The following is a 53726-nucleotide window of genomic DNA, read 5'->3' as shown; positions in this document are numbered from 1 at the left end:
ATGGCGCTGTATCCCCATTACTTTCAGTGACGCCCTGATTGAACGTCGCGCTGTGCCCAGGTTCTGACAAGCAAAGGGTACAGCGAGGACGCTTTCATGAGCATCGAACGCAACATTGCCGCGCTTGAAGCCTGGTACGCCCAGTACGACGACATCAGTTACCGGCGCGCGTCACCGGATGCCTACCACCATGAACTGCTTCGCACAGCCGAGGCCCTGCGCGACGACGGTGCCATCGATTGGGACGACTGGTTGGCGCTCAAGGCGCTGGCCGCTGAGGCGCATATCCGCGCGCTGGAAGATGCCGTGCAGGCCCATGTGAGCGACCCGGACGCATGAAAGCGCTGAAGATTGCCACCTTCAACATCAATGGCATCCGCAGCCGTTTGCCGGCGCTGCTGGCCTGGCTGGAGCGGGAGCAGCCCGACATCGCCTGCCTGCAGGAGCTGAAGGCGGCCGATCAGCAGTTCCCTCGTGCGGAGCTGGAGGCGGCAGGCTATGGCAGCCTTCATCATGGGCAACCGTCATGGAACGGCGTGGCCATTCTGGTGCGGGGCAGCGATCCGCTCGAGGTTCGCCGCGGTTTGCCCGGCATGGAAGAGGACAGCCAGAGCCGCTATCTGGAAGCCGCTGCACACGGGGTGTTGGTCGCTTGTCTCTACCTGCCGAACGGCAACCCGCAGCCCGGGCCCAAGTTCGATTACAAGCTGCACTGGTTCGAATGCCTGATCCAGCATGCGCGCAGCCTCTATGAAAGTGGCCACCCCACGCTGCTGGCAGGGGATTTCAATGTCGTGCCCACCGACATGGATATCTACAACCCGCGTTCCTGGCTGAAGGACGCACTGCTGCAGCCCGAGTCGCGAGCGTGTTACCAACGACTGCTAGACCAGGGCTGGCTCGATGCCATACGCCATCTGTACCCGGACGAGCGTGTCTACACCTTCTGGGACTATTTCCGTAACCACTGGGCCCGCAATGCTGGGTTGCGAATCGATCACCTGTTGCTCAACCACGAGCTTGCGCCTTATTTGAAACGGGCGGGTGTCGATGCATGGGTGCGCAACGAGGCCAAGGCCAGCGACCATGCGCCCGTCTGGATCGAGCTGGGTACGCGTCGTGCTCGATCATAGTGAATGCAGCACATGAACGAGCGCCGGGCTAAGGCGTTCCGACAGTAGCCGACTTCAGATTGCATTCAGATTCGGCCCCGATAATTCCCTCCGTCGCACCCAGGCGGGGAAATTTCATGACTCAGACTCATCAATGGCACAGTTTGCTTCCGTTACCCATCGGTAGCCATGCCGATCATCAGGCGCATCTTTCTCTTCACCTCAGCGGCGATCAAGGGCGCGGCGAACTGGAGCACTTCATACACGAGCGCTTTGCCAGTGTGCACCAGGCGGATGTGAAACATTACCTGCCGGAACTGCTTGCCTTGCAGGGTAGCCACGGTCGCCTGATCGCGGCGGCAGGCATGCGACCGGCCAGCGAAGGGCCGCTCTTCCTTGAGCGGTATCTGGACGAGCCTCTGGAATCTGCTGTTTCACGGGTAACCGGTGCCTCAGCGGATCGCAACTGCATGGTAGAAGTAGGCAACCTGGCCTCGCTCAGCGCCGGCAGCGCTCGAATAATGATCATCGCCGTGACGTGGTTGCTGGCCATGCGCGGTTTGGAGTGGGTGGCATTCACGGGCGCCGCGACACTGTTCAACAGTTTCCGGCGACTGGGGCTGGTGCCCACTGTTCTGGCCTCAGCGGATCCTGCGCGCTTGCAGGGCCAAGTGGACCAATGGGGGACTTACTACGACCAGCGACCACAGGTATTTGCCGGCAACATAGGCTTTGGCTTCGATGCCCTGAAGCAGGCGGGCATGTTCGAGCGGCTTGGGTTTCCCATGTTAGCCCTGGAGACCGGCCATGCGGCATGAACTGACAGCCTTTCAGGCACTGTTGCGCCAACACGCCCTGGAACATCCTGACGCCGTGGCCGTCCAGGGAAATGCGCAGCGTTACACCTACCAGCAACTGCTCGACGAAGTCGAATCTCGCGCGGCCAGCCTGCGCAACCAACCTGCAGGAACCTTCGCCGTGGTGCTGGATAACGGGCCCGAAGCGCTATTCTGGGATCTGGCGGCGCTGTTCGCTGAACGTGCCAGTGTGACAGTGCCGTCGTTTTTCAGCGCAGCCCAGTTCCAGCACTGCTTGCAGCAAAGCGGAGTCACGGCGGTGGTGTGCGAGGCGCAGTGGGCTGATCAGCTCACTGCGCTTGGCTTTGACCGGCAGGCACCAGCTAATGTCTGGCTGCGTGACAGTGTTGTCGCCCCGGCGCTGCCTGAGGGCACTGCCAAGATCACTTACACCTCCGGTAGCACCGGCACGCCCAAAGGCGTGTGCCTGAGCGCTGAAACCATGCTGCGTGTGGCGCATGAGCTGGAGACCGCCAGCCGCCCAGCCGAGCCGCAGCGATACCTGGCGGTACTGCCACTGGGCGTTTTGCTGGAAAACCTGGGCGTCTACGCCGCGCTCATGGCTGGCGCTTGTGTGCAGCTCTATCCACAGCAGCAGTTGGGGATGGGTGGGGCAAGCCAGGTCGACTTCAAGCGCCTGCTGGGCGCAATCGCCCTCAGTGGTGCGCAGAGCCTGATCCTGGTGCCGCAACTGCTGATGGGGTTGGTGACAGCGATCGAGCGTGGCCTGATGCGGGTCGGCCCTCTGCGTTTGGTGGCGGTAGGCGGTGCTCGGGTATCGCCAAGCCTGCTCGCGCGGGCCGAGGCGGTCGGTTTGCCGGTGTTCGAAGGTTACGGCTTGTCCGAGTGCGCCTCGGTAGTGGCGCTCAACCGCACAGGGGCTGTACGCCCGGGGAGCGTTGGCAAGCCGTTGCCGCATGTGCAGGTGCGCATCGCCGAGGATGGCGAAGTTCTGGTGGCCGGCTCGATATTGCTGGGCTACCTGGGAGAGCCGCCTGTAACCGGGCAGTGGTGGGCAACAGGCGATGTAGGCCACCTCGATGAGGATGGCTACCTGTATCTGGATGGCCGCAAGAAGCACCAGTTCATTACCAGCTTCGGGCGCAACGTCAACCCGGAGTGGGTGGAAGCCGAGCTGAGCCAAAGTGGCGTGATCGCCCAGGCTTTCGTGCATGGCGAAGCCCTGCCAAACAACCTTGCCTTGCTCTGGCCACTGGATCCCGGCATCAGCGACGAGGCCATCGAACAGGCCGTACAGCAATGCAACGTGCGGTTGCCCGATTACGCCCGGGTGCACGCCTGGCGCCGTTTACCTGTGCCTCTGAGTACGCTTGACGAAACCCTGACTGCCAATGGCCGCCCGCGACGTGAGGCGATCTTGCAGCGTTACCACACCCTGTTATCCGACATCTCGTTGTGAGGCTCACAATGTCCTTTTTCGACACCCTGCAAGTACAAACCGCCCAAGAGCGTCAGGCGCTGTTCGCCGTACCGGTGATCCGCGAGGCCCTGGCCGGCCAGGTCAGCCTGGACAGCTACGTCGCGTTCCTGACCCAGGCCTATTACCATGTGCGCCATACCGTGCCGCTGATGATGGCCTGTGGGGCACGATTGCCGCTACGGCTGGAGTGGCTGCGCGGCGCGGTCTGCGAATACATCGAGGAGGAATACGGCCACGAGCAGTGGATCCTCGACGACATCAAAGCGTGCGGCGGTGACTGGGAGGCCGTGCGCGATGGCCAGCCGGTGCAATCCATCGAGCTGATGGTCGCCTACCTGTACGACCTGATCGCCCGCGGCAACCCGGTCGGGTTGTTCGGCATGGTCAACGTGCTCGAAGGCACCAGCATCGCCCTGGCCACCCAGGCGGCGGGCGTTATCCAGAACACATTGGCCCTGCCTGACCAGGCGTTCAGCTACCTCAGCTCGCACGGTGCGCTCGACCAGGACCACATGGTGACCTACAAACAGTTGATGGACCGCCTCGACGATGCCGGTGACCAGCAGGCCGTCCTCCATGCGGCCAAGGTCGTCTACCGCTTGTACACCGAGATGTTCCAGGGCCTGCCGCGTGCCGGGCAGCAAGAGGTGCATCATGCGTTTGGCTGAGTCCGTGGTGATCCTCACCGGCGCCAGTGGGGGCATAGGCCTGGAACTGGCTGAACAGCTCTGCGCTGCCGGTGCCCAAGTGTTGGCGGTCAGCCGGCATGTGGGCAAGCTGGCTGGCCTGATGAATCGGTACCCCGACCGGCTGCGCTGGCAGGAAGCCGACCTGCGCAGCCAGTCAGGGCGCGAACACGTCATCGAGCGGGCACGCGAGATGGGGGCTGTCAATGTGCTGATCAACGCGGCAGGCGTGAATCGCTTCGCTCTGCTCGACCAGCTGGATGAGCATGCGCTGGACGAGCTATTGGACATCAACCTGAAGGCGCCCTTGCAGCTGACACGGGCCTGCCTGCCGTTGCTGCGTGCTCAGCCCAAGGCGTTGGTGGTGAATGTCGGGTCGACCTATGGGTCGATCGGCTACCCCGGCTACGCCACTTACTGCGCCAGCAAGTTTGCGCTGCGTGGTTTTTCGGAAGCGCTGCGCCGCGAGTTGGCCGATACCACGGTGAACGTGCTGTATGCCGCCCCACGGGCAACCCGTACAACGATGAACAGCAGCGCCGCGACTGCGCTCAATCAAGCGCTTAAAGTTGGCATGGACGACCCTGCGGACGTCGCTCGTGCTGTGCTTCAGGCGGTGCAATCCGAGCGCACCGAACTTTATCTGGGGTGGCCGGAAAAGCTCTTCGTGCGAATCAACGGCATGTTGCCGGGCATGGTCGACCGCGCACTGCGCAAGCAACTGCCCGTCATTCGCCGCTATATCGGTAGCCATTCCAAGGAGTCGAACCAATGAAGCGTCTGTTCATCGCCAGCTTGCTGGCATTTGCACCCTTCACCTGGGCATTGGACCAGGCAGGCAGCCAGCGCCTGAGTGATCTGCAGCAGCGCTGGGCGCAGATTCAGTACCAAATGCCCAAGGATAAGCGTGCCGACGCCTTCGAAAAGCTGGCAGGCGATGCAGCAACATTTGTTCATCAGTATCCCGGCACACCTGAACCCTTGATCTGGGAGGGCATCATCAACAGCAGTTGGGCGGGGGCGACGGGTGGCCTCGGTGCACTGGGCAAGGTCAAGGCGGCGAAAGCCAGCCTGGAGCAGGCCATGAAGCTGGACCCCAACGCCCTGCAGGGTTCGGCCTACACCAGCCTGGGCACGCTGTATGACCAGGTGCCCGGCTGGCCTATCGGTTTCGGCGATGCCGAGATGGCCGACAAGATGCTGCGCAAAGCCTTGCAGATCAACCCCAACGGTATCGACAGCAACTATTTCTGGGCCGATCATCTGTATCGGCAAAAGCGCTACCCTGAAGCTACCGCAGCCCTGCAGAAAGCCTTGCAGGCACCGCCCCGGCCGGGGCGTGAGTTGGCTGACCAGGGCCGGCGTGCCGATATAGATGCTTTACTCAAGGCCATCAAGGACAAACAGGACTGAACATGCGGCTGTTGCTGGTTGAGGATGACATCGCGCTGGGGGAAGGGATCTGCGACGGCTTGCGCCAGGAGGGCTACACCCTCGACTGGTTGCGCGACGGTGTCAGTGGCTTGCATGCGTTGCAGCACGAGACCTTCGACCTGGTGATCCTGGATCTTGGATTGCCCCGTATGGATGGCCTCGAGCTACTCAGGCGGTTACGCGCCGGCGGCGACAGTTTGCCGGTGCTGATTCTCACCGCACGGGATGCCCTCGATGATCGCATTGCCGGCCTGGATGCAGGCGCCGATGATTACCTGGTCAAGCCTTTCGACCTCAACGAGCTCAAGGCACGCTTGCGCGCCTTGCTGCGGCGCAGCGTCGGGCGCGCCAAGGTGCTGATCGAGCATGCCGGGGTCAGCCTGGACCCGACCACCCAGCAAGTGCAATACAACGGCGTCGAGGTTGTGCTCACCCCCAAAGAGTATGTGCTGTTGCATGAGCTGCTGGCACAGCCCGGCAAGGTATTCACGCGTGAGCGCCTGACTCAGTTGCTGTATGGCTGGGATGAAGAGCCGGAGAGCAACACGCTGGAGGTGAACATCTACCACCTGCGCAAGAAGCTGTTCAACGGCCTGATTCGCACGGTGCGCGGCATCGGCTATCTGGTCGAGGTCAAGGCATGACCTCGCTTCGCCAGCGCACGCTGTGGCGCGTGATGCTCTTGCTGCTGCTCGGTACCGGCTTGCTCGCGCTCTATAACTACCACGACAGCAGCCACGAAATTAACGAGGTGTATGACGCGCACCTGGCCCAGAACGCGCGTTTGCTGCAAGGCGTCATGAGCATGCCGGTACAAGAGGGCTCGCGTGATGCGCTTTATCAGGCCTTCAATGACGCCTTGGGCAAAGCAGGGCGCCATCAGGTGGGGCACCCTTACGAAAGCAAACTGGCGTTCCAGGTCTGGGGGGAAGGCATGGCGTTGCTGGTGCATACACCCAGTGCGCCGCCAATCGACCCACCACCTACTGCTCCAGGGTTCTACGACTTTTCCAGTGGCGGTGAACAATGGCGCGGCTTCGTTTTGCCGGTGCCGGAAAAACACTGGCTTATCTGGGTGGGTGAACGTGATGATGTGCGCTACGACCTGATCGACCGCATCGTTCGCCACACGCTGTTCCCGTTCCTGCTTGGCAGCCTGGCGTTGGCACTGCTGGTGTGGGCTGCGATCGGCTGGGGGCTGAGGCCACTGCAGAACATGGCCAATGTCATCCGCAGACGCCATGCCGATTCGCTGGAGCCGCTGCAACTGGTACCGCTTCCCACTGAACTGGAGCCCATGCAGGCCGCCATCAATCGCTTGCTGGCGCAGATCGACGATCTGCTGCGGCGTGAACATCGCTTCATTGCCGATGCTGCCCACGAAATGCGTACGCCTCTGGCCGTACTGCGGCTGCACGCGCAGAACGCGCTGGCCGCCAGCAATGATGCCGAGCGCCAGAAAGCCCTGGGCTTTCTTGTGGGCGGGGTCGATCGGCTGACACGGGTGGTCAACCAGTTGCTGACATTGGCCCGCGTCGAGCCAAGACTGGGGCAGCGAGCCAGCACCCGGGTCGACCTGGCCGAGGTCGTCACCGAAACCCTGGCTGAACTGACCCCATGGATACTGGACCGTGGCCTGGAACCCTCGCTGGACATCGACGAAGGGGACCACCACCTGCAGATCGACGCCGGCGCGCTGGGCATTGCGCTACAGAACCTGGTGTCCAACGCGGTAGAACATTCACCGCCTGGGGGGCGGATAGCCGTGTCACTGAAGCGCCTGGACAGCAGCGTCGAACTGGTCGTCGAGGATGAAGGGACGGGTATCGATGAGGAGAGCCTTTCTCGTGTATTCGAGCGCTTTTATAGCCGCAATAGCCCAAATGGTGCTGGCCTTGGGCTCTCCATCGTCGCGACGATCATCGACCGCATGGGGGGGCAGATACGTCTTGAAAACAGAGCCGCTGGCGGGCTGGCCGCTAGCTTGTCGTTTCCACTGTCCTGAATCACCTTTGCTTCAGATTGATCGCTGATTGACCCGCTCAGATAGCTGCTCGGCGCTTTCCTTGCGCTCCGAATAGCGATCCACCAGGAATGCCTGGCGGTCGCGTAGCAGGACGGTGAACTTCACCAGCTCCTCCATGACATCAACCACGCGATCGTAGTAGGGCGATGGCTTCATCCGCCCGGCATCGTCGAACTCCAGATAAGCCTTGGGCACCGAAGACTGGTTCGGGATGGTGAACATCCGCATCCAGCGGCCCAGCACGCGCAACTGGTTGACCACGTTGAACGACTGCGAGCCGCCGCACACCTGCATCACGGCCAGGGTCTTGCCTTGGGTGGGGCGCAGCGCACCCAGCGCCAAGGGAATCCAGTCAATCTGTGCCTTGAACACCGCCGACATCGCCCCATGGCGCTCCGGCGAGCACCACACCTGGCCTTCTGACCACTGCACCAGGTCACGCAGCTCCTGCACTTTGGGATGCTCCACGGGTACATCGTCAGGCAGCGGCAGGCCCGACGGGTCGAAGGTGCGGGTTTCAGCACCGAAGTGCTCCAGTAGGCGTGCGGCTTCTTCTACCAGCAAGCGACTGAAGGAGCGTTCTCGGGTAGACCCGTATAGCAGCAGGATGCGTGGTTTGTGTTCGCAGGCTCGGGTTGCCGAAGGCGGCAGGTCGAACAGCGTGAGGTCGAGGTTAGGCAGTTGCTCGGACATGTTTTTTCCTGTTCAAAGCGAGCCGATGCGATCCAGCGCGTGCTTGAGCTGCGCGCGGTCGAGTTGATCGAACGGCAGTGCGAAGAAGGCTTGGCAGCGAGATTCGATGCGGGCCAGTGTGGCCCGGAAAGCCGCATCGACCGTAGCTTCGTCACCCACGACATCGGACGGGTCTTCCAGCCCCCAATGTGACTTCAGCGCAGGGCCGAAATACACCGGGCAGGCTTCGCCTGCGGCCTTGTCGCAGACGGTGATGACGATGTCTGGCGGGTTGCCCTCGAACGCATCGTTGCCTTTGCTGCTCAGGCCCTCGGTCGAGATATTGGCCTGCTGCAACGTGCTCAGGCTGCGTGGCAACACCTGGCCCTTGGGGAAGCTGCCAGAGCTGACTGCCTCGAAACCGGGCGGTGCCAGGTGGTTGAACATTGCTTCGGAAAGGATGCTGCGGCAGCTGTTGGCCGTGCACATGAACAGGACTCGCATGGAGGGCTCCTCCGCTGGGGGGCGAACGTCAGAGGCTCAGGCGCAGTGCCAGAGCAGAAAGGGTGATCAGCAAAACCGGTACCGTGAGCAGCAGGCCGACCTTGAAGTAGTAACCCCAGGTGATGCGCATGCCTTTACGCGCCAGCACATGCAGCCAAAGCAGCGTGGCGAGGCTGCCGATCGGGGTGATCTTCGGGCCGAGGTCGCAGCCGATGACGTTGGCGTAGATCATCGCCTCACGTACCAGGCCCTCTGCGCCGCTGGCCTGGATCGACAATGCGCCGATCAGCACGCTGGGCATGTTGTTCATGACTGAGGACAGCAGCGCGGAGATCAACCCGGTGCCAATGGCCGCGCTCCACAGTCCGTGCCCGGCAAGCCAGTCCAGCAGCTGGGTGAGCATGTCGGTAAGGCCGGCGTTCTTCAGGCCGTACACCACCAGATACATGCCCAGAGAAAAGATCACCACCTGCCACGGCGCTTCCCGCAACACGCGACGGGTTGAGATGCGGTGACCGCGAGCGGCCACGGCAAAGAGGATTACGGCACAGACGGCGGCCACCGCACTGATCGGGATACCCAGAGGTTCCAGTGCGAACAGGCCTGCAAGCAACACCAGCAGCACCCACCAACCGACTTTGAAGGTGGCGTGGTCGTGAATTGCCTCGCTCGGCGCCTTCAGCGCATCGAGCGCGTACTGCTTGGGGATATCACGACGGAAGAACAGAAATAGCACCAGCAGGGTAGCCGCCACGCTGGCGATATTCACCGGCACCATCACCGATGCGTATTCGGCGAAGCCCAGGCCGAAGTAGTCGGCCGAAACGATGTTGACCAGGTTGGAGACCACCAGCGGCAGGCTTGCCGTGTCGGCAATGAAGCCTGCTGCCATGACAAAGGCCAGTGTCGCTGCAGGCGAAAAGCGCAGCGCGAGCAGCATCGACATGACGATGGGGGTGAGGATCAGCGCCGCACCGTCGTTGGCGAACAGCGCCGATACAGCGGCACCGAGCAGTACACAGAAGGCGAACAGGCGGTAGCCGCCGCCGTTTGCCCAGCGCGCTACATGCAATGCGGCCCATTCGAAGAAACCCGCCTCATCCAGCAGCAAGCTGATGATGATGACCGCGATGAACGTGGCGGTGGCGTTCCAGACAATGGCCCATACGGCAGGGATGTCATGCAGGGAAACTACACCTGCAGCCAGGGCGATGAGGGCGCCTAGCGCGGCGCTCCAGCCGACCCCGAGCCCCTTGGGCTGCCAGATGACCAATATGAGGGTGAATACGAAGACAGCAATGGCGGGCAGCATGAATATCTCGCTTGGTGATGATCAGCAGCAGGCCGAATCACGAACGGGGCGGCCGTCCATGTTCTTCAGCCGAAGGGCGTTGTCTGCCAGCCATTGCGAATTGGCTTGCAAGGTGACCTGCAGCATCTCGTGAACCCAGGAAGGCAGCTCCGGATTCAAGCGGTAATACACCCACTGGCCCTGACGGCGGTCCAGCAGCATGCCATTGCTGCGCAGTTGTGCCAGATGGCGACTGATCTTGGGCTGGCTGTCGTCCAGCGCGCACATCAGTTCGCAGACGCACAGTTCGCCCAGGCTGGCGATAAGCAGGGTGGCGCGAGCGCGGGTTTCGTCAGAGAGGCTCTTGAAGACATCGGGCGGAGTGATCATGGGGGTGCCTGCACATATGGAAAACCGAATATACGTATTACCATATGTGCAGGCAAGCATTCTTGGGCGTGGGCGCATGCAGCCCAGCATGGCCATGGCCCCTCCGGTCGACAAAAAGCAGGGTTCTGGCAGGCTTCAGGCCCTGATGGCAATGCAGGGTGTATAGTGCCTGCTCGGGTGACTGTCGTTCAGTGGCTCATAACCGAGAGGCCAACATGTCTCAGACGTACCCTAGCGCGGCCCAAAAAGCCCATGTGCGCATCTGCGAGCAGGTCGAGGCCTTCCTTCAGCATGGCGGCCGCATTCAGCAGGTAGCGATCGGTGTCACCGGTTACTCTGAAGGTGTCTCCAGAGCGCAGTGGAAAAAAGGGCGCACTGTAAAGCCTTGAGGATGCCGGCAGCCGCCGTGAAACGTTCCTTTCAGGTGATGGTTCACGGCTTGTGCATTCGCGAGGCGGAGTCCGGGGTGGTCATGAAAGCTGAGCCTTGCCTCGGAACCGGAACGCGATCAGAAACCTTCCAGAACAATCTTGCCGCGTGCTTTCCCGCTCTCGATCAAGACGTGAGCGCGTTTGAGGTGCTCGGCGTTGATGGTGCCGTAGTGCTCACCGAGGGTAGTCTTGAGCACGCCATCATCGACCAGCTGTGAAATGCGATCGAGTAGTTGATGCTGCTTGATCATGTCCTCGGTCTGGTACAGCGAACGCGTGAACATGAGCTCCCAGTGCAGGGAAAGGGATTTGCGCTTGAGCGGCATGACATCCAGTTGTGCCGGGTCGTCGATCAACGCGAGCTTGCCTTGTGGACGTAGCACTTCGACCAGTTGGGGGAGGTAGGTGTCGGTATGGGTCAGGCTGATCACATGATCGACCGGGTTCAACTTGAGCGCTTCCAGTTGATGGGGGATCGGTTTGGTGTGATCGATGACATGATGTGCCCCCAGTTCCTTGACCCAGGCCTGGGTTTCAGGCCTTGAAGCGGTGCCGATAACAACCAGCTGCGTGAGTTTGCTGGCGAGCTGGACCAGGATCGAGCCCACCCCGCCGGCGGCTCCGATCACCAGAAGGCTTTGGCCCTGGCCCCCGTTTTCTTCAACACCCAGGCGGTCGAACAGCAGCTCCCATGCGGTGATGGAGGTGAGGGGCAGGGCTGCGGCACTGGCATTGTCCAGGCTGCGGGGCTTGTGTCCGACGATACGCTCGTCCACCACATGGCGCTCACTGTAGCTGCCAGCACGGTCGATGGCACCGGCGTAGAAAACCTCATCGCCAGGTTGGAACAGCGTGACCTCTGGCCCAACCTCGCGAACAACGCCAACCGCATCCCAGCCGAGAACCTGTGGTTGCTCACCGCCGCGGCTCGCGCGGATTTTCGTGTCGACCGGGTTGACAGCAATGGCCTTTACCTCGACCAGCAGATCCCGGGCTCCCGTCTTGGGTTCGGGCAACTGCGCGTCATACAACGACTGCGGGTCCTGGATCGGCAAACCGGGTTGGGTGTAAACGACAGCCTTCATTGGCGCAACCTCTTGGGTAGGGGAAAAGTGAGCTCAGGCTAGTCGTTTCGATTAAGGCGATAAACTGGCCAAATAGCGCAAGACTTTCTCTCCTTCAGTGAAAATGGTGTGAGGCGCTCGTTACCAAGCTTAAGCGCCTCACGCGCAACCGTCAGCTGGCGCTGTACCGCGGTGCAAGCTGGTTGCTGGACAATTGGCCGAACAAGGCCTGGCGGGCAGCTTCGTATTGGTCGAAGGCTTGCAGATCTTGCATTGACGGCAAGGAGATCAGCACCCCGTTGTCGAAGTCCTGCAGCGCACCGTCCACCAAGTCCTGGGCCGACATCACGATGCCGGGGTCGAGGTTTTCGACCGGTAAGCCGCCGATTTGCCAGAAGTCAGTGGCGGTGGCCCCGGGCAGTACCGCCTGCACCTGCACCCCCTTGCCTGCCAGCTCCTTGTTCAAGGACTGGGTGAACGCAGTGACGTACGCCTTGCTGCCGCCGTAGACGCCGTTGAGCAGTTCTGGCGCCAGGCTGACGATGGACGAGATATTGATGATCGCCCCCCGCTCACGCGCCACAAAGCCAGGTACAGCCGCATAGGTCAGGCGGGTGAGGGCGGTCACGTTCAGGCTGATCATTTCGGCCATGCGCTCGACATCGCTTTCCAGCAGGCTGGTATGGGTGCCGATGCCGGCGTTGTTCACCAGCATGCTGATGCTGGCATCTTCGCGCAGTTTGCGTTCTACCTTGGCAAGGTCATCTGTATTGGCCAGGTCGGCCGGGAACACTTCCACGTTCTGCCGGGTTTCGGTGGTGAGCCGGCCCGCCAATGCGTTGAGGCGTTCCCGGTTGCGGGCCACCAGTACCAAGTCATAACCGCGGCGTGCCAACTGCTCTGCGTAGAGCGAACCGATGCCGGTGGAAGCGCCGGTGACAAGCGCGGTGCCTTTGAATGCCTGTGCCATGGTGATACTCCGTTGCTTTGAGTGGGTGGAGCCATGATGCAGAAGACGGTTATTGTCTTAAAGGACGTATATGGTAGTGTTTCAGGACATTGCTCAGTGGGGTTCAACCATGCACCGGGTCGGCTATTTGTTAACCGAAGGCTTTCAAATCATGTCCCTGGCAACGCAAACCGTGTTCGAGTTTGCCAACCTTGTCGCCGGCAAAGCGGTTTACAGGCTCGAGAACTTTTCTGTCGGTGGCGGCACGGTGCGCTCCTCGTTGGGGATGTCTGTCGAGACGCTACCTTTGGCCGCCCCTGGCCTGGCCGACACCTGGATGGTGACGGGTACGCTGACGCCGTTGACGTCGCCCGGTGAAGAGGTGCTGGACAGCGTGCGGGGCTTCGTCGACGCTGCGCGGCGCACTGCGGGCCTTTGCACCGGCTGTTTCGTACTGGCGCAGGCCGGGGTGCTGGATGGGCGGCGTGCTACAACCCACTGGGCCTACGCGAACAAGTTGCGTGAGTTACATCCGAAGATCGACGTCGAGGAAGACCGGATCTTCATCGTCGATGGGTCGATATGGACGTCCGCCGGGATGACCGCCGCCCTGGACATGGCCCTGGGCATGGTGGAAAAGGATCTGGGCAACGAGATAGCCAGGTCGGTGGCGCACAAGATGGTCATGCATCAACGCCGTTCTGGTGGGCAGTCCCAACATTCCGAACTGTTGTCGCTGTCGCCCAGGACTGACCGTATCCAGAGCGCGCTGGATTACGCGCGCGGCCACCTCAGCCGCCCATTGAGCGTGGAAGAACTGGCCCAGGTGGCGCACCTGAGCCCGCGGCAGTTCACCCGTGTATTCACTGCCGAGACCGGGCAATCACCCGCCAAGGCCATCGAGGGCCTGCGGCTCGAGGCTGCCCGGCTGATGATCGAGCAGAGCCGGCACAGCCTGGAGGTGGTGGCCAAGGAAACCGGGTTCAGGGACCGCCGGCACATGCGCGAGGTGTTCATCCGTGGGTTTGGCGTCCCTCCTCAGGCGGTGCGAAGGGATGCTCGGCAAGTGTGACCTGCGCTTTCGTTGAAGCGCTTTTATTCTTGCGCCATCCCCTCAGGTTCATGACGCACAACACAAGCTGCAGCACAATCAAAGCCCAGGCCTGGGCATGCCACCCCCAGACTGACCACAGTATGTTGCTGGCGATAAAACAGCAGAAGCCCACCATGCGCCGTCCTGGGCGGTGCGACCCGATGCACCAGGCTGCCACCACCGTGACCAGCATGGCCGGCCACTCCAGCAAGTCGATCCAGCTCTCCATCGAAGCGAGTCCCCAACATTAACCCATGGCACCAGGGCGGGTCGATCGTGCCCGACCTGGCCTGGCGCCTTTGATTCACGCGGCCCGTTGCTCACCCTTCAGCAGTTTTTTCTGGGCTTGCATGGCGAGCCCCAGCTCTTCCAGTTGGTCTTTTCCGAGCAGTTTTTTCGCGGTGGGGAAGAGCTCTTCTTCCTCTTCCTCGATGTGGCACCGAGGCCCGCGTCAGCAGGCCCCGGCAGCACTTTCACAGAATAGGTTTGCCCCCTGTCACGGCGTAGCGCGAACCCGAGATGTAGCTGGCTTCATCGGACCCCAGCAAGACATAGATTGGCGCCACCTCCACAGGTTGACCCGGCCGCCCCATCGGGTAACCGGAACCGAAATTTCTCACCGCCTCATCAGGCATGGTGGCCGGTATCAGCGGTGTCCAGATCGGGCCGGGCGCGACGCTATTGACGCGAATGCCCTGCTTGCCCAGCAATTGCGCAAGGCCTGCAGTGAAATTGGCAATGGCCCCTTTGGTGGCCGCATAGGCCAACAAGCTGGGTGACGGGTCGTCAGAGTTGACCGAGCTGGTGTTGATGATCGAACCGCCCTTTGGCATCGAGGGCAAAGCGCGTTGGCAGATGCGGAAAATGGCGGTGATGTTGGTATCGAAGGTCTTTACCCATTCATCGTCGTCAATGTCGTCCAGGCTTTCATGGGCCATCTGGAACGCGGCGTTGTTGACCAGGATATCGATGCGACCAAACTGCGCCACGGTCTTGTCGACGATGTCATGGCAATGCTGTTTCTGTGCCAGGTCGCCGGGCAGCAGCAGGCACTGGCGGCCAGCCGCTTTGACCCAGCGCGCGGTTTCATGCGCATCTTCGTGTTCATTCAGATAGGCAATGGCTACGTCAGCGCCTTCCCGGGCATAGGCAATCGCTACCGCACGGCCGATGCCGCTGTCAGCACCGGTTATCAAGGCGATCTTGCCTTCGAGGCGATTGTTGCCGGTGTAGCTCTGCTCGCCACAGTCCGGATACGGCTCCATCCTGCGCTGGGAACCTGGAACGCTTTGCGGTTGGGAGGCGAATGGAGGGGTAGGGTAGTCGCTCATGCTGGAAGCTCCTGCAGGTTGAAACGCTCATTTCCGTTCGAAAGGCGCGCCAAGGCAGTGTTGAAGTGGATCTTCGTGCTGAGCGACGAGCGGTTGATGCACCCACTTCCAATGAATTTTTACCAACCGCCTGGCTCTACCGCTGACGGGGCTTGCTGGCATGGGTGAGGCCCACGTTATCAAGGAGCCTGCAGTGCCTCGAATCATCACGCCTTCCACGCCGGAGCATGAGATCGACCAGACGAGCGAGAGGATGTTCGGTACGCCCAAAGAGCGACTGGATTTCTATCGACGCGAAATTCAGTATGAGACCACCATCCTGGCCAACCGCACTGACGCTTATCTTGCTGCCCAGTCGTTCCTGGTGATTGCCTATGTGTCATCGATGGGCAACCTGAACCCAGGCTGGGGCGAGATGTTCACCTTGATGGTGCCGGCTTTTCTCGCACTGCTCGGCGTGCTCAGTACACTGAATGCCTGGCCTGGCATCCGCGCGGCCTTCCGGATTATCGAGCACTGGCAGATGAAGCAGAGCCACCTGCTGCGCAGCGAGCCGATGATGGGCCTGGCCTATGACGAGTCGCCGCTGTTCTGCGAGGCCGAAACCTCTCAGGCAGGGCACCGTAAATCGCTGCTGTTTTCCTTGCGCACGCCCTGGATTTTCCTGTGCTTCTGGGTTTTGCTGGGCAGCTATTCGGTTTTCATCCAGCTGGCGTGACCAGCGCGTGCTGGTCGGTGCCATGGGCGGCCAGCACGCGCTGAAGAGCATCAGGCTTAGCCTGCCAATGCCTTGATCAACTGCTCATTGAAAGCGGGGATGTCATCCGGCTGGCGGCTGGTGATGAGGTTGCCATCGACCACCACTGGTTCATCCACCCACGTACCGCCAGCGTTGCGAATGTCATCTTGCAAGGTCTTGTAGCTGGTCATCCGCTTACCGTTGGCCAGCCCGCTCGATATCAGCAGCCACGCGCCGTGACAGATGACCGCCAGCGGCTTGCCGGCCGCATCATGGCTTTTTAGCAGCTTCTGCGCGCCGGGCATCAAGCGAATCGTGTCCGAGTTCTGTACACCGCCAGGCAGCACCAGGGCATCGTAGAGGTCAAGCTGTGCACTGTCGAAAGTCGCATCCACGCTGAACCCGTCGGCGGGTTCGTCATGGTTCCAGCCACGTACCGTGCCTTCTTTCTCGCTCAGGATATCGACCACTGCGCCGCTGTTTTCCAACGCTTCACGCGGGCCGGTCAGTTCCACCTGTTCAAAACCATCGGTGACCAGAAAGGCCACGCGCTTGCCGTTCAGTTGTGCACTCATCATTCTCTCCTCGTGCTGATAGGCCTTTCATAAGGGCCTGCAAACAGCGAGCAAAGTTCCTGCTCGATGCTTGGCGGTATGGGGAGAACCTGCTAACGGTTGCGCATGGTATCCAATGCAGGCGACCAGACCGTATGACCGCAACGTGAACACGCCAGGGTGTCGTGAGGCTCATGGTAGGCCGGAAAACCACAGCTCACACAGCAATGCAACCCGGCGCCAGGCGGTGATCTGTACTCTGGGCGATGCTCGAACGGCAGCACTGAGAGGCCGGGGCGTGTGTCTTGCTGGTCGTAGAAATACAAGCTGAGGTCGCCATCGGTTTCCAGAAGGCCCAGCCGAACCTGGCCCAGATGCTCGACACCTTGTTGGCGTAGTTCCATGAACAGCTCATTCGGTGAAATGTTCAGGTGACGCAGCGAATGGATTTCGTACATGCCATCTTTCACTACCGTGACTGGCAGCCCGTCGATCCAGGCCTCGCAGGTTCTGTTTCGCCTCATGAGGTAGACCGTTCCTCGGTAAAGCATGAACAGTGTGAGGAAAACCACGGCCACCGGAAGCAGCGGTACATCTTCGTAAAAGGTCACATCGCCGGCCGCTGAGCCCAGGGTGAGAATGACCACGAGCTCGAACCGGGACAGCTGTCTGATACCGCGACGGCCACTGAACTTCAGAAAAAAGAACACGGCCAGGAAGGCCGCTGAAACACGCACGGCAACTTCCAGCAGAAAGGTAAAAGGAAAGTCGCCTATCAGCATCCGTTGCAGATCAAACGAAACCATTCGTTCCACCCTTCCTTCTGCCGGTTTCAGATAAAGGGTTGACCGTTCTCGCGCATGCCTGGTTCATCAACTTGGCCGGGCGCTCTCCGTGCACGTCACCAAGGAATCGGCGTGCCATCCCACGCCCAGAACGTTCCGCTCTGCGCCGGGCCGTGACGGCTCACAAGCGCCAGGATGCAGGTGGCGGCAAACGCGGGCGAGAACAGCTTGTCCGGCGCCACGTTGCCCTGAAAGGGTCGGGAAAGCTGGGTGTCGGTGGTGCCGGGATGCAATGCAAGTACCGTTGAAGCGGGGTTCAGTCGCTTCAGCTCGATGCTTGCAGTGCGCAGAAGCTGGTTGAGCGCGGCTTTGCTGGCACGGTAGCTGTACCAGCCACCCAGGTGATTGTCGCCTATCGACCCGACTCGCGCAGACAGGGCGACGAAGGCCATCGGTTGCCGACGCAGCAGCGGCAGCAAGTGCTTGAGCAGCAGAACAGGGGCGAAACAGTTGGTTGTGAAACTACTCAGCAACCCCGCCATATCAAGCTGGGTCAGCGCTTTTTCAGCCCGTGCCGGGCCTTCTTGCAGCACGCCAAGCGTGCTGAAGACCAGGTTCAGCTGGTCGCAGCAGGCGCCCACCTGCGCAGCCAGTGTTTGCAGTGCCTGCTCGGACCGGGCGTCGCAGTCGAGGCGAACCAACCGTCGCCCGTGTTCCTTGAACAAGGTATCCAGCGCAGGGCTGGTGGTGGCTCGTCGCGAAACGGCGAACACCAGCCCGATGTCATCGCGCGCCAGCAGCTGCGTGCACAATGCCAGGCCAATCCCTTCACTGGCCCCGCAGACCAGCACGTTGGCGGGTGTGTGAAGGTCGTTGATCAGGCTCATCGGCGTGTCCTCTTGGCTGGGCGCTGGCGCCTCGTCCTGTGATGCCTGCCAACGTTCTTGCACCTGGCAGGGGTGAGCTCACAGCAGGATATAGTCACTGTACTGCCGTAAGCCGGCATGGGGCCCTTCGATCAAGTGCACGTAACGGTCGTTCACCCAGTCGATCGGCAGGCAATCGTCGACGTCCAGTACCGCGTCGGTATGCGGCTTGAGCCAGTCTGCCTGCAGGCGCTGTTTGCCCAGTTGCCTGGCCTCGGCCTTGTCCTTCGCCACCACCAGCAGGTAGCGGTGTGCCTCGCCAAACACCCCGGGCTCGTAGCCGCCCAGGTTGATGAAGAACAACCTGGGATCGTGTGGGCCAGGCGCTACCTGGCTGAACGCGACGCGGTAGCGGTCAATACCGTCGACTTCCATCCACGCGTCGATGTGCAGGCCCGTTCGGCTCCCGAACCAGGCTTGGCGCAGATATGGGTAGGCCTGTTCAAGTGAGTCCGCCTGCGCGAACACCACGTCGTGGACCTCGATATTCGCCCGTGGGTGGCGTCCACCGAGCATGACGACGTACAGCATGAGCAATTCCTTCTATCTCGACTTTCATGGGTGTTCGATAACGGGGCGCGAGGCTTGCAGAAATGTGCATGCTCGGCATTGAAATCTGTACATGCCCCAGCAAATATGTGTACAAGAGTCTACTATTGTATAATATTTCCCGAAGTCCTCGAGGTCAGAATGGCGCACCCCGCACGTTGGACCTGTTTGTGCCTGCTGCTAGCCGCCATGTCGTCGGCGGCAGACTGGCGAGCGGAGCTGCCTGCGGCGCAACGGCTGGGCGCCGGTGATTTCACCTGGTTCGGCCTGCGGCTGTATACCGCCCGGTTATGGGCAGTTGGCCCGGTTCAGGGCTGGAACCAGCCGTTCGCCCTTGAGCTGCTCTATCACCGGTCATTGTCCAGGGACACGCTGGTCAAGGCCAGCCTCAAGGAAATGCAACGCCTGGATGGCGGCAGCATGACGGCGCAGCAGCGCGCGGCATGGACCAGGGCGATAGAGCAGGCATTCGTGGACGTGAGCCCTGGTATGCGCATCACGGGCCTGTACCTGCCGGGGCAGGGTTGCCGCTTTTACGTCGACGGCAAACTGAGCCACGCGATCGACGATCCGGTGTTCGCCCGGGCCTTCTTCGCCATCTGGCTCGACCCCCGGGCCAGAGACCCCCAATTGCGTCAGCGGCTGCTTGGGCTGGCTGGCGATGACCGAGGAGCCTGAACATGTACAAAGCGCTGTTGCTGGCTGCCTGCCTGCTTCTGGGCAGTTGTGGCAATGTCGGTATTGAGCACTATGCCCAGGAGCAGCCGAAGCTGGACCTGGCGGCGTTCTTCTCGCGCCCGGTTCAGGCGTGGGGGATGTTCCAGAAGCGTTCCGGTGAGGTGGTCAAGCGATTCCATGTGCGCATCGACAGCCGACGCGAAGGTGAACGACTGATCCTCGACGAGCATTTCCTCTATAGCGATGGCACACGCCAGCAGCGTACCTGGACGCTGGTGCCGGACGGCCCCGGGCGCTGGCGGGGAACAGCGGGGGACGTGATCGGCGAGGCGCGTGGGGAAGTGGCGGGCAACGCGCTGCGATGGCGTTACCAACTGGATCTGCCAGTCGACGGGCGGCACTGGCAGGTAGACCTGGACGACTGGATGTACCTCATGGATGACGACACCCTGATCAACCGCTCGAGCATGAGCAAACTGGGCGTGGAGATTGGCCAGATCACCTTGTTCTTCCGCCGCCTGCCAGAGGGCACACCATGAACCTGAACGCGCTGACCCAGCTGGTTTCGACCGGCGAAGCCAAGGAACTTGAACTGCTGTCGCTGGAGGGGGGCTTCTACCTCCTGCGTGCCCTGACCGACGCCGGCCCCGTGACATTGAGCGATGCCCAGGGGCAGCCCGTGCGCGTGCGCTCCACGACCGAACTGCGGCAGTTGCTGGCCGACCTGCCGCCGGTGCCGTGCATGCTGGTGCAGCAGGTGGTGCACGATGAGATGTGCGGGCAACGTGACGGTCCCATCGCGCCGCTGCGCGTACCGGTAACGCTCACCAGCCAGTGGTAGTCCGGACGATGCGCCTGGGCCTGGTGCTGGGTGACCAACTGTCGTTCGACCTGGCAAGTCTGGCGTCCCTGGACCCTGCTCGCGATGCGGTCCTGATGGCGGAAGTGGAGGGGGAGGCCCGATACATACCGCATCATCCGCTGAAGATCGTTCTCATCTTCAGCGCCATGCGCCATTTTGCCCAGGCCCTGCGTGAACGGGGATGGCAGGTGTACTATGTCAAGCTGGACGCCGAGGGTAACAGCGGCAGCATCGTGGGTGAGTTGCGTCGATGGCAACAAACCTTGGGCGCCACCCACATCCACCTGACCGAGTGCGGGGAGTGGCGCCTGGAGCAGGCCTTGCGTGATGCTGCGCTGCCGCTTGTGTGGTTTCGCGACACGCGTTTTCTGTGCTCCCGTGAAGCCTTCGGGCGCTGGGCTACAGAACGTCGCCAGCTGCGTATGGAGCACTTCTACCGTGGCATGCGCAAGCGAACCGGCCTGCTCATGGAGCCTGACGGCAGCCCGGCAGGCGGGGCCTGGAATTTCGATGGCGACAATCGCAAGCCATTGCCACGGCAGCTGCGTGGCCCGTTCGCTGCGCATTTCGCGCCAGACGACATCACGGCAGCGGTGGTGGCCTTGGTGCGCCAGCGCTTCAGCGATCACTACGGGGGCGTCGACGGTTTCGACTACCCCGTGACCCACGCCGAGGCACAACAGCTCTGGCAGCATTTCCTGGATTTCGGCCTGGCGGCTTTTGGGGACTACCAAGACGCGATGGCCGAAGGTGAGCCGTACCTGTTTCATGCGCGCATCAGTGCGGCGCTCAACATCGGCCTTCTGGATGTGCGTCGTCTGTGCGACGACGTCGACAAGGCCTGGCGCGAGGGGCGTGTGCCGCTCAATGCCGCCGAAGGCTTCATTCGCCAGCTGATCGGCTGGCGTGAGTATGTGCGCGGCATCTATTGGCAGCGCATGCCGGCGTATGCCGGGCTCAATCACCTGAACAACGACCGGGCGCTGCCAGCGTTCTACTGGACCGGGCGCACCCGCATGCGCTGCATGGCGCAAGCCATCGGGCAGACCCTGCGGTTGGGCTACGCTCACCATATTCAGCGGTTGATGGTTACCGGCAACTTCGCCTTGCTGGCCGGTATCGTGCCAACCGAGATTTGTGAGTGGTACCTGGCGGTCTACATGGATGCCTTCGAGTGGGTCGAACTGCCCAACACGCTTGGCATGGTGATGCACGCCGACGGCGGCTACCTGGGGTCCAAGCCGTACTGCGCCAGTGGTCGTTATATCCAGCGCATGTCCGACCATTGCAAGGCTTGCAGTTACAGGGTCGACCAGGTGACCGAAGAGGAGGCCTGCCCGTTCAATGCCTTGTATTGGCATTTTCTCATTCGCCATCGCCCCCAGCTCTCGGCTAACCCGCGCCTGGCTCTGGTCTATCGCAGCCTCGATGGCATGCCCGCTGGCCGTCGCGATGCCGTGTGGCAACGTGGCCAGTCATTGCTGGCGCGGCTCGATGCGGGGCAGGCGTTATGAAAAAGAGCCTTCTGCCCAGCAAGGTTTGCGTGGTGTGTGGCCGGCCGTTCACCTGGCGCAAGCGCTGGGCACGCTGTTGGGAGCAGGTGCGCTACTGCTCCGAGCGATGTCGCCGGTCAGCGCCGCGCCGCGATGCGCGCCAGCAGGGGCAGGGCCAAAGCCCATATCGGCATCAGTAGCAGGCCGGTTTCCAGCGCGCCCAATGGCAAGGCGACATCTGCCAGCCTGGCGCCACCTACATAGGCCAGGGGGCCGCCAAGCGCCCCCAGCAGTGCGCCGATTCGCCAGTGCCTGCCGGCCCATGCCAGGCTGTGACGCATCCCGCTGGCCAGCACCAACCACAGCAGCGCTAGCCACAACGGCAGGGGCCAGGCGTCGAAACCGAACACGCCCAGTGCTCCCAGCACGCTGTCGAGCACGCACCCGGCAAAGGTGACGCGCAACAGCGCCTTGACCTCGGCGTTGACGTCCGGGCACAGGCGCAGGTGCACGGCCACGCCAGGAATCACCAGCAGCAACAACAAGGGCCGTTCGGCGCCCAGCACGCAGACCCACCAGCCGGCTTGCAGCCAGAGGGCATTGGCGATCAGCCAGCGGCTGGGCATCAGGCACCGCCAGGCAAGGGCGCGCGGCGTGCTTGGGGGGCTGCCCAGAGCAGGTGCGCTACGCCGATGGTACGTTCCTCGAAACCGCCCTGGCAGTAGCACAGGTAAAACTCCCACAGGCGCTGGAACATGTCGTCGTAGCCAAGGTCCGACAGCGCAGTGCGTGCCTGACGCAGGTTTTCGCGCCAGTGTCGCAGGGTGTGGGCATAGTCCAGGCCGAAATCCTCCATGTGCACAAGGTTCAACCCAGTGTGCCGGCTGGCGGTGTCGAGCAACACGCTCAGCGAAGGCAGGGCGCCACCGGGGAAGATGTAGCGCTGGATAAAGTCGACCGAGCGCTGCGCCTGGGCATAGCGCTGGTCGCGGATGGTGATCGCCTGCAATAGCATCAGGCCTTCAGGCTTGAGCAGCGAAGCACACTGGCGGAAATACACCGGCAGGTAGCGATGGCCGACCGCTTCGATCATCTCGATCGAAACCAATTTGTCGAACGTGCCTTGAAGGTCGCGGTAGTCTTCGCGGAGCACTTGCACGCGTTGCCCCAGCCCCAAGGCCTTGACGCGCTCCAGGGTATGGCTGTACTGCGCCTCGGAGAGCGTTGTGGTGGTGACCCTGCAGCCGTAACGGGTGGCTGCGTGGATAGCGAGGCTGCCCCAGCCGCTGCCAATTTCCAGCAGGTGATCCTCAGGGCTCAGCTCGAGTTTTTGGCAGATGCGCTCCAGCTTGTGCAACTGGGCCTGCTCCAGTGATTGGTCAGGGTGTTCGAACTGCGCAGCCGAATACATCATGGTGGGGTCCAGCAGCCGCTCGAACAGGGCATTGCCCAGGTCGTAGTGGGCCAGAATATTGCGCCGGGCACCGCGCTTGTCGTTGCGGTTGAGCCGGTGCAGCAGGCGCAGGGCAGGGCGGCCCAAGCGGGCCAGGCCGCCCTCGAGCGCGTCGAGCACTTCGAGGTTGGCGACGAACAGGCGGGTCACCCGCGCCAGGTCGGGGCTGCGCCAATAGCCGTGGATGTAGGCTTCGCCCGCGCCGATCGAGCCATTGCCGGCGATCAGGCTCCAGGTGGCGTCATCGAGGATTTCCACCTCCGCCTGCAAGGGGCTTTCGGCATCACCGAAACTCCATTGCTGCCCGTGGCTGAGCAGGCGCAGGTGGCCGTGACGCAGCTTGCCCAACTGGGCGAGCACGGCGCTTCGTGCCAGCCCGCCGAGCAGGGGCGCAAGGCCTGCGAACTTGCTAACGCTCAGGGTGGGATTCGACATCATCAAGGTCCTCGCAAGGTTGGCCGAGCGCCAGGTCACCCTGGCAGGCGGTGTGGTCATGCACGGGCGTGCGTTTGAGCAACAGGCGGAGCGCTTGCCAGTAGATGGCCGAGACAGTGCGCAGGCTCATCCATGGGAAGTTCAGGACATAACGACGCAGCGCTGCTCCATCCAGTGGCGTGCGGCGCAGGGCGAGGTCGGCCTCGAACACCTTTGTGCCGCCTTGCCAGTTCTGCATGTGAATGCGCACATGGTGCGCGTCCAGGAAAAAGCGCAGGCGATAGTCCATGTCCAGCGGCATGAACGGCGACACATGGAAGGCCTTGCCGACGCTGAAGGGCCTGGCAAGGTCGTCTTGCACCGGTAGCACGTAGTGAAAGCGTTCACGCCAGGGCGTGTTGCGCACTTCCATCAGGATCGCGGTCAGGCGCCCATCGCGGTCATGGCAGAAATAGAAACTCACCGGGTTGAACGACAGCCCCCAGCACCGCAGTTGCGTGAGCAGCTGTACCCGGCCTTCGGGCATATGCCCCGTCGCCTGCCCGACCAGCAAGCGTGCAGCCTGGGCCAGCGATTCGCCTTGGCGGGTCTGGGCGGGCAGGTAGTCGGTCTCGCGCCAGCACAACGGCGCCAGGCGCCAGCGCCCCAGCCAGCGTGACAGGCCCATCAGCCAGGTTTGTTCGTCCAGGTCCAGGTAGAACATGCCGATCCGGTAGCGGAAAGCGTGGGCCCGCGGCGTCAGCCGACGGTGGCTGATCCAGCCCAGGCAGAGGCTGCTGTTCACAGTTGCTCTCCGAAATGCGCGGCCACTTTCAGTGCGCTGACCACCCCGTCTTCATGAAAGCCATTGCCCCAGTAAGCGCCGCAGAAGTAACTGTGCTGTTGTCCCTGCAGTTGCTCCTGGCACGCTTGCGCGGCGGACGCGGCAACGCTGTACTGGGGATGGGCGTACTGGAAGCGGGCGATGACCTGCGCCGGGTCTATCAGTGCGGTCTGGTTGAGGCTCACGCAGAAAGTTGTCGGTGCCTGGATACCTTGCAGAATGTTCATGTTGTAGGTCAGCGCGGCGGGAGCCTGCTCGGGGCCGCCCAGGCGGTAGTTCCAGCTGGCCCAGGCGCGCTGGCGGCGTGGCAGCAGACGGGTATCGGTGTGCAGCACCACGTCGTTGCTGGCGTAATCGATCGCGCTGAGCACGGCGCGCTCCTGGTTGCTGGGGCTTTCCAGCAGTGCCAGGGCCTGATCGCTGTGGCAGGCGAACACCACATTGTCGAAACGTTCGGTGCCGGCCGCGCTCACAAGAGTCACCCCACCTTCGTCGCGGCCGACCCGGTAAACCTTGCAGTTGAGGCGAATGTGCTCAGCGAACGGTCGGCACAGCGGCGCGACATAGCTGCGTGAGCCGCCTTTGATCACCCGCCACTGTGGGCGTTGGTTGACTGACAGCAAGCCGTGGTTGCGACAGAAGCGCACGAAGAACTCAAGCGGGAAGTGGAGCATGTCTGCGCGAGACATCGACCAGATCGCCGACCCCATCGGCACGATGTAATGATCGATGAAGCGTTGCCCATAGCGTTTCGCCTGAAGGTAGGCGCCCAGCGTGGTGCTGGCATCGATACGCTGGTTGTCCAGGTCGGCCAGTGCCTGACGGTTGAAGCGCAGAATGTCCCGGATCATCCCCCAGAACCCTGGGGACACCAGGTTGCTGCGTTGGGCGAACAGGGTGTTCAGGTCGTGGCCGTTATATTCCAGGCCCGTGATCGGGTCATGCACGGAAAAGCTCATCTCGGTCGGCTGCGAAGGAACCTTGAGCTGGTCGAGCAAGCGGATGAAGTTCGGGTACGTCCAGTCGTTGAAGACGATGAAACCGGTATCTATTGCATGGCGCTGGCCTTTCCAGACCACATCAAGGGTGTGCGTGTGGCCCCCGACCCATTGCTCGGCCTCGAAAACCGTGACTTCGTGTTTGCGTGACAGCAAATGGGCGCAGGTCAGCCCCGCGATGCCACTGCCGATGATTGCTATACGCATGGATCATCTTTCCTGTTCATGACGGGCAAGGCGTTGGCCCAGCGCCAGGCGCACGCGCGCGGGCAGCGCCCCGAGCAGGCGCAACACCCAGGTGAAAAGGCCGGGGAAGTTGATTTCCAGGGGGCGGCGGGGCAGGCGCCTGGCGATATGCCGGGCGGCACGCTGCGCAGACCACAGCTGTGGCATGGGGAAATCGTTGCGGCGGGTCAGTGGTGTGTCCACGAAGCCTGGGCTTACCAGGGTGACCGCGATGCCCTCGCGATCCAGGTCGATTCGCTGTGACTCCACCAGATAGCGCACCGCGGCCTTGGACGCGCCATAGGCGCCAGCGCGGGGCAAGGCCAACCAGGTCACCGAACTGCCCATCACCACCAGGTGTGGGCGCTGGCCGGCGCGAAGCAAGGGCAGTGCTGCCGCCAGGCAGTAGCTGACGCCCAGCAGGTTGGTGCGCATGACGCGCTCGACCAACGCCGGATCGAAATGCCCTGGCTCCAGGTACTCGCAGGTGCCGGCATTGAGAATGGCCATGTCCAGGCCTCCCCAGGCCTGCTCGATATGCGCAGCGATGCCGGCGACCTGCTCCGGGCTGTCAAGATCGCCAATGGCCAGCAATGCCTGCCCAGGAAACCGTTCGGCCAGCGGGGCAAGGCGGTCGGCGTTGCGCCCGCCCAAGGCCACCTGGTGGCCTTGCTCCAGGAGGACTTGCGCGAGCGCGGCACCGATCCCGCTGCTGGCGCCGGTCAGCCAGCAGCGGCTCATGCCAGCCTGCCTTTGAGCCAGCGGATCGCAGTGCCCATGACGGGAAGGTGCTCATAAAGCAGGGCGCCGGCGTCGAAATAGTCCTGGTGAAAATGCACACGGTCGCGCCAATGCAGGCAGCTGCAGCCTTGCAACGTGATCGGCTGGCCGCCGGCCAGGCGCGGGTGGCAAAACTGCAGTGTCCAACGCAGGTAGCCCTGCCCGGGCTTTACCTCGTCGGCGCTGGTGAAGGTGTAGCGGATATCGGTGGCGTTGGCGTACAACTGCTGGAAGTAGGCGCGCAGGGCCTGCAGTCCCTGTATCTGGTGCAGGGGGTCACGAAAGGTGACATCGTCGCTGTACAGTTTATCCAGCGTGTCGAGGCTAGCCCCATCGAGGCAGGCGAAGCGCTCGGCGAATTGCTGTAGGTACGCAGACATACTGGGCTCCAGGCAATCCTGTACAAAATTGAGTTGTTGTACAGGTATAACTGAAGCCTAAGCCTTTATCTATACAAGTCAACGGTCTTGTATAGGTTTTTTTGTCAGTGCTTGGCCTGGCCCTGCTTCCGACGCAATTCCGCCACTTCAGCCTCCAGCTCGCGAACCCTTTCCTCGGCGAATACTTGCGCTGTGACATCGCGCTGGATGCCGATGTAGTAGGTCAGCTGGTCCGCCTCGTTGTGCACCGGTGTGATGGACAGCTCATTCCAGAACAGGCTGCCGTCTTTGCGGTAGTTGCGCAGCACCTGGCAGCAGGGGCGGCCTTCGCGGATCGCCTCGCGGATAATTGCGATGCCCGGCTGGTCGTGATCCTCGCCCTGAAGGAAACGGCAGTCCTGATAGAGAATATCCTCGGCGCAGTAGCCGGTCAGGCGCTCGAAGGCCGGGTTGACGTAGATAAGGATGCTCTCGTTGCCTTCCTGCTCGGCGACAACGATGCCATCGTTGGAATGTTCGACCATCAGTTGCAGGAGTTTTGCGTTGATCATGGGGCTCACCTACAGATATTTCGTATGCGATATGCGCCAAAGGCTTCCGGTGCAGAAGCTTTTGGCGCCGTTTGTTGCATGATGAACCAAGGAGGCTCGCCGCAGAAGGTGCATCTGGGTTTAGAATGTATCACCCCCTGGATGACACCTCGTTATGACCGACGCCACCCCACCCGAATTGCTACCCATGCGCGATGTGGTCAGCCTGACCGGCATCAATCCGGTGACCTTGCGTGCCTGGGAGCGGCGTCATGGGTTGATTCGCCCGCAGCGCACCGAGGGCGGCCATCGCTTGTACACCGCCCAGGATGTGCAGCGCATACGCGACATCTTGCGCTGGACCGCCAACGGCCTGCCCATCAGCAAGGTTGGCGACAGGCTCGCCGGCCAGCCTGAGGCGCCTGTGCAGCAGCCCTCGGCCTTTGACGACTGGCGCGCCGCCGTTGCGCGCGCTTCCAGGGCATTCGATGCGCAGGCGCTGGAAGCGATCCATGGACAGCTGTTCACACTTTTGCCAAAGGCCACGGTGCTGCGGGACGTGCTGATGCCGGTTTGGCATGACCTGGCTTCAGGCACTGCGCCAGGCCAGCGTAGCCAATGGTTGTTTCTCGATACGTTCTTGCGCGCCCGGCTGCTGCTGCGCTTGCAGATGAACCAGGCCGACGCCCCACGGGTACTGCTGGCAGGCACCGAGGGCCAAGCCGAATGCCAGGTGTTGTGCGCCGGGCTGCTGTTGAGCAGTGAGCAACAACGCATCGAAGTGCTCGGCTGCGGGCAGCCCCTGGAAGAGCTCCCGCTGCTGTGTGCGGCGATGCAGCCTGCGGCACTGGTGATCGCGCTGCAGCCACCGGTGAGCCCTGCCTTGGCCAAGCGCCTGCGCTCGCTGCAGATGGAAATTGCTTGTCCGCTGGCCTTGACAGGCGAGGGGCTGGCCGGTGTGCAGGCGGCCTTGCACGGGCTGCCGGTGTGCCTGCTGGACGAGCATGGTGCTGACGTCGCGCGCGTGCTTGACGCCTTGCTCCGAGGGGCGCTGGACCTTTGATCTCTGCCCTGCGCCCTGCCAAGGTGGTGAGGTGCACAGTTCCGTAACCGCGTCTACGCTCTCTAAGCGTCATTAAACCTACGCTGAACCGATACGGCGCATTGTTCAAAGGAGCTGGCAATGACTGTGTTCGTAAAAAGCTTCAGTACGCATCGTGCGGAACATGCGAAAGGGTGGATGCTTGCACCGGTTATCCTGTTGGCTCTCCACAGTAGCGACCTGTTAGCCGGAGGCATCTTCATCTATGAGGCCGGCCAGGAAAGCAACGGCTTGGCCAATGCTGGCTCGGCGGCGCTGGCCACCGACCCCAGCGTGCTGATGAGCAACCCCGCAGGTATCGCCCTGCTGCCTGGCACGCAGATCAGCGCCAACGCGCAGGTAATCCTTGGCGACCTGCGTTACTCACGCGACAGCAACAACCAGTTCGACGGCAACGAGGGCGGCAATGCCCTGCAATACCTGCCGGGCGCCAGCCTGTTCATCAGCCACCAGCTCGATGACCGCTCGGCCATCGGGTTCGGCATGTACGGTAATTTCGGCCTGGCACTGAACTACGACGATGACTGGGCAGGGCGATACTTCAACCAGGAAGCAGCAGTGATTGGTGTGTCTTTCCAACCCACCTTTGCTTACAAGTTCACCGATGACCTCACCGTCGGCGTCGGCCCGCGCATGATGCTCGGCTATTACCGCACCGAGGTGGCCATCAATAACAGCCTGCTGGGATTGGTCGAGCGCCCCGATGGCCAACTCGAATACAAGGACACCGATTTCGGCATTGGGGTGAACCTGGGCCTGCTCTACCAACTCGCCCCTCGCACGCGAATTGGCCTGGCCTACACCAGCAAGGTGAAACTGGAGTTTGAAGACAATCCGCACGTCAGCAACATCAACAATCCCCTCATCAATGCCGCCCTGAACCGCCTGGCGGTAGACACGCTGGAACTGGAGATGAATGTACCGCAGACCGCGACATTCAGTGTGGCCCACCAGTTGGACGAGCAGTGGACATTGCTGGGCAGCCTGGGTTGGCAGGACTGGAGCGAGTTCGGTGACATCGGAGTCGAGGTGGACGCCAATGCTGCCGGGGTCAGCCGCACGGTCGATCGCAAGTACAAGGACACCTGGCACGCTTCGGTGGGCGCCCAGTACCAGTCTACCCGCCAATTGCGCTGGAGCTTTGGGGTGGGCTATGACAGTTCGGCCGTGGATGACAAGGACCGGACCGTGGACAACCCGATGGGCGAGGTATGGCGCTTCGCAACCGGGGTGAACTATCAGATTGAAGAAGGACTGGACCTGCATCTGGCGTACACGCTGGTCTGGCTCGGCGACATGGACGTGGAGCAGACCAAAGCGCGTTCCGGCGACACGCTGTCAGGCCGTTTCGATAACGCTGCCCTGCACATCGTCGGAGGCGGTGCAACCTGGCGATTCTGAAGACGCTCATCCTTGGATAACCGCTCCAACGTGGAAGGAGAAGTTGCATGAAAAGTAAGTCTCTTATTGCAACCGTTTGTCTCGCATCGCTGTTACTGCATGGGTGCACGAGCAAATACGTGGAGCCTGATGAGTATTCCGGATTTCTGAAGGACTACAGCAAGCTCAAGGAAGACAAATCACCTTCGGGTGCCGAGGTCATGCGCTGGATCAAGCCTGGCATCAATGCCAACCAGTTTTCCAGCGTCTATGTCGAACCCAGCCAGTTTTACCCTAAACCGCAACCCACCGCGAAAATTCCGCAGCAAACCTTGCAAGGCATAACCCAATATTACGATCAGGCGTTGAAGAACCGATTTTCCACAGTCCTGCCGCTGGCGACGAGCCCTGGGCCTGGTGTACTGGTGGTGCGCCCGGCGATCACTGGGGTGAGCGCCAAAACCAAGGGGCTGCGCCCGTATGAGGTTATCCCGATCGCGTTGGTGGCCGCCGGTATCAGTACGGCTACAGGTATTCGCGACCAGGACACCAGCGTGGCCACGGAGGCCGCATTCATTGATGGAAGTACCGATGAGTTGGTGGCCGAAGTGGTACGTAAAGGTGCAGGCGCTGAACTGGACAACTCCTCGCAGATCATGCAGGCCAAGGACGCACGTGCCGTGCTCGATGGCTGGGCAAAGGATATGGTCAGTTCATTCCAGGCGCTGAAGAAATAGCCCGCATGTTCCCCTGTCGCGGAGGTGCGCCAAGGGAGCGGAAAGTGATGCATGAATGCAATGCTTCAAGGGGGCCCCGATGAAAACGGTCATGCTCAAAATCAAACATGAATGCCTGAAAGTGCTTCCGCCCACCGTGTTTTTTTTCGTGATTCTGCACATCGTTGCGCTGATTCGCGCACTTATGATCAAGGGCTCAGGGGTGGAGCTGCCTGTCTCTGCCTCGGTGCTGATCGCCGCTCTGATATTGGGCAAGTCTGTGCTGGTTGCCGATATGCTGCCTTTCATCAACCGGTTTCCCGACAAGCCGCTAATCTGGAACGTTGTCTGGAAAACACTCATGTATGCAATGGTCGCGCTGATCGTTCATTACCTGGAACGTCTGTATGAGTACTGGAAAGAGGCTGAGGGCTTGCTCGATGCAAACGCGATGTTGTGGGCATCCATAAACTGGCCTCGCTTTTGGGCTGTTCAGATTTTGCTGATGACATTGATATTCATGTATTGCGTCATCGCAGAGTTGGCGCGCGTCATTGGCCGCGAGCGCCTTAAACGCATGTTCATCGGCCCGCTACCGTCAAAGCAATCCGAGATGTCGAATCACACGGGATAGCCGAATAGCCAGGCCGATCGCAACGAAGTGGCTTTCAGTTTAGGGGTAATACTATGTCGAAAAGAAATGGCTACCCGCTCTATCTACTTGCCTTGCTGGCACATACCGGACAAGGGCAAGCTGAAAACTCGGCAGAGCTTGCCAAGAAAGCGCTTAACCCAGTTGCGGCCATGTACAGCTTGCCGGTGCAATATAACTGGGACCAGAAAATAGGCCCGGGCGGCAATGGCAAGCGCAGCCTGACAAACATTCAGCCCGTTCTGCCTTTCAGCCTGAATGAAGAGTGGAACCTGATTTCCCGAACTATCCTGCCCGTCATCGACCAGCACGGCCTGGGGGGAGCAGCGGACACCTCTGGTGTGGGGGATGTGACCCAGAGCTTTTTCTTTTCACCGAAACAACCCACTGCCAGTGGCTGGATACTCGGTGCAGGGCCGGCGCTGCTGATACCAACAGGCAGCAACGACGTACTGAGCAGTGAACAATGGGGGCTCGGGCCGACCGCGGTAGCCTTGAAGCAATCCAACGGTTGGACGCACGGCATATTGGCCAATCATATCTGGGGGCTGGAGGGCAGCCCTGCGGATGGAAAGGAGAAGGTCAATCAGACCTTCTTGCAGCCGTTTCTTTCATACACCAATAGTACGTTGACCACCTTTGGTATCAACAGTGAGTCCACCTACGACTGGCAATCCAAAGACTGGACGATTCCGCTCAACCTGACCGTTACCCAATTATTGAAGGTTGGCGGCCACCCCATTACCGTCCAGGCCGGCCCGCGTTACTGGCTCGATTCACCGGATAATGGCCCGGACGGCTGGGGCTTTCGCTTTGCTGTGACGCTGCTGTTCCCCCGCTGAGCCGGGCAGTAAGCCAATAATAACAAAGCGGATTTTCAGTTTGCGGCTATGATCAGTAACCAGTGGCCTGCAGGCCTGTCCGAGCGGTCATTTGCGAACGGTGGGTTTCGGCTCTGTATGAAGAGTCTTGATATTCGGTGATGCTGCGTTGAAAACAGCCTGACCTTCGTCCAAAGGCTTTTCATGCTCCCTAGGCAACAGCCTAATTACGCAGTCGTCGCTACTTGGCATGCCAGAAGCCTCCTCCAAGGGGCGCTGATTCGTTTGACCACGGAGCTAAAGGATGGCGCGTCGCAACGAAGGCAATATGCTGGGCTTGCCGTTTAAGGCCTTGTGCTGTTTGGCTGTTTTGACCATTTGGCTGTTTGGCCCAGTGGGCATCGCGTTCTCCGCTGATGAGGCGGGTTCTGTGCCCACCCCCTCGATCGTGTCCGAGGACTATGTGGCAACCGCTACTTGCCTTGGCTGTCACGTTACCCAGGCCAAGGCCTGGAAGGACTCGGATCACGGTTGGGCCATGCGTGATGCCACCGAGGCCAACGTGCTCGGCAACTTCAAGGATGCTCGCTTCGATGAGGCCGGGGTAACGGCGCGTTTCTTCCGCAGGCAGGGTGGCTTCTTCGTCAATACCGAAGGTGAGGATGGCCAGCCGGCAGACTTTCAAATTCTCTACACCTTTGGCCACTATCCGCTGCAGCAGTACCTGGTTGCCCTGCCCAGGGGCCGCCTGCAGGCTTTGACCATCGCCTGGGACAGCAGAGCCAAGGGCGAGGGCGGGCAACGCTGGTTCTCGCTCTACCCAGGCCAACGCTTCGCGCCCGATGACCCCTTGCACTGGACCGGTCGCTACCAGAACTGGAACGGCATGTGCGCCGATTGCCATTCCACTCGCTTGATGAAGCATTACGACGATCGTCAGGACAGCTTCGCCTCCACCTGGAAAGAGCAGAACGTTGGCTGCCAGAGCTGTCATGGGCCTGGCAAGGCGCATGTCGATTGGGCGAATAAAACCAAACCAGCCGAGCAAGCCTATGCGTCGGCCAAGGACATAGGCCTGGCCGTCGATTACAAGGCGTTGGGCAGCCAGGGCATGGTCGAGCAATGTGCGTTCTGCCACAGCCGGCGGCAGACCCTTGGCGTGGGTCAGTTACCTGGTCATCCGCAGCTTGACCAGAGCCTCCCGGCAACATTGCGCCGTGGCCTTTACCACGCTGATGGTCAGATCGACGGTGAGGTGTACGAGTACGGCTCGTTCACGCAAAGCAAAATGTACAATGCAGGGGTAGGCTGCACCGACTGCCACAATCCCCACACCACCAAGGTCAAGATCGAAGGCAACGGGCTGTGCCTGCAATGCCACAACGGCAATCCACCGGTTGCCCGCTTCGCCACCCTGCAGGCCAAGGACTACGATACACCCGCCCACCATCACCATGTCGCTGGCAGCCCTGGCGCCCAGTGTGTCAGTTGCCACATGCCGACCAAGACCTACATGGTCGTCGACCCCCGTCGCGACCACAGCTTGCGGATCCCACGTCCGGACCTCGCCAGCAAGGTCGACAGCCCCGATGCCTGCACCGCCTGTCACAAGGATCAGCAACCGGCCTGGGCGGCCAAGGCAATCGAGCAGTGGTTTGGCAAACCGCAGCAGCCGGTGTTGTTTGGCGAGGCGTTCCAGGCGGTGCGCGATGGCCAAGGTATCCCGTTGAGCCTTTTGAATACGGTGCTGGCAGACAAGACCAAGCCAACCATTGTCCGGGCCACTGCTGCCGAACAGATGGCCGACCTGGGCCCCCAGGCCCTCATCAGTCTGGGCTGGGCGTTGAAAGATCCGAGCCCCTTGGTGCGAGCCTACGCCACCTCTGGTTTCTCGAGCGTGCCACCAGAGCAGCGTCTCAAGCCACTGTTGCCCCTGCTCGAAGATCCGTCCCTGGCGGTGCGCGATGAGGCAGTGCGGGCGCTCGCGGATGTGCCCAAGGCGCAGTTGCCAGCCCAGTCGATGGAGGTGTTCAGCGCCGCATTGGCGGACTATGAGGCGCGGCTGCGTGGCAATGCCGACCTGCCTGGCGGGCGTTTGAACCTGGCCGTCCTGTTGAGCCGCCAGGGGCGCCAGCAAGAAGCCATGGAACAGTACCGTCAGGCACTGCGCCTTGACCCTTACTTTGTGCCGGCGCGGGTCAACCTGGCCAATCTCGCAACCGCCGAACATCAGCTCGATGAAGCGGAAAAGGTACTGCGTGCAGGCCTGGCGCTGGACAAGATGTCGGCCCCCGACCACGGCAACCTGGCGTACATGCTGGCCCTGCTGCTGGTGGAGCGACGCCAGCCCGAAGAGGCCATGGGCTTGATGGAAACCGCAGCGGTCGCGCTGCCGGGCAATGCGCGCATTCGTTACAACCAAGGTTTGCTGCTGTCGCGCATGAACCGTCGGGATGAGGCCTTGGTGGCACTGGAACAGGGCCTCAAGCAGGCGCCTGACAACGCCGACCTGCTTTACTCGTTGATCTACCTGCATGCCTTGGCCGGTGAACGCAGTGAAGCCTACGCCTATGTGCAAAGGATGCGCAAAGCGGCCCCTGACGATATACGCCTGCAGGGCATCGAGCCTTATTGGCAAAAGTACGAAAGCACAAACTGAAGCTGGCGAGGGCGCGGTGAGCGGCTAGATTTACCTCGTCGCCTTCAAGCAGTTGCGAACATCCGTGGGGCCTCTTGTCGATGCCCCGACTGACTAGGACCGGACAGTGGATATACGCGAGCAGATTGCTGAACTCGAAGCCCGTGTGGCGCAGAGCGTGCTGGGCCAGGCCGACACCATTCGTCATGTGATTCTTGGCTTGCTGGCCAATGGTCACGTCTTGCTGGAAAGCCTGCCTGGGCTGGCCAAAACGCGTACGGTCAAGGCGTTGGCCACGCATCTGGAAGCCAGCATGCGGCGCATCCAGTTCACCCCCGACCTATTACCGTCGGACATCACCGGTGGCGAAATCCTCCAGCAGACCGCACAGGGCAACGAGATCAAGTTTCAGCCTGGGCCGCTGTTCGGCAACGTGATTCTCGCCGATGAGATCAACCGCGCCCCGGCCAAGGTTCAGGCAGCACTGCTTGAAGCCATGGAAGAACGCCAGATTACCGTAGCCGGGCAGAGCTACCCGATGTCGGGCCTGTTCATGGTGCTGGCGACCCAGAACCCCATCGAGCAAGAAGGTACCTACCCATTGCCCGAGGCGCAGATGGACCGGTTCCTGATGAAGCTGCAACTGGACTATCCCAAGGTGGAGGATGAAACCCTGGTGCTACGGCTGGTGCGCGATGAGGAACAACAGGCAGGCCACCCGCACCAGGCGCCTGGGCGTCTGCCCCAGGAAGTGGTGTTCGCCGCCCGCAGCGCGATCGCGGGCATCGAAGTATCGCCCGCGATCGACCGCTACCTGATCGATCTGATCAACGGCACCCGCCACCCGGCAGAGCATGATCCGGACCTTGGGCGTTGGATCAAGATCGGCGCCAGCCCGCGTGGCGGTATCAGCCTGGATAGGGTGGCGCGCGCCCACGCGTGGCTGGCCGGGCAGGAGTACGTCACCCCGGACGATGTGCGTGCGGTCATCCATCCGGTGTTGCGCCACCGCTTGCAGCTCTCTTACGACGCCGTCGCCGATGGCATTGGGGCCGACCAGGTGATCGACCGGCTGCTGGACAAGGTCGCCATCCCAGCCTGAACGGAGCGAGCCCATGCAACCGACCCAGGATGGCTTCGTCTACGCTTCGCTGAGCCAGCTGATGGCGTTCGAGTACCGCGTGCGCGGTTTGAGCTTTCTGGCGCGTCAGCCCTTGGCGAGCATTCTGGCGGGCAACCATGCCTCACGCCTGCGTGGCCGTGGCTTGAGCTTCGACGAGCTGCGCCGTTACATACCTGGCGATGACCTGCGACACCTCGACTGGCGCGCCTCGTTACGCTATGGCAAGCCGTTCGTGCGCACCTTTACCGAGGAGCGCGACCGGCCGACGCTGCTGCTGGTCGATCAGCGCATGAACATGTACTTCGGCTCCAGGCGCAGTTTCAAGTCGGTCACCGCTGCCGAGCTTGCCGCGTTGTCGGCATGGATCGCCCTGCAGGCCGGTGATCGGGTGGGCGGGCTGGTGTTCGACGATCAGCAGGTGGTGCACATCAGGCCGCTGCGCAGCCGCGCACGGGTGCAGGAACTTTGCGCAGCAGTGGTGGGCAGCAACAATCGCCTCAGTGCGTCAGGGCCGGACAGCGAGCTGGAGGGGCAACTCGACAATGCGCTGCGCACTGTCCTCGGCCTGGCCGGGCATGATGCGCTGATTTGCATCATCAGTGACTTTGCCGGCGTGTCGGAGCAGACCTTGAAGCTGTTGCGCCAACTGAGCGCGCACAATGATGTGATCGCCATGCAGGTGTATGACCCCATTGCGCTGGATGTCCCTGACAAGGGGCGTCTGAGCGTGACGCAGGGTGAGGTACAGATCGACCTTGAGGTTGGGCGGCGCCAGGTGCACCGGCCGTTGGGCGACTTTTTCTCCGGGCGCCTGCAGGACGTGGCTCAGTTGCTGCGCCGCAGCCAGATACCCCTGATGATGATCAGTACCGGCGACGAGGTGCTGGGCCAGGTACAGCGTGAACTGGGGCGGCTTGGGGGAAGTGCCCGATGAGTGCCCGGCCGTCGCCTGCCGCCATCGACCAGCTCAAGGAGCTGCCGTTGCCGGTACCGCCGTTCAGTTACGCCCCGCACACCTGGGGCTGGGCGGTATTGCTGGCCTTCGTGGTGCTGGCAGGGCTCGCTTATGCCGTGTATGCCTGGCGGCGCTGGCAGCGCAATCGCTATCGGCGTGAGGCGCTGTTGCGGCTCGACGCGCTGGTGGGGGCGCTGGCCAAGCCCGAGCAGCGTCTGGCGGCCCTGCGTGAAGTGCCGGAGCTGCTCAAGCGGGTAGCGCTTTCCATGCCCGATGCACCCGCGGTACACAGCTTGTCGGGCGCGCAATGGCAGGTGTTTCTGCAGCAGCGGGCACGCTTTGCCTTGCCTGGGCAGTTCGCCGCGCAACTGCACACGCTGGCTTATGCGCCAGACCTGCAGGTGCAGGCGATCGGCGAACCTGAGCTGCGGACCCTGGTGAACACCTGCAGGCGCTGGATCGAGGCTCATCATGTGGCAGTTTGATTACCTGTGGGTGTTCTTGTTGCTGCCCTTGCCCTGGGTCGTCTACCGTTTCATGCGCCCTTATCACGAGGCGCGCAGCGCATTGCGGGTGCCGTTTTTCTTCGCCATGAGCCGTGCAGTGAACCAGTTGCCGGGCACCTCGCCACCCTCGGGCGGACGCTGGCAAGTGCTCGTGAACCTGCTGGTATGGGGTCTTCTGGTGGCGGCCTGCGCGCGGCCCGTACTGGTGGAAAAGGCCATCGAGCGTGAGCAACCGATCCGCGACATGCTGCTGGCGATCGATATTTCGCAGTCCATGCAGGCCAAGGACTTTACTGACGCCAATGGCCGGCAAGTGGATCGGTTGAGCGCGGTGAAAGGGGTGGTCCGCGACTTCATCGCCCAGCGCAAGCAAGACCGCATCGGCTTGATCGTCTTCGGCACGGGCGCCTACCCACAGGCGCCCCTGACCCTCGATCATGCCAGCCTCTCGCTGCTGCTTGATGAAGTCGGTGTGGGGATGGCTGGGCCGAATACCGCCATAGGCGATGCCATTGGCCTTGCCATCAAGCTGCTGGACCAGGCCAATGAGCAGGAAAAGGTGATGGTGCTGCTGAGCGACGGCAACGACACCGGCAGCGCCATAACGCCTGAACACGCGGCAGCCTTGGCCAGCGATCGGAATATCGTGGTACATACCATTAGTATCGGCGACCCCCAGGCCAGCGGTGAAGACAAGGTGGACTTGCAGGCGCTGGAGGGCATCGCGCGTACCACCGGTGGCCGGTTCTTCCGCGCCGATGACCGGGGCGCGCTGGCGCAGGTGTATGCCACACTCGACCGGATCACCCCGCACCGCGTCAAGACCTTCAGCCACCAGCCCAAGCGTGACCTGTTCTGGTGGCCACTGGGGGCGGCCCTGCTGTTGCTGGCCTTGGGGCATAGCCTTGCAGCCATGGCTGGCCCGTTGCGGGCACGGCCTGCGCAGGGGAGGCCGTGAATGGACATCGACCTCAGCGCCTTGCACCTGCTACGCCCTTACTGGTTGTTGCTGTGGCTACCGGCTGCGCTGCTGCCATGGGCCTGGCAGCGGCGCCATGATCTGAAGCGGCAGTTGCACGGCGTGATCGCTCCGCACCTGGTCGAGCATTTGCTCATCACCCCCGAGGAGCAACAGCGGGTGCGGCCCGTCCACCTGCTGGCAGCACTGCTCGGCCTGGGTGCGCTGGCCGCCGCCGGGCCGACCTGGCAGCGAGATATCCCGGCGTTCGTCGACAACCGTGCGCCGTTGATCCTTGCGCTGGACCTGTCGCCCTCGATGGATGCCGACGACGTCCCCCCGTCCCGCCTGCAAGCCGCCAAACATACCTTGCATGACCTGGTGATGCGCCGCGCGGGGGCGCGCACCGCGCTCATCGTGTATGCCGGCAGCGCGCATCTGGTGCTGCCCGCCACGGAAGACCCGCAGTTGCTCGATACGTTTTTGCAAGCGCTGACCACCGATTTGATCGCCAAACCCGGCAAGGACGTGATGGGCGTGATCGAAGTGGCTAAACGCTTGCTTGCTGCCGAACAGGTACCCGGCACGCTGGTGCTGCTGACCGATGGCGCCGATGCCGGGCAACTGTCGGCGCTCGCGGGCGCGCTGAAAGGCAGCGACCTGCAGGTGATGGTACTGGCCGTTGGCAGCTACGACAGCGGTGTTTTGCATGACGCCCAGGGCCGTACCCGCGTCGATGCCGAAGGGCGCCCGCTACAGGCGGACTTCGATCAGCAGGGCTTGAGGCAGTTGGCCAAAGCCGTCAACGGCCCGCTGGGCAGCCTGACCCTGAGTGACGACGACCTGGACTGGATCGAACTGCATGCGCAGCAACATTTTCAGGCAGCCCAAGGCGACGCGCAGCAGGTGCACTGGAAGGACGCCGGCTACTGGCTGTGCTGGCCGCTGGCGCTGATTGCTCTGCTGTGCCTGCGCCGTGGCTGGAAGGTGCACTGGATGGCCACCGTGCTGGTGGCGGCATTGTTGGGCACGCAGCCGCAAACGGCGCGGGCCGGGCCTGTCGCTGACGCCTTCTTCACGCCTGACCAGCAGGGCCGCTGGGCCTTTGAGCATGGCCATTACCCGCAGGCTGCGGCGCATTTCAACGACCCTTACTGGAAAGGCCTGGCTGCCTACACCGCCGCCGACTATGACGCTGCCCTGGTCAGCCTCGGCAAGGTCGATACCGCCCAGGCTTTTTTCTACCGGGGCAATATCTATGTGCGCCAGTTCAAGTTCCCCCAAGCGGTCCAGGCCTACCAACAGGCTTTGAAGCGGCAGCCGGTGTTTCCCGAGGCCAGCGCCAACCTGGCATTGGCACAGGCGCTGCTCAAAGACTACGAAGACCAGCAAAAGGCAGGTACACCAGACGAGAAGGCCGACAAGGTGGTGGAGGACCAGACACCCTCCAAAGGCGCCCGGCAGAAGCAGCAAACTCCGCAGGCCGCTTCGGACCAGGTCTGGCTGAACAACCTGACGACGTCGCCGGCACAGTTCCTCAGGCGCAAGTTCCTGCTTCAGGACGCCTCACGGCAAACCCCGGAGGGCACCCGATGAAACGCTTGCTGTTGCTGCTAGGGCTCTACCTGCCATTGCTCGCGGTCGCGGCACCCGAGGCACGCGTGCAGGTGCGGCTGCTGCCGGCCGGTGACACGGTAGTAGGCGCGACGCTCGAGTTGCAGATCGACTTATTGGTGGACACCTGGTTCACCCAGCCGGCCGTGTTGCCGGTGATCGAATTGCCCGGTGCGACGGTGAGCGCACCGAGCGGTGAAGCGCAGCATCTGAACGAGCGAATCGACGGCAAGACCTTCTTTGGCCTGCGCTACACCTATCAGATTACCCCGCAAACGGCCCAGGCCTTCACACTCCCGGCGCAAACCTTTCAGGTGTTCCCCGGCCAGGCGGATGCCCCGGTCACGCTTACCAGCGAACCGCTGGCGTTCGCAGCCAAGGCCCTGGCCGGCGACGCGACTGTGCACCGCCTGGTGGCACGAAACGTCAGCCTTGAGCAACAAACACAACTGTCGCATTCGCCGTTGCGGGCAGGGGACAGCGTTACCCGCCGTGTGATGACGCAAGCCGAAGGTGCGCAGGCGATGCTGATACCGCCGCCACCGTTGGTCGACATCAAAGGCCTTAAAAGCTATGTACAAACCCCTCGTATTGCGTCGCTCAGTGATGGCCGCGGGGGCTCGATAGGCGGCCAGCGCGAGGACAGTGTGAGCTATGTGGTATCGGCTGCCGGACGTTACCAATTACCCGCGATCGAACTGCAGTGGTGGGACGCGGCTACTGGTGAGGCCAGGCAAGCAACGTTGCCCCCCATCGACGTCAACGCCATCGAGGGTGGTTACAAGGCGCCGTTTTCCATCGACCAGGACCTGCGCGCGCTCGGCCGTCAGGCCCAGTTGCGCCTGCCCGGTTACGGGTTGTGGGCAGCGGGCTTGCTGGTGCTTGGCGGAGTGCTGATTTACTTTGCACGGCCGTGGATGCAGGTGGTGTGGCGGCATTTGAAAGGCTGGCGAACAGCGCGGCGTACGGCGCGGTTGCAGTCTGCCGACCATGCCTGGCGGCAGGCGCGTGCACAACTTGCGCAAGACCCACCTCAGCTCGACGGGCTATACCTGTGGATCCGGCGGGTTACCGGGCAGCGCACGGTGTCAGAATTTTCCTTATCTTTGCCATCCTCATTGCGAATACGTCTACTAGACTGGCTCCAGAACCGTTACGGCAATGGCAGTGAAGTACGCCAGGTTGCGCCGTCACTGAGCCCGATTCTGCCAGCGCTGCGGCGAGCGGCGGTGAACGGGCGGCAGGTCAGTCACCCTGAAGGCTTGAAACCACTCAACCCATGAGTTTTTGCCTGAAGTGGATAGGCAGCACAGAGGAGGGATACTTCATGCTCGACCTGCACCGTACGCGCTGGTGGTTGACCTGGTTGCTCGTGTTGCCTTTGGCTGTGCAGGCCGCGAACCCGCTGCCTTCCTGGCGGGAGGGTCCTTCACGGCAAGCCATCGAAGCTTTCGTGGGCGCCGTGACCACCGAGGGCGGCAAAGATTACGTGCCCGAGGCCGAGCGCATCGCCGTCTTCGACAATGATGGCACGCTGTGGAGCGAGCAGCCGCTGTATTTCGAAGTGCTGTTTGCCCTCGACGAGGTCAAAAGGCTCGCACCGCAGCACCCGGAATGGGCCACCCAACAGCCGTTCAAGGCCGTCCTTGAGGGCGACCAGCAAGCACTCATTGACAGCGGCATGGACGGTATGCTGAAGATCGTGGCCGCCACTCATGCCGGGGTCAGCACCGAGGCTTTTATCACCAATACCCAGCGCTGGCTGGCGAAGGCCGTGCACCCTCGCACCCACAAGCCCTTCACCGAGATGGTCTTCCAGCCCATGCTCGAGCTCTTGCAGTACCTGCGGGCCAACGGCTTCAGGACTTACATCGTTTCAGGCGGCGAGGTGGCTTTCATGCGTGCATTCGCTGAGGAAGTCTATGGGGTGCCGCCAGAGCAAGTGATAGGCACCATACTGGAAGCGCGCTTTATCGACGACAACGGTAAATTGTCTATCGAACGGCTGCCCAAGTTGCTGCACAACGATGATGGCCCAGGCAAGCCGGTGAGCATCGATGCCCATATCGGCCGTCGCCCGATCTTCGCCTTCGGCAACTCCGACGGCGACCTGCAAATGTTGCAGTGGACCATGGCTGGCGACGGCAAGCGCTTTGTCGGGCTGGTCCACCACACCGATGCGACACGCGAATGGGCCTATGACCGCGACAGCAAGGTCGGGCACCTGGACAAGGCGCTGGATGCCGCCATGGGTGCGAACTGGACCGTAGTCGATATGGCGCGCGAGTGGCAGCGCATCTACCCATTCGAAAGCAACCAGGTTCAATGAAAGAGAACCGCAGGGCACAGGGAACCAGCCAAGCAGTAGGTCGATCGTGCACGTAGTCGTGGCAAATGCCAGTAAACGTGATACGGAGAAACCGCCTTATGAAGTCCAGTAGAAGATGGATAACCACATTCGCGCTCGCCGCTACTGCGGCGGTGAGCGTGTGCACGGCGAGTGCCGCGGAAAAACCCAATATTCTGGTGATATTCGGCGATGACATTGGCCAGACCAATATCAGTGCCTACGGCAAGGGCGTGGTCGGCTATCAGACGCCGAACATCGACCGCATCGGCCAGGAAGGGATGCTGTTCACTGACTATTACGCCGAGAACAGCTGCACCGCTGGGCGTTCTACCTTCATCACCGGGCAGACACCGCTGCGCACCGGTTTGTCCAAGGTCGGTATGCCTGGGGTGCCCGTGGGCTTGCAGGCGCGCGATGTCACCATTGCCCAGGCACTCAAGGCGCAGGGCTATGCCACTGGCCAGTTCGGCAAGAACCATTTGGGCGACCGGGATGAATACCTGCCGACCAATCATGGGTTCGACGAGTTTTTCGGCAACCTGTATCACCTCAACGCCGAAGAAGAGCCGGAGCGTGAACTGTGGCCTAAGGATGATGAGGCATTCGTCAAGGCTACCTCGCCGCGCGGTGTGATCAAGTCGAGCGCCGATGGCAAGATCGAGGATACCGGTGCGCTGACCAAGTCGCGCATGGAGACCATCGACGACGAGACCACCCAGGCGGCAATCAACTTCATCGACAAGCAAGTCAAGGCTGACAAGCCGTTCTTCGTCTGGATGAACACCACCCGTATGCACCTTTATACCCATGTACGTGAGTCGATGCGTGGGCAGAGCGGCATGCCGGGCAATGAGTATGCAGATGGCATGCTCGAACACGACGGTGATGTGGGCAAGCTGCTCAAGACCCTCGATGACCTGAAGATCGCCGACAACACCATCGTGGTCTACACCACGGACAACGGTCCTAACCAGTTCTCCTGGCCTGATGCCGCGACGACGCCGTTCCGCAACGAGAAGAACTCCAACTGGGAAGGCGCCTACCGCGTGCCGGCGATGATCCGTTGGCCGGGCAAGGTCAAGCCGGGCACGGTGTCCACCCAGATGTTCTCGGGGCTGGACTGGTTCCCGACACTGTTGGCCGCAGCCGGTGACACTGACATCAAGGACCGTTTGCTCAAGGGCACCGATGTGGGGGGCAAAAACTTCAAGGTGCATCTGGACGGTTATAACCAACTGGACTATCTGACCGGCAAAACGGACAAGAGCGCACGTAACGAGTTCTATTACTTCAACGACGACGGTGAACTGGTGTCGATGCGCTTCGGCAACTGGAAGCTTGTGTTCTGCGAACAGCGCGCCCCGGGTGGCTTCGCCGTCTGGAGCGAGCCGTTCACCTGTCTGCGGGTGCCCAAGGTCTTCAATCTGCGTATGGACCCGTATGAACGCGCCGATGTCGTCTCCAACCAGTACTACGATTGGGTGACCAAGAACGACTACCTGATCTTCCAGGGAACCCGCAAAGCTGCCGCATTCCTGCAGACGTTCGTGGAATACCCGCCGAGCCAGCGTCCGGCAAGTTTCAGCATCGACCAGATCCGTGCTGACGTGGACAAGAAGATCGAAGAGAAGATGAAGCAATAACGGCAATGCCCCGCGCCCGCCCTTGGCGGGCGCATTCTTTCATACCCAGTGCGGACAGGCGTGTGAGTCCGTTAAGGCTTGATGATGCCAGCAGTCGTGAACCTTCCCCGCGCCGGCAGCCCCGGCACCACCGAAACGCAAGCACCGCTGCAATGGCTGATGCCTGCGGCGCTGCTGTTCGCCTCTGGTGGTGCAGCGCTGATCTATCAGGTGCTTTGGGTCAAGCAGCTGTCTCTGGTGGTTGGGGTGGAGGTGTATGCCATCACCGCTGGCATCAGCGCGTTTTTTGCAGGGCTGGCCATGGGCGGCCTGCTGTTCGGTCGCTGGGCTGACCGCTTGCGCCACCCGGTCAGGCTCTATGCGGGGCTGGAGTTGTCGGTCGCTTTACTGGCGGTGGCGGCGACCTTGGGGCTGGCGCAGAGTGCGGCACTGTTTGCCCGCCTGGAGGCAAATGTCGGCTTGCTGGCCTGGCTGCTGCCACTGAGCCTGGTGGGGCTGCCCGCCTTTTTGATGGGCGGAACCTTGCCTGTACTGGTTCGAGCGCTGACCCCCAGTGACGCGCAGACGGGGGAGGCGGGTGGTCGGTTATACGCCGCCAATACCGCTGGCGCAATCTGCGGCACCTTGTTGGCGGCATTCGTCTTGCTGCCCCTGCTTGGCGTCACCGGGGCCGCCTGCGTAGCGGGGGCGTTGAATCTGCTGGCCGCGCTGGGCGCCTGGTGCGGGCGCGGCAGGGATGAGCGGGCCTTGCCTACCTCTGCCACTGCCTCGCTGCCGCGCACGCCGCAGGCTCGCTTGGCCATCGCCCTGTATTGCCTGGCAGGCGGCGTGGCGCTCGGTTACGAAGTGGTGTGGACCCAATCGATCGTGCAGTTCATGAGTACCCGCGCGTTTGCCTTCTCCGTGGTGCTGGCCACGTACCTGACGGGGTTGGTCCTGGGCAGTGCACTGTATGCCCGGCGCGCCGACCGCATCCGCGACCCTTGGGGGCTGTTCGGCCTGCTGATCGCGTCTGCCGGGCTGCTGGCGTTGTTGCAGATTGCCGGGCTCGGGCGGTGGCTGGTGACCTGGCAGACCCTGCTGGAAAGCCATGTACTGCAACTGACCGGCAGCCAGTTGGCTGGAATGTGCGCGCGCTTTGCGGCTGCCGCAGTGTGCGTGGTATTCATCCCGACCACGTTGCTCGGGGCGGCATTTCCGCTGGCCCTGCGCCTGGCCGTGGACAGTGGCCAAGTGGGGCGGGACGTGGGGGCGGTGATTGCCCTCAATACCCTGGGTGGCATCGTCGGTGTCATGCTCACGGGGTTTGTCCTGGTGCCTGGAATAGGGCTGGTGCGAACTTTGGTGGTGCTCGCTTGCCTGGCGGCGGCCATCGGGGCAGTAGCGACATGGCGCGGCAAGGCCGTGCACAAGGGCATGCGGGCAGCGGTCCTGCTGGTTGGCGGCGCGACCCTGGTTACCGGCGCACTTACCCCACCAGAACGCTTGGCACAGTTGTTACCAGGTGCGCGTAGCGGCGAACTGGTGTTCTACCAGGAAGGCCGCGGCGGCACGGTAGCGGTGGTCAACCAGCAGCGTCAGGGACAAGCGTTCAACCGCCTGTACATTCAGGGTGTGTCCAACACTGGGGATGCCATGCCGTCACTGCGCTACATGCGCCTGCAGGCGTTGCTGCCATTGCTGATACATCGCGACGAGCCGCGCTCGGCGCTGGTGATCGGCTTCGGCACCGGGATCACCGCCGGTGCAATGCTGCGCTATTCAGGCCTGGAGCATCCGGTGGTTGCCGAACTGCTGCCGCAGGTACTGGCAGCGGCGCCGCTGTTCTCCGGTAACTACGACGCTGTGAACGATCCGCGCCTTGACATCCGCCTGCGTGATGGGCGCCGGGAGCTTTTGCGTAATGAGCAACGATACGACGTGATCACCCTGGAGCCACCACCGCCCTCGGCAGCAGGGGTGGTCAACCTTTACTCGCGCGACTTCTATCAGTTGGCAGCGTCTCGCCTGCAGGAGCATGGACTGGTGGCTCAATGGCTACCGCTCCCCACCCAGAACGACGAGGACAGCCGCTCGCTGGTACGCAGCTTTCTTGACGTGTTCCCGCATGCCTCGCTGTGGACCACTGAGTTTCACGAGATGCTCTTGATCGGCTCGGCAACGCCGATGGTGCTGGATGTACCGCGCATCCGCCAACGTTTCGAGCAACCCCAGGTTTCGGCTGCCCTGGCCCAGGTCGGCGTAAGCTCGGTCGAAGCATTGCTGGCCACCTGGGTGACCGACCGGCAAGGGCTTGAGCGTTATGCCGGCGATGCACAGCCGGTTACCGACGATCGGCCCCGTATCGAGTACGCGCCGTGGGTACGGCCGCGCGAAATCACCCGCGTGCTACCGGCATTACTGGCGCTGCGGGTAGCGCCGCCATTGGAAAATGCCAACCCCTCGGTGCTCGCCGCGGTGAATGATGAGTGGGCGTTGCTGCGTCGTTTTTATGGGCTGTCGCTGCTGGCCTACAACGGCAATCGCCAGGCCTGGATGCGCGAGGCGCGGGCCTTGGCGCCGATCAGCGCAGAGAATCCTTACATGCGCTGGTTTACCGGCGGTAGGCGCTGAACTGAACCCACGGTTAGAAACTGCGTCAGGCCTGGCTATTACTGCATGTTGCGCCTGCACGGGGCCATGGCTGGGGCCAGATCAGCACCGGAGGGGTCATCGCTCACGCGGAGTTTTCAGGTTTGGACGGGGCCGCGTGCCACTGCTCCTTGGGCACCCATTTGGGTTGCTCGGGGTCGCCCAGGTAGTGAGGCGACATGATTTGCACCCCATACTCATTGAACACGTCCTGGATATTGGCGTGCAACAGGCTCAGGAGCTGCGCGCGGGGCCTGGGCTCTGACGGAATGGCCTGGGCCACTAATCGATACTCGGGGTAGAAATCCGACAGCGCCGTCTGGAATACCTGGGGCGCGGGCGTTTGCAGCACGCCGTCGGTGCGACGAGCCGCTTCCAGCAACATCGCCTCGACCTGACGCCAGGGGGTGTCGTAGCCGATGGTCACCACGGTATCGACCACATAGCCTGGCCCTTCCACGATACGCGAGTAGTTCTTGGTCACCGAGCCGGTAATCATTGAATTGGGAAGTGTCAGCACTTCGCCAAGCCCGGTGCGTATGGATGTGGTGAAGATGCCCACTTCGGTCACCGTGCCCTCGTAATCGCCCACGCGTACAAACTCGCCGACGCGCATCGTGCGTGTGTAGGTAAGGATCAATCCGGCGGCCCCTTGGCCGATGACACTGGTCGCCCCCAGTGAAATCATCAGACCGAGCAACACCGAGAGCCCCTTGAAGGCATCGGTACCCGAGCCGGGTAGATAGGGGTAGGCCATCACCAGGGCGAATAGCCATATTGCCAGCGACGTCAGGCGCATGGTCGGTTGCAAGGTTTCGGCGGTCAGCCATTTCAACGTGCCCGGGCGTGCCATGCGCCTTAGCACACGTTTGGAGAAGGCGCTGATACCGCGGGCGATGAAGAAGATCGACAGCGCAACTACCAGGCCGGGCATGGCACGTAAAATGCCGCTGACCAGGTAGTTGAGCAGCTCCATCAGGTGGATATTGAGGCTTTCACCCCAAGACCTTGTGTAGGGGAACTGAGACAGCACGAAGCCCAGCCACTGGTAGCAGAACAACAACACGACCAACCAGTACAGCAGCCAGAGTGAGCGGTCGATCAGGTAGTACAGGTTCTGCAGGTCGAACAGTTGCGTGTGGCCGACCTTGAGGCGCTCGGAGTGTTTGCCCATCAGTTTGGGCAGCAGTCCCAAGAGCTTGCGTCGACAGTAGCCTGCGGCCTTTACCAGCATGAAGAACACCAGGGTTGCCGCAGCGCCGTAGCCTATCGCCGTGAGCAAAAAGCGCAGGCTACGCGCCTGACGGGTTTCCTCGACGACAAGGCGCAGGTTCTCGGCGGCCTGCTCGGCGGCTTCGCCTGCTGTAATGCTATCGGCCGCAGCATCCAGCGGCGTCACGATGAATGCACGGCGCCCGCCCAGCAGCACCAGGTAGCTGCGCAGAATAGGGTCGACGCGAACCTCCAGATCGTTTGTTTCCTGGAGTGTTTCCTCGATGACCTTCTTGGCGCGCTGGGCGCGCACCTTGGGTGTTTCGCCCAGCAGCGTCGCACGAAAGACCAGCACCGTGCGATTGATGACGGTCAGCGGGGCGGGCTCGGCAATGACACCCTCTACCTCTGGCCCGGACTGAGGGGTGTCTGCATGGAGCAGGGGCGAGAACAGCAAGTGGGTCAGTAGCACCAGCCAAGCAGCCCGTCCGAACCTGCGCTTCTTGCCCATTTAACAGCCCCTGTGCCGGCGTGTGGATTGCTACCAGCATAGTCGGCTTCAGCCAGCATTCAGTGGCTTAGTTCGCGGGCAAGAGGATCACGAAGTTCTTCTTCATGTCTTCCACTACGGTCCATTTGCCCTTGGCGCCCGGTTCGATAATGAACGTGTCGCCAGCGGCCAGTTTGACCGGGGCGCAACCCTCAAGCTCGATGATGCAGCATCCACTCAAAACGTGGCAGAACTCCCAGACTTTGTAGTCAATGCGCCACGCCCCGGTGCTGGCTTCCCATTCTCCGGAAATGCGACCTTGCTGTTCATCGTGATAGTACTTGGACGTCAGCGTGTGAGGGGTACCTTCCAAAACTTCTTCAAAGAAGGGCAGGTCGCGCAGCGGTTGGATATCCAGTTCGCGGAACACGGTCAGTTTCTGGTTCATGGCTGTTTCTCGAGCACGTTGTGAGTAGGGCGATACATTAAATAGGCTTCACCGGTTACACCGAGCATCGGGTGCGGAACGATCTGGCAGGTTTTCACGATCTGAAATCCATGACGTTCGTAGAAGCGGCGTGCACCGTGGTTTTCTGCGTAATCGATCAGGCACAGTCCATTGAGGCCAGCGTCGTCAGCGCGCTGCTGGGCGTAGCGAAGAAACTGGGCACCCAGCCCCTGGCTCCGCCAGGCCTCATCCAGTGCCAGGCTGGATATGTACAAGGTATCGGGTATTTCCATGTCGGAATAAGGCGCGAGGACGGGGTCGGCCTCGACTGGCCTGTCAGGGGTCGCGCGCAAGACATAGCTATGCATCATGCCGATGACGCGCCCTTCGAAAGTGGCCATCAGGCAGTTCTTGTATGAAAAGTCGCCCTGTTCTCTGGCATAGCGAGACGCACCGACACTCAGCAATGCTTCCCCAGGTGCGGCGAGCTTGCTCCATATGTAATCGGCCATGCCCTCCGATGTCAGTTGAAAGAAGCGCGCAATATCATGCGCGTCCGAGACCCGAGCGGGTCTGAAGTCGATAGACATGTACAGTGCTCCCAAGGGGCCGCGTGGTCATTTTGCAAGGGCTAAGCCTTTGGCTGCGGGGCAGGGTAGACGGTTTCAGCGGTTCCCATGATGCTCTGCGCGAACACCATCAGCACGGCGCGCGACACTGCCCACATGCCCACATGCACGTGGCGCTATAAAAGGTTCGGGATGGCTTGGGTATTGGATCGTGCAACCCCTTTCAAACCGCCGACGAAGCCTCTGTGCAAGCGTCCGTAAATCCACTAAATTGTGGGTAGATGTAGAAATTAAGAGATAAGACGCAAATTAAGGGAATTAGCTCGCTTGATAGGGCCTTGCGTTAATTCTATAATTTTGTGGATTAACTGGTACAGAGCGGGCTTGGTACACACTATGTTGGATTTAAGCTTCAGCAAGCCGAGTGAGGTCGTGAAGCGCCTCTGCGATCGCTTGCGCACAGAGCGCTTGGCGCGGGACATGACACAGGCAGACTTGGCCGGGCGTGCCGGCATCGCTACAAACACAGTGTCCAACCTTGAAGCCGGGCGCAATGTCGGATTCGAGAACGTCGTTCGGGTGGCGATGGCGCTTGGCCGGACCAAGGAACTGGAAGGCCTTTTCCTGCCAAAGCTGGACAGCATCGAGGATATCCGGCGCTACGAAAACAGCGCCAATCGTCTTCGTACCAAGAGGAAGCCCGGCAATGCTTGAGCAGGTGAACGTCTTCTACGAAGGGTGGGGGGAGCGATGGCAATGGGGCACGCTGGTCTCCACGACTGCCCTGACCGGTCGTCCACTGATTGTGTTCGAGTACAGCAATGAAGCCAGGCAAAGGGGCTTGGAGCTGTCGTCCTACACGCTGCCGTTGGAGGGGGCTCAACTGCGCCGAGACTTTCCAGACCACCAACTGTACTTGCCAGGGCCTGTTTACGACGCCTTGCCGGACGGATGGGGCATGTTGCTGATGGACCGTATGTTCAGGCGCCGCGGGCTCACCACAGCGCGCATCGGCTCACTGGAACGGCTGGCCTATATCGGTGGTAATGCCATGGGGGCCATGACGTTTGAACCCGTGGCGCCCGAAGGGCAGGCGTCTGAAGTCCACATCCCGCTGGAGCAGCTAGCCGCCGAAGTGCAGGAAGTGCTCCATGGAGACGGCGGTGAGTTCCTGCAGAGGTTGCTGCTGGTGGGTGGCTCGCCTCAAGGTGCAAGGCCTAAGGCCCTCGTCTATCGTGATCCCGAAACTGGCCGGTTTACAACTGCCGTGACGGCGGGCTTTGAAGCCTGGCTGGTCAAGTTCCCGGCCAAGGAAGAGCATGCCGAGGTGTGCGCTGTCGAAATGGTCTACGCCGAATGCCTGCGCATGTGCGGTATCGAGACCCCTGACACGCAGTACTTCAGCCTGCCTGATGGGTTGGCGGCGTTTGCCAGCAAGCGATTTGACCGTCAGGATGGCCTGCGCGTGCCCATGCAAAGCCTCGCGGCCTTCACGGGGGCGAATTACCGGTCTCCAGGCGTGTTGGACTACGTCAATTTCCTTCGGGCAACCCAGATGTGTACCAACGACGTGCGAGAGATGGCGGTGGCCTTCGAACGTGCCGTCTTCAATGTAGCGTTCAACAACAGAGATGATCATCCCAAGAACTTTGCCTACATCATGTCGCAGGACGGTCATTGGAGACTTTCGCCGGCTTACGATGTGACCTTCTGCGAGGGACCAGGTGGATATCACCAGATGGATGTAATGGGGGAGGCCCTGTCGATTACCCGCACACAAATGCTTCGGCTTGCCGAGGAAGCCGAGGTGCCCCCGGAGGTTGCAGGCAGAATGATTGACGGCATTTGTGAGGTGGCTAGCCAGTTTGCAAGCATCGCCGAGAACCTGTACCCACAGGTCATTACGCCAGACACCTTGCGCACGATCCAAGGCCGCATCGATCAGAACGTAGCTCGGTTACAGCGCGGTCACGCGGGCAGCGGTTGCCATTGAAGCAGCGAGGAGCGAGCGCTCACTCGGCGCGCAGGTTTTGGCAAGGGAGAAAAGGGCAGGATGGTCATGCTCCCATGGAGAGACCTCCAAGCTGATTGGATAGCGCTCGGCGCTGGTTGGGATCAGCAAAGAAGGAAATTGTTGGAAAGCGTCCGGGGAAGGCCCAATGCGATGGGCTAACTTGTGATCCTTTAGCATTGAGGTCTGCGCATGGAATATCGCGTTCGTCCCGCCACACGCAACGATGCAGCAGCGATTAGCCGCGTAGTTCTAGCCGCCCTGCGTGAGTCAAATTCACAGGACTACCCGCCTGATGTGATCGCTCAGGTTGAGCGGAGCTTTGCTCCTGAAGTCGTCACTGCACAACTTGCCAAGCGCAGGGTTTTCGTAGCCTTGCTGGGCGATAACATCGTTGGCACTGCCGGTCTCGACGGTGATGTGGTCAGAAGTGTTTTCGTTGACCCGGTTCACCAAAAAGGCGGGATCGGCCGGCATCTGATGGATGTCATTCATGCGACCGCTGCCCACGCCGGCATTGGGGCTGTACGTGTGCCTTCGTCGATTACCGCCGAGAAGTTCTATGCCGCCCTGGGCTATCAGAAAATCCGCGACGAGTTTCATGGGGCTGAGCGCACCATCGTAATGGAAAAGCGGCTCCAGGATTAGCCCAGGCTAGTTACCCGCGTATTTGACGATGACTCAGCACATCCTTGAGATCGGCATACAGATCGTGCCCGTTCATGATGACGTCGTCCGTAGCTTTCCGGCAGCAGCCATGTCTTCGTCTTCAGCGGCAAGCACTTCTTTGAGTGGCGTCTCTCCCACCCCCATCGCTCGCTCGATCAGCAGTTCGCCTCCATTACCTTGAAGCATCGCCTGCAGACGCCCGAACTCGTTGCACCAGATCGTCTCGATGTCCTTGTCGCGCTGCGTGTCGCGATCACGGCTCAATGCCACCGCACGCACCTGCATGCGGCCATTCTCGGCCTTGCCGCCCAGCTCCACGCCATAGCCTGGCGTGGCCGACTTGCGCAGTACTATCTTGCCCGCGTCAGCCCAGGCGGTGGTCATGCCTTCGCGCACTTCGTAACCGAGTTCGGCCAGGCCCTTGAGCATGGCCTCGCGACGGGCGAGGGCGGCTTGCGCTTGCACATGCTTGGCGAGCAATGCTTCGCAGCGGCTCGTCAGCTCGCTCACCGTGGCTTGCGGGCTGGTGGTCGTGCAAAGGCGGACCTGCTCGAGCAAGGCCTCGTTCCCGGCGCCCAGGCGGGTTTGTACTTCGTTTGCCAGTTCGTGGAGCTTGGCGAGCGAATCGCGACTCAGCTGGAAGTCGCGGCTTTTGTCGGCCAACTCGATCACCAGGCTGTCGAGCAGCAAGTTGCGCTGTTGCGCCTGGGGCTGCGCTTCGGCCCGGGCCAAGGCTTGTACGAAGGGCTCAGCACAGGCTGTGCCTTGCAACAGGTGCAGCTCGGCGATATGCCGGTCGATCTGCTGCAGGCGTGGGTCGCAGGTGGCTTGTGCTCGCTCGGCCAGCCACGTGGTGAGGTTGGGCGTGGGGGCTTCATCCTTGAGGCGCCGAGCCAGCGCGCGTTGCTGTTCGTCCAGGGTTTGCGCTTCCTTGCTGCTGCTCAATTGGGCGAAGCCTTGGGCAAGCAGTTGCTCGGCATTGTCCAGTTGGGCGCCATCGGCCAGTTTTTTCAGGGCTTGCACCACCTGCGGGGCGGTGTCGGTGCGACTGATCAGGGCCTTGAGCAGAAGCGCTGCATTTTCCTTCATGCGGCGCTGATGCTGGCGCTGCTCGGTCGCTTGCCCAATAGCGCGCTCCTCTCGGGCAAGCTGGTCGCGCCGCAGGTGTTCGATCTCGATGGGGACGGCTTTCTGCAATGCCTGGTACTGGTCCTCAGTGAGCAAGGCGCGCAACCGCGCTTGCCGTGCCCGCGTGGCCGCGCGCTCCTGCTCGCTCAGCTGGCCAAGCTTTTCAGCCTGGGCTTCCCAGCGGGCCACAGCCTGATCAAGGCGGCGCAGATGGCCTTCGCAAAGGGCGATGATTTCTTCACGGGTGACGATGCGCACCACCTTTGGGCCACTCATTGGCAGATCTCCTTGTCGTTGGATGCGGCCACCGGCTGCCCTGCCTGCATGGCGTCCTCGATGGCTGCGCGCAAGCGGGCGCGCTCGTTGTCGCCGTCGTGATACCAGGCCTGGGACGAAACGCGGTGGATCTGCGGAATCGCCCGGCGCAGTACCGAGGGCCGCCAGATTTCCCGGGCCCGGGCGCGTTCGAGCAGGGCGTGGCTGGGCGCGTCGCATTCGATGCCGATGGCATAGGTTCCGGTCTGCGGGCTTGCGATGGCGAAGTCCAGGCCAAACGCGTCGCCTTCGCTGGCCGGGGCGGCATTCCAGCCCAGGGACGCGATGAACGCGCCAACGATCC

The 53726-nt window shown here is 61.7% G+C and carries 60 protein-coding genes and 1 pseudogene (2 of these 61 cut by a window edge); 36 read left to right on the top strand and 25 right to left on the bottom strand.

Translation table 11 applies throughout. The features are described from left to right. From ACF8EF_RS20090 to ACF8EF_RS20045, 10 genes are all read left to right on the top strand, one after another. A protein-coding gene (locus ACF8EF_RS20090; RefSeq protein WP_176684079.1) for a hypothetical protein crosses the window boundary here: on the top strand, positions 1–30 show its final stretch. Its footprint begins 228 nt before the window's first position; the window shows 30 of its 258 coding nt (coding positions 229–258); its start codon lies off the left edge, out of view; the stop codon is at positions 28–30. Between the two features lie 66 nt (positions 31–96). Next, positions 97–339, top strand: coding sequence for a hypothetical protein (locus ACF8EF_RS20085; protein ID WP_209966582.1), 243 nt, complete (start codon positions 97–99; stop codon positions 337–339). Then, complete coding sequence (gene xth, locus ACF8EF_RS20080) at positions 336–1133, top strand: exodeoxyribonuclease III (RefSeq protein WP_176684077.1); 798 nt, start codon at positions 336–338, stop codon at positions 1131–1133. Before ACF8EF_RS20085 ends, xth begins: the two co-directional genes overlap by 4 nt. A 116-nt stretch (positions 1134–1249) precedes the next feature. Next, on the top strand, positions 1250–1930 hold the full coding sequence (locus ACF8EF_RS20075; RefSeq protein WP_392462430.1) for a thermostable hemolysin: 681 nt from the start codon (positions 1250–1252) through the stop codon (positions 1928–1930). Further along, complete coding sequence (locus ACF8EF_RS20070; RefSeq protein WP_392529303.1) at positions 1920–3389, top strand: AMP-binding protein; 1470 nt, start codon at positions 1920–1922, stop codon at positions 3387–3389. The genes ACF8EF_RS20075 and ACF8EF_RS20070 overlap by 11 nt, the downstream gene beginning before the upstream one ends. An 8-nt stretch (positions 3390–3397) precedes the next feature. Next, positions 3398–4078, top strand: a complete 681-nt coding sequence (locus ACF8EF_RS20065; RefSeq protein ID WP_392462426.1) for a TenA family transcriptional regulator — start codon at positions 3398–3400, stop codon at positions 4076–4078. Beyond that, complete coding sequence (locus ACF8EF_RS20060) at positions 4065–4871, top strand: SDR family oxidoreductase (RefSeq protein ID WP_392462424.1); 807 nt, start codon at positions 4065–4067, stop codon at positions 4869–4871. The genes ACF8EF_RS20065 and ACF8EF_RS20060 overlap by 14 nt, the downstream gene beginning before the upstream one ends. Continuing rightward, positions 4868–5509, top strand: coding sequence for a hypothetical protein (locus tag ACF8EF_RS20055; protein ID WP_176684072.1), 642 nt, complete (start codon positions 4868–4870; stop codon positions 5507–5509). The genes ACF8EF_RS20060 and ACF8EF_RS20055 overlap by 4 nt, the downstream gene beginning before the upstream one ends. A 2-nt stretch (positions 5510–5511) precedes the next feature. Beyond that, the gene (locus tag ACF8EF_RS20050; protein WP_010953629.1) at positions 5512–6174 is read left to right on the top strand and encodes a response regulator; all 663 of its coding nucleotides are present in this window, start codon (positions 5512–5514) and stop codon (positions 6172–6174) included. Beyond that, positions 6171–7535, top strand: coding sequence for a HAMP domain-containing sensor histidine kinase (locus tag ACF8EF_RS20045; RefSeq protein ID WP_176684071.1), 1365 nt, complete (start codon positions 6171–6173; stop codon positions 7533–7535). The genes ACF8EF_RS20050 and ACF8EF_RS20045 overlap by 4 nt, the downstream gene beginning before the upstream one ends. Before the next feature lie 12 nt (positions 7536–7547). Here ACF8EF_RS20045 and arsH read toward each other — a convergent pair whose 3' ends face one another. Genes arsH through ACF8EF_RS20025 form a run of 4 tightly spaced genes read right to left on the bottom strand, consistent with a single transcriptional unit; the run spans position 7548 to position 10413 of the window. After that, entirely contained in the window at positions 7548–8249 is a 702-nt protein-coding gene (arsH, locus tag ACF8EF_RS20040) for an arsenical resistance protein ArsH (protein WP_176684070.1), read from the bottom strand. Positions 8250–8261: 12 nt separating this feature from the next. Beyond that, entirely contained in the window at positions 8262–8732 is a 471-nt protein-coding gene (locus ACF8EF_RS20035; RefSeq protein ID WP_176684069.1) for an arsenate reductase ArsC, read from the bottom strand. A gap of 28 nt (positions 8733–8760) precedes the next feature. After that, positions 8761–10044 (bottom strand): arsenic transporter, encoded by a 1284-nt coding sequence (locus ACF8EF_RS20030; protein WP_392462422.1) that lies wholly within the window; start codon positions 10042–10044, stop codon positions 8761–8763. A gap of 21 nt (positions 10045–10065) precedes the next feature. After that, entirely contained in the window at positions 10066–10413 is a 348-nt protein-coding gene (locus ACF8EF_RS20025; protein ID WP_021782273.1) for a metalloregulator ArsR/SmtB family transcription factor, read from the bottom strand. 215 nt (positions 10414–10628) lie between these two features. Between ACF8EF_RS20025 and ACF8EF_RS20020 the strand changes: the two genes are divergently transcribed. Further along, complete coding sequence (locus ACF8EF_RS20020) at positions 10629–10802, top strand: hypothetical protein (protein ID WP_392462420.1); 174 nt, start codon at positions 10629–10631, stop codon at positions 10800–10802. Between the two features lie 119 nt (positions 10803–10921). Here the strand turns inward: ACF8EF_RS20020 and ACF8EF_RS20015 are convergent, their stop codons facing one another. Together ACF8EF_RS20015 and ACF8EF_RS20010 are read right to left on the bottom strand one after the other, a co-directional pair. Beyond that, positions 10922–11929 (bottom strand): zinc-binding alcohol dehydrogenase family protein, encoded by a 1008-nt coding sequence (locus ACF8EF_RS20015; RefSeq protein ID WP_392462419.1) that lies wholly within the window; start codon positions 11927–11929, stop codon positions 10922–10924. A gap of 151 nt (positions 11930–12080) precedes the next feature. Further along, positions 12081–12878, bottom strand: coding sequence for an SDR family oxidoreductase (locus ACF8EF_RS20010; RefSeq protein ID WP_176684065.1), 798 nt, complete (start codon positions 12876–12878; stop codon positions 12081–12083). Between the two features lie 109 nt (positions 12879–12987). Between ACF8EF_RS20010 and ACF8EF_RS20005 the strand changes: the two genes are divergently transcribed. Next, on the top strand, positions 12988–13929 hold the full coding sequence (locus tag ACF8EF_RS20005; RefSeq protein WP_176684159.1) for a GlxA family transcriptional regulator: 942 nt from the start codon (positions 12988–12990) through the stop codon (positions 13927–13929). On the opposite strand, the gene ACF8EF_RS20000 is transcribed toward ACF8EF_RS20005, so the two are convergent. The 3 genes and pseudogenes from ACF8EF_RS20000 to ACF8EF_RS19990 all read right to left on the bottom strand — a co-directional run bounded on the left by ACF8EF_RS20000 (position 13871) and on the right by ACF8EF_RS19990 (position 15281). Next, entirely contained in the window at positions 13871–14128 is a 258-nt protein-coding gene (locus tag ACF8EF_RS20000) for a hypothetical protein (protein ID WP_223271121.1), read from the bottom strand. The genes ACF8EF_RS20005 and ACF8EF_RS20000 overlap by 59 nt on opposite strands. Positions 14129–14254: 126 nt before the next feature. Further along, a pseudogene (locus tag ACF8EF_RS19995) lies at positions 14255–14386 on the bottom strand (hemerythrin domain-containing protein); the annotation flags it as partial. Positions 14387–14423: 37 nt separating this feature from the next. Beyond that, positions 14424–15281: a glucose 1-dehydrogenase gene (locus ACF8EF_RS19990; RefSeq protein WP_392462417.1), complete on the bottom strand. Its 858-nt coding sequence runs from the start codon at positions 15279–15281 to the stop codon at positions 14424–14426. Between the two features lie 193 nt (positions 15282–15474). Here ACF8EF_RS19990 and ACF8EF_RS19985 point away from each other — a divergent pair, with 193 nt between their 5' ends. After that, positions 15475–15999 (top strand): hypothetical protein, encoded by a 525-nt coding sequence (locus ACF8EF_RS19985; RefSeq protein ID WP_176684064.1) that lies wholly within the window; start codon positions 15475–15477, stop codon positions 15997–15999. A gap of 56 nt (positions 16000–16055) precedes the next feature. Here ACF8EF_RS19985 and ACF8EF_RS19980 read toward each other — a convergent pair whose 3' ends face one another. The 4 genes from ACF8EF_RS19980 to ACF8EF_RS19965 all read right to left on the bottom strand — a co-directional run bounded on the left by ACF8EF_RS19980 (position 16056) and on the right by ACF8EF_RS19965 (position 18816). Continuing rightward, the gene (locus ACF8EF_RS19980) at positions 16056–16595 is read right to left on the bottom strand and encodes a type 1 glutamine amidotransferase domain-containing protein (protein WP_176684063.1); all 540 of its coding nucleotides are present in this window, start codon (positions 16593–16595) and stop codon (positions 16056–16058) included. Between the two features lie 92 nt (positions 16596–16687). Continuing rightward, entirely contained in the window at positions 16688–17380 is a 693-nt protein-coding gene (locus tag ACF8EF_RS19975) for a DUF421 domain-containing protein (RefSeq protein WP_176684062.1), read from the bottom strand. 95 nt (positions 17381–17475) lie between these two features. Continuing rightward, entirely contained in the window at positions 17476–18246 is a 771-nt protein-coding gene (locus ACF8EF_RS19970; RefSeq protein WP_392462415.1) for an SDR family NAD(P)-dependent oxidoreductase, read from the bottom strand. Between the two features lie 78 nt (positions 18247–18324). After that, positions 18325–18816, bottom strand: coding sequence for a DUF1543 domain-containing protein (locus ACF8EF_RS19965; RefSeq protein WP_176684060.1), 492 nt, complete (start codon positions 18814–18816; stop codon positions 18325–18327). Positions 18817–18975: 159 nt separating this feature from the next. On the opposite strand from ACF8EF_RS19965, the gene ACF8EF_RS19960 reads away from it, so the two are divergent. From ACF8EF_RS19960 to ACF8EF_RS19940, 5 genes are read left to right on the top strand one after another with little or no spacing between them, the layout of a single operon-like run. Then, positions 18976–19512 carry a chalcone isomerase family protein gene (locus ACF8EF_RS19960; protein WP_252458348.1) on the top strand — a complete coding sequence of 179 codons (537 nt, stop codon included), beginning with the start codon at positions 18976–18978 and terminating at the stop codon, positions 19510–19512. Between the two features lie 2 nt (positions 19513–19514). Then, entirely contained in the window at positions 19515–20051 is a 537-nt protein-coding gene (locus ACF8EF_RS19955) for a DUF3833 domain-containing protein (protein ID WP_003254010.1), read from the top strand. Beyond that, positions 20048–20353: a DUF6482 family protein gene (locus tag ACF8EF_RS19950; protein ID WP_021782287.1), complete on the top strand. Its 306-nt coding sequence runs from the start codon at positions 20048–20050 to the stop codon at positions 20351–20353. The genes ACF8EF_RS19955 and ACF8EF_RS19950 overlap by 4 nt, the downstream gene beginning before the upstream one ends. Positions 20354–20361: 8 nt before the next feature. Further along, positions 20362–21888: a cryptochrome/photolyase family protein gene (locus tag ACF8EF_RS19945; RefSeq protein ID WP_392462413.1), complete on the top strand. Its 1527-nt coding sequence runs from the start codon at positions 20362–20364 to the stop codon at positions 21886–21888. Further along, complete coding sequence (locus ACF8EF_RS19940; protein WP_080574912.1) at positions 21885–22067, top strand: DUF2256 domain-containing protein; 183 nt, start codon at positions 21885–21887, stop codon at positions 22065–22067. Before ACF8EF_RS19945 ends, ACF8EF_RS19940 begins: the two co-directional genes overlap by 4 nt. On the opposite strand, the gene ACF8EF_RS19935 is transcribed toward ACF8EF_RS19940, so the two are convergent. The 7 genes from ACF8EF_RS19935 to ACF8EF_RS19905 all read right to left on the bottom strand — a co-directional run bounded on the left by ACF8EF_RS19935 (position 22005) and on the right by ACF8EF_RS19905 (position 27512). Then, positions 22005–22493, bottom strand: a complete 489-nt coding sequence (locus ACF8EF_RS19935; protein WP_392462411.1) for a DUF2878 domain-containing protein — start codon at positions 22491–22493, stop codon at positions 22005–22007. The genes ACF8EF_RS19940 and ACF8EF_RS19935 overlap by 63 nt on opposite strands. After that, positions 22493–23755 (bottom strand): class I SAM-dependent methyltransferase, encoded by a 1263-nt coding sequence (locus ACF8EF_RS19930; RefSeq protein ID WP_392462409.1) that lies wholly within the window; start codon positions 23753–23755, stop codon positions 22493–22495. Before ACF8EF_RS19930 ends, ACF8EF_RS19935 begins: the two co-directional genes overlap by 1 nt. After that, positions 23730–24539 carry a DUF1365 domain-containing protein gene (locus ACF8EF_RS19925; protein WP_392462407.1) on the bottom strand — a complete coding sequence of 270 codons (810 nt, stop codon included), beginning with the start codon at positions 24537–24539 and terminating at the stop codon, positions 23730–23732. The genes ACF8EF_RS19930 and ACF8EF_RS19925 overlap by 26 nt, the downstream gene beginning before the upstream one ends. After that, the gene (locus ACF8EF_RS19920; RefSeq protein WP_392462405.1) at positions 24536–25783 is read right to left on the bottom strand and encodes an NAD(P)/FAD-dependent oxidoreductase; all 1248 of its coding nucleotides are present in this window, start codon (positions 25781–25783) and stop codon (positions 24536–24538) included. Before ACF8EF_RS19920 ends, ACF8EF_RS19925 begins: the two co-directional genes overlap by 4 nt. Positions 25784–25786: 3 nt before the next feature. Continuing rightward, a complete protein-coding gene (locus ACF8EF_RS19915; protein WP_176684052.1) occupies positions 25787–26542 on the bottom strand; it encodes an SDR family NAD(P)-dependent oxidoreductase in 756 nt (251 codons plus the stop codon). Continuing rightward, complete coding sequence (locus tag ACF8EF_RS19910) at positions 26539–26961, bottom strand: nuclear transport factor 2 family protein (RefSeq protein WP_209966531.1); 423 nt, start codon at positions 26959–26961, stop codon at positions 26539–26541. The genes ACF8EF_RS19915 and ACF8EF_RS19910 overlap by 4 nt, the downstream gene beginning before the upstream one ends. 104 nt (positions 26962–27065) lie before the next feature. Beyond that, entirely contained in the window at positions 27066–27512 is a 447-nt protein-coding gene (locus tag ACF8EF_RS19905) for a PAS domain S-box protein (RefSeq protein WP_339443197.1), read from the bottom strand. A gap of 154 nt (positions 27513–27666) precedes the next feature. Between ACF8EF_RS19905 and ACF8EF_RS19900 the strand changes: the two genes are divergently transcribed. The 15 genes from ACF8EF_RS19900 (at position 27667) to ACF8EF_RS19830 (ending at position 46562) form a co-directional block, all read left to right on the top strand. Beyond that, the gene (locus tag ACF8EF_RS19900; RefSeq protein ID WP_209966530.1) at positions 27667–28554 is read left to right on the top strand and encodes a MerR family transcriptional regulator; all 888 of its coding nucleotides are present in this window, start codon (positions 27667–27669) and stop codon (positions 28552–28554) included. A 177-nt stretch (positions 28555–28731) separates the two neighbouring features. Then, positions 28732–29994: an OmpP1/FadL family transporter gene (locus tag ACF8EF_RS19895; protein ID WP_392462443.1), complete on the top strand. Its 1263-nt coding sequence runs from the start codon at positions 28732–28734 to the stop codon at positions 29992–29994. Positions 29995–30041: 47 nt separating this feature from the next. Further along, complete coding sequence (locus tag ACF8EF_RS19890; protein ID WP_176684048.1) at positions 30042–30710, top strand: DUF3313 domain-containing protein; 669 nt, start codon at positions 30042–30044, stop codon at positions 30708–30710. A gap of 79 nt (positions 30711–30789) precedes the next feature. Next, positions 30790–31323: a hypothetical protein gene (locus tag ACF8EF_RS19885; RefSeq protein WP_176684047.1), complete on the top strand. Its 534-nt coding sequence runs from the start codon at positions 30790–30792 to the stop codon at positions 31321–31323. A gap of 53 nt (positions 31324–31376) precedes the next feature. Beyond that, positions 31377–32183, top strand: a complete 807-nt coding sequence (locus ACF8EF_RS19880) for a transporter (RefSeq protein WP_392462403.1) — start codon at positions 31377–31379, stop codon at positions 32181–32183. 283 nt (positions 32184–32466) lie between these two features. Continuing rightward, positions 32467–34821, top strand: a complete 2355-nt coding sequence (locus tag ACF8EF_RS19875) for a tetratricopeptide repeat protein (protein ID WP_392462401.1) — start codon at positions 32467–32469, stop codon at positions 34819–34821. Positions 34822–34927: 106 nt separating this feature from the next. Further along, positions 34928–35902, top strand: coding sequence for an AAA family ATPase (locus ACF8EF_RS19870; protein WP_392462399.1), 975 nt, complete (start codon positions 34928–34930; stop codon positions 35900–35902). 13 nt (positions 35903–35915) lie between these two features. Beyond that, positions 35916–36857 carry a DUF58 domain-containing protein gene (locus ACF8EF_RS19865; protein WP_392462397.1) on the top strand — a complete coding sequence of 314 codons (942 nt, stop codon included), beginning with the start codon at positions 35916–35918 and terminating at the stop codon, positions 36855–36857. Continuing rightward, on the top strand, positions 36854–37363 hold the full coding sequence (locus ACF8EF_RS19860) for a DUF4381 domain-containing protein (protein ID WP_176684042.1): 510 nt from the start codon (positions 36854–36856) through the stop codon (positions 37361–37363). The genes ACF8EF_RS19865 and ACF8EF_RS19860 overlap by 4 nt, the downstream gene beginning before the upstream one ends. Next, a complete protein-coding gene (locus ACF8EF_RS19855; RefSeq protein WP_392462395.1) occupies positions 37350–38342 on the top strand; it encodes a vWA domain-containing protein in 993 nt (330 codons plus the stop codon). The genes ACF8EF_RS19860 and ACF8EF_RS19855 overlap by 14 nt, the downstream gene beginning before the upstream one ends. Continuing rightward, entirely contained in the window at positions 38343–39938 is a 1596-nt protein-coding gene (locus tag ACF8EF_RS19850; RefSeq protein WP_392462393.1) for a VWA domain-containing protein, read from the top strand. Next, a complete protein-coding gene (locus ACF8EF_RS19845) occupies positions 39935–41239 on the top strand; it encodes a hypothetical protein (protein ID WP_392462391.1) in 1305 nt (434 codons plus the stop codon). The genes ACF8EF_RS19850 and ACF8EF_RS19845 overlap by 4 nt, the downstream gene beginning before the upstream one ends. A 44-nt stretch (positions 41240–41283) precedes the next feature. Then, complete coding sequence (locus ACF8EF_RS19840; RefSeq protein ID WP_392462389.1) at positions 41284–42285, top strand: HAD family hydrolase; 1002 nt, start codon at positions 41284–41286, stop codon at positions 42283–42285. A gap of 98 nt (positions 42286–42383) precedes the next feature. After that, entirely contained in the window at positions 42384–43949 is a 1566-nt protein-coding gene (locus ACF8EF_RS19835; protein WP_176684037.1) for an arylsulfatase, read from the top strand. A gap of 84 nt (positions 43950–44033) precedes the next feature. Then, the gene (locus ACF8EF_RS19830) at positions 44034–46562 is read left to right on the top strand and encodes a fused MFS/spermidine synthase (protein ID WP_392462387.1); all 2529 of its coding nucleotides are present in this window, start codon (positions 44034–44036) and stop codon (positions 46560–46562) included. 103 nt (positions 46563–46665) lie between these two features. On the opposite strand, the gene ACF8EF_RS19825 is transcribed toward ACF8EF_RS19830, so the two are convergent. The 3 genes from ACF8EF_RS19825 to ACF8EF_RS19815 all read right to left on the bottom strand — a co-directional run bounded on the left by ACF8EF_RS19825 (position 46666) and on the right by ACF8EF_RS19815 (position 49320). After that, complete coding sequence (locus tag ACF8EF_RS19825; protein ID WP_392462385.1) at positions 46666–48303, bottom strand: mechanosensitive ion channel family protein; 1638 nt, start codon at positions 48301–48303, stop codon at positions 46666–46668. Positions 48304–48370: 67 nt separating this feature from the next. Next, positions 48371–48730 (bottom strand): cupin domain-containing protein, encoded by a 360-nt coding sequence (locus tag ACF8EF_RS19820; RefSeq protein WP_021782298.1) that lies wholly within the window; start codon positions 48728–48730, stop codon positions 48371–48373. Beyond that, positions 48727–49320 carry a GNAT family N-acetyltransferase gene (locus ACF8EF_RS19815; RefSeq protein ID WP_392462383.1) on the bottom strand — a complete coding sequence of 198 codons (594 nt, stop codon included), beginning with the start codon at positions 49318–49320 and terminating at the stop codon, positions 48727–48729. Before ACF8EF_RS19815 ends, ACF8EF_RS19820 begins: the two co-directional genes overlap by 4 nt. Before the next feature lie 375 nt (positions 49321–49695). Between ACF8EF_RS19815 and ACF8EF_RS19810 the strand changes: the two genes are divergently transcribed. From ACF8EF_RS19810 to ACF8EF_RS19800, 3 genes are all read left to right on the top strand, one after another. Beyond that, positions 49696–50013, top strand: a complete 318-nt coding sequence (locus ACF8EF_RS19810; protein WP_021782301.1) for a helix-turn-helix domain-containing protein — start codon at positions 49696–49698, stop codon at positions 50011–50013. After that, on the top strand, positions 50006–51292 hold the full coding sequence (locus ACF8EF_RS19805; protein WP_392462380.1) for a type II toxin-antitoxin system HipA family toxin: 1287 nt from the start codon (positions 50006–50008) through the stop codon (positions 51290–51292). The genes ACF8EF_RS19810 and ACF8EF_RS19805 overlap by 8 nt, the downstream gene beginning before the upstream one ends. 210 nt (positions 51293–51502) lie before the next feature. Next, positions 51503–51958, top strand: a complete 456-nt coding sequence (locus ACF8EF_RS19800) for a GNAT family N-acetyltransferase (RefSeq protein ID WP_392462378.1) — start codon at positions 51503–51505, stop codon at positions 51956–51958. A gap of 72 nt (positions 51959–52030) precedes the next feature. On the opposite strand, the gene ACF8EF_RS19795 is transcribed toward ACF8EF_RS19800, so the two are convergent. Both ACF8EF_RS19795 and ACF8EF_RS19790 read right to left on the bottom strand, forming a co-directional pair. Further along, positions 52031–53383 (bottom strand): hypothetical protein, encoded by a 1353-nt coding sequence (locus tag ACF8EF_RS19795; protein ID WP_392462376.1) that lies wholly within the window; start codon positions 53381–53383, stop codon positions 52031–52033. Further along, positions 53380–53726: the end of an AAA domain-containing protein gene (locus tag ACF8EF_RS19790; RefSeq protein ID WP_392462373.1), read on the bottom strand. 5953 nt of this gene lie beyond the right edge of the window; only the last 347 of its 6300 coding nucleotides appear in the window; its start codon lies off the right edge, out of view; it ends in the stop codon at positions 53380–53382. Before ACF8EF_RS19790 ends, ACF8EF_RS19795 begins: the two co-directional genes overlap by 4 nt.

The sequence above is a fragment of the Pseudomonas sp. zjy_15 genome (assembly GCF_043101865.1).
Lineage (GTDB): Bacteria > Pseudomonadota > Gammaproteobacteria > Pseudomonadales > Pseudomonadaceae > Aquipseudomonas > Aquipseudomonas putida_Y.
Note: the sequence above shows the minus strand (reverse complement) of the source record. Positions and strands in the feature narration are given on the sequence as shown.

What these genes read in the sequence shown, in the direction of transcription:
- ACF8EF_RS19860 (WP_176684042.1), top strand. Translation starts at nt 36,854, where the DNA reads ATGAGTGCCCGGCCGTCGCCTGCCGCCATCGACCAGCTCAAGGAGCTG.
- ACF8EF_RS19950 (WP_021782287.1), top strand. Translation starts at nt 20,048, where the DNA reads ATGAACCTGAACGCGCTGACCCAGCTGGTTTCGACCGGCGAAGCCAAG.
- ACF8EF_RS19920 (WP_392462405.1), bottom strand. Translation starts at nt 25,783, where the DNA reads ATGCGTATAGCAATCATCGGCAGTGGCATCGCGGGGCTGACCTGCGCC.
- ACF8EF_RS20065 (WP_392462426.1), top strand. Translation starts at nt 3,398, where the DNA reads ATGTCCTTTTTCGACACCCTGCAAGTACAAACCGCCCAAGAGCGTCAG.
- ACF8EF_RS20030 (WP_392462422.1), bottom strand. Translation starts at nt 10,044, where the DNA reads ATGCTGCCCGCCATTGCTGTCTTCGTATTCACCCTCATATTGGTCATC.
- ACF8EF_RS19850 (WP_392462393.1), top strand. Translation starts at nt 38,343, where the DNA reads ATGGACATCGACCTCAGCGCCTTGCACCTGCTACGCCCTTACTGGTTG.
- ACF8EF_RS20055 (WP_176684072.1), top strand. Translation starts at nt 4,868, where the DNA reads ATGAAGCGTCTGTTCATCGCCAGCTTGCTGGCATTTGCACCCTTCACC.
- ACF8EF_RS20025 (WP_021782273.1), bottom strand. Translation starts at nt 10,413, where the DNA reads ATGATCACTCCGCCCGATGTCTTCAAGAGCCTCTCTGACGAAACCCGC.
- ACF8EF_RS19965 (WP_176684060.1), bottom strand. Translation starts at nt 18,816, where the DNA reads ATGCTGTACGTCGTCATGCTCGGTGGACGCCACCCACGGGCGAATATC.
- ACF8EF_RS20005 (WP_176684159.1), top strand. Translation starts at nt 12,988, where the DNA reads ATGCACCGGGTCGGCTATTTGTTAACCGAAGGCTTTCAAATCATGTCC.
- ACF8EF_RS20015 (WP_392462419.1), bottom strand. Translation starts at nt 11,929, where the DNA reads ATGAAGGCTGTCGTTTACACCCAACCCGGTTTGCCGATCCAGGACCCG.
- ACF8EF_RS19885 (WP_176684047.1), top strand. Translation starts at nt 30,790, where the DNA reads ATGAAAACGGTCATGCTCAAAATCAAACATGAATGCCTGAAAGTGCTT.
- ACF8EF_RS19825 (WP_392462385.1), bottom strand. Translation starts at nt 48,303, where the DNA reads ATGGGCAAGAAGCGCAGGTTCGGACGGGCTGCTTGGCTGGTGCTACTG.
- ACF8EF_RS19900 (WP_209966530.1), top strand. Translation starts at nt 27,667, where the DNA reads ATGACCGACGCCACCCCACCCGAATTGCTACCCATGCGCGATGTGGTC.
- ACF8EF_RS19800 (WP_392462378.1), top strand. Translation starts at nt 51,503, where the DNA reads ATGGAATATCGCGTTCGTCCCGCCACACGCAACGATGCAGCAGCGATT.
- ACF8EF_RS19930 (WP_392462409.1), bottom strand. Translation starts at nt 23,755, where the DNA reads ATGTCGAATCCCACCCTGAGCGTTAGCAAGTTCGCAGGCCTTGCGCCC.
- ACF8EF_RS20045 (WP_176684071.1), top strand. Translation starts at nt 6,171, where the DNA reads ATGACCTCGCTTCGCCAGCGCACGCTGTGGCGCGTGATGCTCTTGCTG.
- ACF8EF_RS19875 (WP_392462401.1), top strand. Translation starts at nt 32,467, where the DNA reads ATGGCGCGTCGCAACGAAGGCAATATGCTGGGCTTGCCGTTTAAGGCC.
- ACF8EF_RS20010 (WP_176684065.1), bottom strand. Translation starts at nt 12,878, where the DNA reads ATGGCACAGGCATTCAAAGGCACCGCGCTTGTCACCGGCGCTTCCACC.
- ACF8EF_RS19935 (WP_392462411.1), bottom strand. Translation starts at nt 22,493, where the DNA reads ATGCCCAGCCGCTGGCTGATCGCCAATGCCCTCTGGCTGCAAGCCGGC.
- ACF8EF_RS19990 (WP_392462417.1), bottom strand. Translation starts at nt 15,281, where the DNA reads ATGAGCGACTACCCTACCCCTCCATTCGCCTCCCAACCGCAAAGCGTT.
- ACF8EF_RS20050 (WP_010953629.1), top strand. Translation starts at nt 5,512, where the DNA reads ATGCGGCTGTTGCTGGTTGAGGATGACATCGCGCTGGGGGAAGGGATC.
- ACF8EF_RS19955 (WP_003254010.1), top strand. Translation starts at nt 19,515, where the DNA reads ATGTACAAAGCGCTGTTGCTGGCTGCCTGCCTGCTTCTGGGCAGTTGT.
- ACF8EF_RS19980 (WP_176684063.1), bottom strand. Translation starts at nt 16,595, where the DNA reads ATGAGTGCACAACTGAACGGCAAGCGCGTGGCCTTTCTGGTCACCGAT.
- ACF8EF_RS19960 (WP_252458348.1), top strand. Translation starts at nt 18,976, where the DNA reads ATGGCGCACCCCGCACGTTGGACCTGTTTGTGCCTGCTGCTAGCCGCC.
- ACF8EF_RS19840 (WP_392462389.1), top strand. Translation starts at nt 41,284, where the DNA reads ATGCTCGACCTGCACCGTACGCGCTGGTGGTTGACCTGGTTGCTCGTG.
- ACF8EF_RS19905 (WP_339443197.1), bottom strand. Translation starts at nt 27,512, where the DNA reads ATGATCAACGCAAAACTCCTGCAACTGATGGTCGAACATTCCAACGAT.
- ACF8EF_RS19910 (WP_209966531.1), bottom strand. Translation starts at nt 26,961, where the DNA reads ATGTCTGCGTACCTACAGCAATTCGCCGAGCGCTTCGCCTGCCTCGAT.
- ACF8EF_RS19940 (WP_080574912.1), top strand. Translation starts at nt 21,885, where the DNA reads ATGAAAAAGAGCCTTCTGCCCAGCAAGGTTTGCGTGGTGTGTGGCCGG.
- ACF8EF_RS19795 (WP_392462376.1), bottom strand. Translation starts at nt 53,383, where the DNA reads ATGAGTGGCCCAAAGGTGGTGCGCATCGTCACCCGTGAAGAAATCATC.
- ACF8EF_RS20085 (WP_209966582.1), top strand. Translation starts at nt 97, where the DNA reads ATGAGCATCGAACGCAACATTGCCGCGCTTGAAGCCTGGTACGCCCAG.
- ACF8EF_RS19890 (WP_176684048.1), top strand. Translation starts at nt 30,042, where the DNA reads ATGAAAAGTAAGTCTCTTATTGCAACCGTTTGTCTCGCATCGCTGTTA.
- ACF8EF_RS19805 (WP_392462380.1), top strand. Translation starts at nt 50,006, where the DNA reads ATGCTTGAGCAGGTGAACGTCTTCTACGAAGGGTGGGGGGAGCGATGG.
- ACF8EF_RS19845 (WP_392462391.1), top strand. Translation starts at nt 39,935, where the DNA reads ATGAAACGCTTGCTGTTGCTGCTAGGGCTCTACCTGCCATTGCTCGCG.
- ACF8EF_RS19945 (WP_392462413.1), top strand. Translation starts at nt 20,362, where the DNA reads ATGCGCCTGGGCCTGGTGCTGGGTGACCAACTGTCGTTCGACCTGGCA.
- ACF8EF_RS19915 (WP_176684052.1), bottom strand. Translation starts at nt 26,542, where the DNA reads ATGAGCCGCTGCTGGCTGACCGGCGCCAGCAGCGGGATCGGTGCCGCG.
- ACF8EF_RS19830 (WP_392462387.1), top strand. Translation starts at nt 44,034, where the DNA reads ATGCCAGCAGTCGTGAACCTTCCCCGCGCCGGCAGCCCCGGCACCACC.
- ACF8EF_RS19970 (WP_392462415.1), bottom strand. Translation starts at nt 18,246, where the DNA reads ATGAGCCTGATCAACGACCTTCACACACCCGCCAACGTGCTGGTCTGC.
- ACF8EF_RS19895 (WP_392462443.1), top strand. Translation starts at nt 28,732, where the DNA reads ATGCTTGCACCGGTTATCCTGTTGGCTCTCCACAGTAGCGACCTGTTA.
- ACF8EF_RS19880 (WP_392462403.1), top strand. Translation starts at nt 31,377, where the DNA reads ATGTCGAAAAGAAATGGCTACCCGCTCTATCTACTTGCCTTGCTGGCA.
- ACF8EF_RS19865 (WP_392462397.1), top strand. Translation starts at nt 35,916, where the DNA reads ATGCAACCGACCCAGGATGGCTTCGTCTACGCTTCGCTGAGCCAGCTG.
- ACF8EF_RS20070 (WP_392529303.1), top strand. Translation starts at nt 1,920, where the DNA reads ATGCGGCATGAACTGACAGCCTTTCAGGCACTGTTGCGCCAACACGCC.
- ACF8EF_RS20075 (WP_392462430.1), top strand. Translation starts at nt 1,250, where the DNA reads ATGACTCAGACTCATCAATGGCACAGTTTGCTTCCGTTACCCATCGGT.
- ACF8EF_RS20020 (WP_392462420.1), top strand. Translation starts at nt 10,629, where the DNA reads ATGTCTCAGACGTACCCTAGCGCGGCCCAAAAAGCCCATGTGCGCATC.
- ACF8EF_RS20035 (WP_176684069.1), bottom strand. Translation starts at nt 8,732, where the DNA reads ATGCGAGTCCTGTTCATGTGCACGGCCAACAGCTGCCGCAGCATCCTT.
- ACF8EF_RS20060 (WP_392462424.1), top strand. Translation starts at nt 4,065, where the DNA reads ATGCGTTTGGCTGAGTCCGTGGTGATCCTCACCGGCGCCAGTGGGGGC.
- xth (WP_176684077.1), top strand. Translation starts at nt 336, where the DNA reads ATGAAAGCGCTGAAGATTGCCACCTTCAACATCAATGGCATCCGCAGC.
- ACF8EF_RS19835 (WP_176684037.1), top strand. Translation starts at nt 42,384, where the DNA reads ATGAAGTCCAGTAGAAGATGGATAACCACATTCGCGCTCGCCGCTACT.
- ACF8EF_RS19820 (WP_021782298.1), bottom strand. Translation starts at nt 48,730, where the DNA reads ATGAACCAGAAACTGACCGTGTTCCGCGAACTGGATATCCAACCGCTG.
- ACF8EF_RS19815 (WP_392462383.1), bottom strand. Translation starts at nt 49,320, where the DNA reads ATGTCTATCGACTTCAGACCCGCTCGGGTCTCGGACGCGCATGATATT.
- ACF8EF_RS19810 (WP_021782301.1), top strand. Translation starts at nt 49,696, where the DNA reads ATGTTGGATTTAAGCTTCAGCAAGCCGAGTGAGGTCGTGAAGCGCCTC.
- ACF8EF_RS19855 (WP_392462395.1), top strand. Translation starts at nt 37,350, where the DNA reads ATGTGGCAGTTTGATTACCTGTGGGTGTTCTTGTTGCTGCCCTTGCCC.
- arsH (WP_176684070.1), bottom strand. Translation starts at nt 8,249, where the DNA reads ATGTCCGAGCAACTGCCTAACCTCGACCTCACGCTGTTCGACCTGCCG.
- ACF8EF_RS19975 (WP_176684062.1), bottom strand. Translation starts at nt 17,380, where the DNA reads ATGGTTTCGTTTGATCTGCAACGGATGCTGATAGGCGACTTTCCTTTT.